Source organism: Mycobacterium barrassiae, from assembly GCF_025822765.1.
In the GTDB taxonomy this organism is placed as follows: domain Bacteria; phylum Actinomycetota; class Actinomycetes; order Mycobacteriales; family Mycobacteriaceae; genus Mycobacterium; species Mycobacterium barrassiae.
Map to the genome: position 1 here is coordinate 57070 of NZ_JACKUK010000029.1, position 56630 is coordinate 113699.

Here is a 56630-nt window from a genome sequence, read left to right on the forward strand (position 1 = left end):
TGTCAGGACGTTGTTCGTAGACCGTGACGTCATGCCCGTCGCGCAGCAATCCCCGAGCGACGGAAATGCCGCCGACGCCCGCACCGATGACCACGATCCGCAATGGGGTCATAAGCGGCCCATCCAACTGTGAAACCGATTGTCCGGGTCGTAGGACAAACGGACCTTGTCGAGCCGGGCCATGTTCGGCTCGGCGAAGAATTTCGCCGGGCGCCGACCGAGGTTTTCGTCGGCGAGCGCGGTGCCGGTCGCAAGGTGGGACATCGCCGCCATGTTGGAAGCGGCCCAGTCGCAATACCGTTCGTCGTCGGCGGGATCCTGCCAGACCGTATAGAGCGCCATGTAGATCTCGTCCTCGACGCTGAACGCCATGTCCGGCCGGTTCGGGTCCGCGTTCCAGCCCGTCATGATGAAGTGCGAAGGATGCGGCGGCATGGTCTCGATGATTCGGCGAATGCCCGGCAACAACTCCTCCGCCGACGCCGACGTCCACATGTTGTCGGCGATGTACCGGTGGCCCTTCGGGTAGTTGGTCATGACGGCCGTGTACCAGCTGGACAGGTTGGTCGGGGCGTAGGGCAGGTTGATGATCGCCTGGTCGACGACGGGGCAGGTGCCAAGTACCGCAAGGGCATTGGCCGCCTCCTCCTCTGAATCGGCGAAAGCCGGTGAGGCGATGGTGATGACGGGGCGGTCGATCCCGGCGGTCGGGAAGGCCTGTGTGGTGAGGATCTGCAGTTCGACGCGCTCGTCTATCTCGGGACTGATGGTGCGCCCCCACGTGAACACCTCGTCGGCGAGCTCGACCGGATACATGTAGAGGCAGGTGCCCAGGACTGCCGGGCGGCGGTGAATTCGCAACGTGAACGAGACGACCACACCGAAGAATCCCGGACCGCAGCCGCGCGCCGCCCAATACATGTCGGGATGATGCTCGGGGTCGCAATAGATCTGCTCGCCATCGGCCGTGACGATGTGCAGGCCGAGCACGTTCTGGCAGGCCGGTCCGAGCACCTTGCTGTTCCAGCCGTAGCCGCCCTGCAGCAGGTAGCCGCCGAGCCGGATGCCCTCACAGTGGCCCGTCGGAAAGAACAGTCCCTGCGAGCCGAGTTCGGCGGCAAAGACATTGGCGATCTTGCCCGGACCGACCTCGGCGGTCATCCGCTTCGGGTCGACGGTGCAGTGGTCGAGGCGGCTGACGTCGAGGAGCAACCCGCCGTCACGCAGGTGGTTGGCCGCCCAGCTGTGCCCACCCGACCGGACGCCGACCTTGTGGCCGTTGGCGCGCGCATACCGCAGCGCAGCCACGACATCGTCGACATCGTGGGCCTGCACGATCACATCGGGAAAGCGGTCGGGCAGTAGGCCGTTCCACACCGTGGCCCGGCGGGCATCCTCGTAGCCTTCTGCGCCACGCACGAAGTACTTCTCGACGGATAGCAGGACCATTCGCTCGCCTCGATTTCGCAGTCCGACATCCGGTTTCAAGACCGGCTGCACGGTGATACGAGGCCGAGCGGGTCCGTGTTCATCGATCGTGCTCGATGTCACAGATCGGTAAGGTGAAACCTTCTCGTGTGACGACCCAGGTACGCGGCGATCTCACCGGCGAGCGGCGTCGCGGCGCGGCGGATGGCCCGCAGGGGACCGTTGGGCGGAATGCCGTAGCCGATCGCGAACATTCCGTCCCCGAGGTGCGAGGCGAATCCACCGCGTGGTTTGCCGTCGTTGTCCAGGACATCGAGGTGGCCGACCAAACCACCGAGATCGGTGCTGAAGCCGGTGGCGGTGATGACGGCCGTCGGCGGTATGCAGGTTCCGTCGGCGAGCCTCACACGGTCCGGTTCGACGGCCACCACAGCGGCGACGACCTCCACCCGGCCTGCTTTGACTGCGCTGACGAGCTCGTCGGCCAGCGTCGGAATGCGGCCGGTCTGTTCCACCGTCGCCTTCAGCCCTAGCGGCGGCTTGGTGAATCCGTAGGCCGACAGGTCGCCCCACATCATGCGTTCGGACAGGGTCATGACTGGGTCGACGGCCCGCGCGGGCGCCCAGGCGAAGAGCTCGAGGAAGATGTCCGACGGAAACCCTGCCATGGCGCGTCGCACGAGGTGCGGGGGTGTGCGCACCGCAAGCCAGACCCGGCGCGCGCCCGCGTTCGCGAGCTGGACGGCAATGTCCGCTCCGGAATTTCCTGCGCCGACGACCAGCACATCGCGGTCACGAAAGGGCCACGCGTTCTTGAAGTCACCGGAGTGTACGAGTTGGCCAGTGAAATCCTGCAGACCAGGCCAGTCGGGGAGGCTGGGTGTGCGGTAGTTTCCAGTGGCCAGAATTATTGCGCGCGTGTCGATTTCCCCGGACCAAGTATTGATCACCCAACCGTCCGTTGCGCGGTCGATCCCCTTGACCTCGCAGCCGAGCTCCAGCGCGATGCTCTGCTGCTGCACATAACTGTCGAAGTAGCGCACCATGTCCTCACGTGTCGGCCAGCGGCCGGCACTCAGCGGAATCCGTTGGCCGGGCAGATGCGAAAGGAACCCGGTGGTGTTCAGTCGGAAGTTGTCGTAGCGGGTACGCCACGACATCGCCGGTGCAGGGGCACGGTCGATGACGAGAGTCTCGACCCCGTACCGATGTTCGAGCTCACGGGCGACAGCGAGACCTGCTGGGCCCGCGCCGATCACGACGGCGTCGCGGGTGGATGGTGCTCTTGTGAACGACACTCGCGGAATCTCTTTCCGTGATGATGGCTGAACCTGGTGGGTATGACGGCATCGTCACGGAGCCCCGTTGGTAATACGAAGCGAAACGAGCGCTGGTTCATCCATGAGGCGTCGCAACCGCGCGACGGTGTCGCTGTCGGCCACCGGAATGAAGGTCACCACTCGTAGATTTGGATCGTCGGTGGGCGCCAGAGTGTGTTGCTCCATATAGAGATCGCCGACCTCGGGGTGACGGAAATGGCGCTCACGGGAGGGCAGTCTTTCGATATCGAAACTCTCCCAGGCGGTCCGAAATCCCTCGCTGGCCATCAGCAGCCGGCTGATGAGATCAGCGAACGGCGGTTCATCCAAGCGGCTTCCGACCTCGGCGCGAAACGACGCGACGTTGTAAGCGACGGTCAGTTCCCAGTCCGGCATCGCCTCGCGCAAATAAGGATCGGTGCAAAGCAGCCACAGAAAGTTGCGGTCTGCCGCAGGCACGGCCGCCACGTTTGGGTACAGCGCCTCGTATGCCGCATTCCATCCCAACACGGTCCAGTCGGGGGCGATCGCGAGCGCCGGGTAGTCCGTTAAGCCATCCAACAGCCGTCGCATGTGAGCGGGCAGCGTGCCGGAGTTCGGATCCTCGGTAGATCGGGGTGTGCCGTAGCCGGCCAGTGCCAACAGGTACACATGTTCGTTGTGCGACAACCGAAGCGCGCCCGCGAGTGAGTCGATCACCTGGCGCGACGCGGTGACGTCGCGCCCCTGTTCGAGCCAGGTGTACCAGGTGACGCTGACCCCGGCGAGGTAGGCCACCTCTTCACGGCGCAGCCCGCATGTCGTCCGTCCCGCGGGGCAACCCGAAGTCGGCGCGCACCAGCTGACTCCGGCGCCTCCGGAGAAACTGGCCCATCACGGCAGCATTGTGCTTCACGGTTGCCTCAGCGCTTGTCGTCAGAACGGATCCCCAGGTTCAGGGTGGCTCGTTTGTCAGGACTTATCACCCCGGTTGTCGTCCATCTTCATACCCGGCTAGCCGGAATCCGACGGCGCTGACCTGCTGGGATCGAGGTGGTAGTGCCACTACTAGCGGCGCCACTACCTGCACTTTTGCCTGGGGCGATGCCATCGTCGTGTTAGTAAAGGCAATTTCTGACAGCAGATGGGCAGGACCATGACGACATCCGAAATAGCGTCTTCTGCCACGGATTTCGCTGATGACGCACCGACTGCGGGGAACGCCGGCATTCGGGAACTGTACGAAGAGCACGGAACCGCGCTGTGGCATTACGCCTGGCGGTTGACCGGTGACGCGTCCCGCGCTCAGGATGTCGTGCAGGAGACGCTACTGCGCGCATGGCTGCACCCCGAGGTGACCAACGACAGCGAGCGGTCTGCGAGATCGTGGCTGTTCACGGTCGCCCGCAACATGATCATCGACGAGAGCCGCTCGCTGCGGTACCGCCGCGAAGTGAGCGCACTGAGCGGATCCGGTGTCCCCGAACGCGCCAGCCAGGACGAGGTGAACGCGGCGCTGGACCGAATGCTGATCAACGAAGCGCTGCGGCGGCTCAGCCCCGAACACCGTGCGGTGGTTCAGCGCTCGTACGTGCAGGGCTGGACAACGGCGGAGATCGCCGCCGACCTCGGAATCGCCGAGGGCACCGTAAAGTCGAGGCTGCACTACGCACTTCGCACGCTGCGACGCATCCTGCGCGAGATGGGCATCAGGCCATAACCTCTGCGGCGGCAGAACGCACGGCGTCGCTGATGGCACCGACCAACGGACTGTCGAGCTTCCAACACTGCCAGAACAGCGGCACGTCGAGGTGCGCGTCGGCCACCCGAACGAATGAGCCGTCCGCGAGTTCCGGGGCGGCCAGGCTCTCCGGGAACATGCCCCACCCAAGTCCCGCTCGCACGGCCGAGCCGAAGCCTTCCGCCGTCGGCACGAAGTGCTGCGGGCGGGTAATATCGCGGCGGAACACCTTACGCACCAACATGTCTTGCAGCGCATCGTCACGATTCCACGCCAACGACGGTGCCGTCGCCACGGCGTGCGCGGTGAACCCGTCGGGCAGTTTCCGCGCGACGTACGACGGGGCGGCCACCGGTACATAGCGCATCACTCCGAGAGGCTGCACCCGACAACCTGATACCGGAGTGCGCTCGGTCGTCACCGCCCCCATCACCACCCCTTCGCGCAGAAGTCGAGCCGAATGGTCCTGGTCCTCGATGCGGATGTCGAGCAACACGTCGTCGAGCGCATCGAACACACCGGTGAACCACGTGGCCATCGAATCGGCGTTGACCGCCAACGCGATACGGGGTGAGGACGCGTTGCCGCCTGCCATCTCGGACAGCGCCTCGGCCTCCAGCAGTGCCGTCTGCGCCGCCAGGCGCAACAGGGGAACGCCGGCCGCCGTGGCGACGCAGGGCTTCTCGCGTATCACCAGCACCTGCCCGACCCGCTGTTCCAGCGCCTTGATGCGCTGGCTGATCGCCGACGGGGTGACATGGAGCCGGGCCGCCGCGGCATCGAACGATCCGTGTTCGATCACCGCCGCGAAGGCCGCCAACTGCTGGCCGTCGATCTGCACATTAGCGATGCTAAAGCATCTGGCACGCTGCTTAGCGTTGCTGTTGCTCGACCGGCTGGGGTTTGGCACCCAGATAAACCACGACCGCGGCGGCGGCCAGCGATAATGCTCCGACGACCCACATCGCCGACTTCGCATTGCCCGTCACCCCGGTGAGCCACCCGGTGATGTAGGGCCCGCTGAATCCGCTGAGGTTTCCGATCGAGTTGATCAGTGCGATACCGCCCGCCGCGGCGAGACCGGTGAGGAATGTCGAAGGCAGCGACCAGAATACGGGCAGGGCACACATGACCGAGCAGGTGGACAAGGTGACGGCGACCATCGCCAGGTAGGGATCGGTCATGTAGAGCGCCACAGGTATCGACACGCCCCCGACGATGGCGGGAATCGCGACATGCCACACCCGTTCGCCGGTTCGGTCGGAGTGGCGGGCCCACGGCACCATCACGATGGCCGCGACAACGTAGGGCACCGCGGTCACGAGGCCACGTTCGATGATGCTCAGGTGGGTGCCGTACTGCTCCTGGAATCCCGCGACGATGGTCGGGAGGAAGAATCCGACAGCATACAAACCGTAGGTGATTCCGAAGTAGATGAACGCCAGCGCCAGGATCCGCGGATGGCTGAGCGCCTTCTTCAACGGCCAGTGCTGGCCGGACTCGGCCATCGATCGTTCACAGTCCAGTATCGTTTCCAGCCAGCCCTTTTCGTCAGTGTCGAGCCACGAGGCCTCCGCCGGGCGATCGGTCAGATAGAACCAGCAGACGAACGCCAGAACGATGGCGGGCAACCCCTCGATCAGAAACATGACGCGCCAGCCGTCGAGCCCGAAAAGGCCGTGGCCCCAATCGATGATGAGCGACGACAGGGTGGCGCCGATCGCCGTCGACACCGGGACCGCCACCATGAACAGTGAGACCGCCCGGGAGCGTTGCTTTTCGGGAAACCAGAACGTGAGATAGAGGATGATTCCCGGGAAGAACCCTGCCTCGGCGACGCCGAGCAGGAATCGCAGCAGGATGAGGGTTTCCGCGTTCGGCACGAATGCGATTGCGGTGCTGATGATTCCCCACGACAGCATGATGCGCGCCAGCCACCGGCGGCCGCCGAACTTGTGCAGCGCAATGTTGCTCGGGACTTCCAGCAGGACGTATCCGAGGAAGAAGATGCCCGACGCGAAGCCGAACATCTTCGCGTTCATCGCGAGGTCTTCGTTCATCCCGTTCGGTCCGGCGAAGCTGACGTTCACCCGGTCGAGGTAGTTGACGAAGTAGAGGAGGATCAGAAACGGGATCAGGCGGCGGGTGACCTTCGTCATCGTCTGCTGTCCCACCGGCGAATCGGGGAGGTGCGTGGTCATGGTGTTCCTGCGGCTCGCCCTTCTACACAGCGTTGGCCCCCAAGGTGCTCATCGAAGCAGACCGACGCAATTTCGTCGGCAGAACTGGCCCGTCGTCATCCGGGTTTCATCGCTACATTAGTATTGCTAATGTGTATGAAGAATCTTTAGCTGTACTGATCCACCATAGTTCCCTAGCGTCGACCTTGTGAACTCGCCCCTGATCGTCGGCTTCCTCGCCTCGCTGACGCTGATCGTCGCGATCGGCGCCCAGAACGCGTTCGTGTTGCGCCAGGGCATCCGCGGCGAACACGTGCTGGCCGTCGTGGCGGTATGCGCCGTCTCGGACATGGTGCTCATCACCGCGGGCATCGCGGGCGTCGGCGCATTGATCGCCGCGCATCCGGTCGCGCTCGATGTTGCACGGTTCGGCGGCGCGGCCTTTCTGATCGGTTACGGGCTGCTCGCGGCGCGGCGGGCCTGGCGGCCGTCGGCGCTGACTCCGTCGGAAAAGGGTCCAGCGCGACTTCTCGAAGCGCTGGTCACCTGTCTCGCGCTGACGTGGCTCAATCCGCACGTCTATCTCGACACCGTGATCCTGCTGGGCACACTGGCCAACGAGCACAGCGACGAGCGCTGGCTGTTCGGCGTCGGGGCGGTCACTGCCAGCGTGGTCTGGTTCGCCAGCCTCGGTCTCGGGGCGCGTCGCCTCTCCGGATTGTTTGCCACCCCGCTGACCTGGCGGATCCTCGACGGACTGATTGCCATCACAATGACCGGACTGGGCGTGTCGTTGGCGTTGTCCTGAGACAATTCGCCCATGGGGGCGACCAAGTCGGCGGTGGGTTTACGCGACCGAAAGAAGATCCAGACCCGCGACGCCATTCGGCGTGAGGCGCTGCGCCTCATGCAGGCGAACGGGTATGCCAACACCACGATCGAACAGATCGCCGGGGCTGCCGAGATAGCGCCGAGCACCTTCTTCCGCTACTTCCCCACCAAAGAGTCGGTGCTGATCGCCAACGACCTGGACATGGTCACCGTCGACGCGCTCGCCGCCCAACCGGCGGATATGGCGCCGCTCAAGGCTTTTCGGCGTTCGCTGGATATCACGCTCGCGGCGCTTTCGTCCGCCGAGTGGCGCTTCGAGCGTGCCCGCCTTCGCGTCGTCCTCTCGGAGCCGGAACTCAGAGCCGCACAGATGGACGAATACCAGCGCACCGCCCGCCGGCTCGCAGAGGCGGAGGCCAGGCGCACCGGCCGCGATGCTGGCGAGCTCGAGGTGCGCGTGTTCGTGGGTGCAGTGACCGGCAGCATGCTGACCGCCCTGGACGGCAGTACGTCCGGCATCGCGGAGCGGATGTATCAGACACTGGACCTCCTCGAAGCTGGTATGCCGTTTACATGACCCACAAATCCGTTTTCATCACCGGCGCTGCGGCCGGCATCGGCAGGGCCACCGCCCTGGCCTTCGCCAAGAAGGGCTTCACCGTCGGTGGTTATGACATCGACGAAGTAGGGCTCGAGACGCTCGCCGACGAGATCGACCGGCTCGGCTCCGCGGCGATCGTCGGCCACCTCGACGTCACCGACGCCGACGAAATGGCGCAGCGGGTCGGCGAGTTCGCCAAGTCCGCCGGGGACCGGCTCGACGTGATGATCAACAACGCGGGCATCCTGCGCGCCGGCAGGTTCGAGGAGATGGACATCGCCGGCCATCACAAGGAAATCGACATCAACGCCAAGGGCGTGGTCAACGGGCTGTACGCCGCGTTCCCCTATCTGAAGGCCACGCCGAACGCCGTCGTGGTCAACCTCGCGTCGGCGTCGGCGATCTACGGCCAGGCCGAACTCGCCAACTACAGCGCGACCAAGTTCTTCGTCCGCGGCATCACCGAGGCACTGGACCTGGAGTGGGAGCGCTACGGCATCCGGGTGATTGCGATGTGGCCGCTGTTCGTGCAGACCGGGATGCTCGAGAACGTCAAGACCGGAACCACCGAGTCGCTCGGCATCCGGCTGACGGCGCAGGACATCGCCGACGCCATCGTCGCGGCTACCGAACCGTCGAAACTGCGCCGCGCCATTCACCAGGTGCATTTCCCGGTCGGAGCGCAGACCAAGGTGCTGGCGGCCGGCTCGCACTTCTCGCCCGGCTGGCTGACCCGGTTGATCAACAAGAGATTGGCGCACTCCTGATGTTCAAGATGACCGTCGTCGACGTGTTCGCCATCCGCAATCGCGGGGTGGTCGCGACCGGCCGCGTCGAAAGCGGGACGCTGCGTGTCGGCGACACCGTGCACATCAACGGCGGCCCGGGCCTCACGGTCTCCGCAATCGAGAAATTCCGCAAGAAGCAGGATGAGGCGACCGTCGGCGAGAACGTTGGCGTGCTGATCAAGGGGATCGAGCGAACCGACATGAACCGGGGCGACGTGTTGACATCATCCTCGTCATCCTCGTCATCCTCGACCGTCACTTATGGCGAGGCGCCACCGATCTAATCGCGCTGAGCACAACGGGTGACCTCACCCGGGCACCGTCGTACGGTGCCGCGCATGAACGAGGATTGGCTCGCCGTCATCGTCGGCCTGGCCCTCCTGGCTCTTGTACTCGTCGGAGCGATCCCGGGCAGCGTGATCCCGTGACGGAACAGACCACCACAGAGGACCGCGCCGAGGACCGCGACTACGGGATCGGCTACGCGATCGCCGGGGTGCTGCTCGTCGTCGCGCTCGGCGCGGCGACACGGTTCCTCGAACAGGAGGTGCCGCAGTGGGCGAAGGGCACCCCGTTCGCCAAGATCGCCAAGTCCATCGAATTCCCCATCTACGCAATCGCTTTGGGCCTGCTCGGCAACTTCATCCTGTCGAAGCTGGCGCTGCGTGACGCACTGTCACGGGGCTTCCGCACCGAGTTCTTCATCAAGACGGGCCTGGTCCTGCTGGGCGCGTCGATCAACCTGAAGGTGCTCGTCACCGCGGCGGGACCGGCGATCATCCAGGCGTTGCTGTTGATCAGCATCGTGTTCGGTTTCACCTGGTGGCTCGGCGGAGTCCTCAAACTGGAGGACAAGCTGCGGGCGCTGCTGGCGTCGGCGGTGTCGATCTGCGGTGTCAGCGCCGCCATCGCGGCCGCGGGAGCGGTGCAGGCGAAGAAGGAACAGTTGGCATATGCCGCGTCCCTGGTGATCGCCTTCGCGCTGCCGTCGATCTTCCTGCTCCCCTGGCTCGCAGACGTTCTCAACCTTTCCGAGCCCGTCGCCGGGGCGTGGATCGGCGGCAACATCGACACCACGGCCGCCGTCGCCGCCGCGGGCGCACTCGCCGGCGAGGACGCCCTTCAGATCGCCACCATCGTCAAGACCACCCAGAACGCGTTGATCGGGATCGTCGCGATCGCGTTGACCGCCTACTTCGCGCTGAAGGTGGAGCGCAAGTCCGCCGAGGAGGCGAGGCCGTCGCTGCGTCAGTTCTGGGATCGGTTCCCGAAGTTCGTGCTCGGCTTCATCGCCGCGTCGATCGTGGGCACGCTGTTTCTGCAGTGGGGCGGGGACAAGTCCTCGATCACGACGGTCAACGACCTGCGGACCTGGTTCCTGATCTTCGCGTTCGTCGCGATCGGGCTGGAGTTCTCGTTGAAGGGTCTCAAGGAAGCCGGCTGGCGGCCGATCGCGCTGTTCGCCTCGGCGACCGTGGTCAACATCGTCGTCGCTCTGGGCCTGGCGGCGGTGTTGTTCGGTGGTTTCCAGGTGAGTTAGCTACTCTCGCCGGGTGCCTGCTTCGTGGTCCCGGCGAGGTTTCCTGGCGTTGACGGCCGGGGCGGCCGTGTCGTTGGCCGCGTGCGGGTCGAAGCCGGGCGAGGTCGCCGACGACGGCTCGGTCACCGTCAAGCACGTGTTCGGCGAGACCCGCATCCCGGCGCCACCCAAGCGCGTGGTCAGCGCCGGGCTCACCGAGCAGGACAATCTGCTCGCCGTCGGTGTCGTCCCGATTGCGGTGACGGATTGGTTCGGCGGTGAGCCGTTCGGCGTATGGCCCTGGGCGCAGCCGAAACTCGGTGGTGCGCAGCCGGTGGTGCTGAACCTCGTCGACGGCATCGCGGTGGACCAGATCGCGTCGCTGCGACCTGACCTGATCGTGGCCACCAACGCGGGACTGGACCAAGACACCTACGCCAAGCTGGCCGCCATCGCCCCGACGATCGCGCAGTCCGGCCAGGACGCGTTCTTCGAGCCGTGGAAGGTCCAGGCGACGACCATCGGCCAGGCGGTGTTCAAGCACGACGAGATGCAGGCGCTCATCGCGGCCGTCGACGAGAAGTTCGCTGCGGCGGGCAAGGAGAACGCGCAGTTCGCCGGCAAGAAGGCGGTGCTGCTGGAAGGCGCGCTGGCGCCGGACGGCCCCAAGGTGATGTCGCCGGCATGGCGCAGCGAGTTCCTCAACGAGATGGGGTTCGCCGTCGCCGAGGACGTCGATTCCGCCGACGTCCTGATCTGGACCACCGAAAGTGACGAGCAACAGGCGGCGCTGCTCGCCGATCCGGAGCTCGGCCGCCGCCGAAACGTGTTCACAGGCAAGGAGCTGGCGGGCGCCATCGCATTCGGTTCGCCGCTGTCGTATCCAGTGGTGGCCGAGGCGCTGCCGGCCCTCATCGCCAAGGCGATCGCCTGACAAGATGACCTGGTGACCGCCACCAGCACCCAGTCCGAGCACCGAGGATTCGCGACCACGGGTTCGGCCTACTATCCGGCGCTGGTCGCGATCTTCACCGGATTGGTGCTGATCTCCAATGTGTCGGCCACGAAGGGCATCGCCTTCGGACCGATCATCGGCGACTGGTCGCTGATCACCGACGGCGGGTTCCTCGTGTTCCCGATGACGTACGTGATCGGCGACGTGCTCTCCGAGGTGTACGGCTTCAAAGCCACCCGGCGGGCCATCTACATCGCCTTCGTGATGGAAGCCATCGCGGCGTTCACCTTCTGGCTCACCGCCTATCTGCCGCCCGCGGACTTCTACACCAACCAGGCGGCGTTCGAGGCCGTCGTCAAACCGTTCACGCAGTTGATCATCGCCGGGCTCGCCGGCTTCCTCGTCGGCCAGACGCTCAACGCGTGGGTGGTGGTGCGGATCAAGGCCCGCACGAAGGAGAAGCACCTGTGGGCCCGGTTGATCGGCTCCACCATCGTCGGCGAGTTCGCCGACACCCTGGTGTTCTGCGCCATCGCCGCGGGCGCGATCGGCATCAGCACGTGGCGGGACTTCCTCACATACGTGGCGTTGGGCTGGGTGTACAAGACCGCGGTGGAAATCGTCGTGCTGCCGGTGACCTACCGGGTGATCGCGTTCATCAAGCGTCGCGAGCCCACCTATCAGCCCGCCGTGTGAGGCTTCGTTAAGGCTCCTCTGGCAAGGCTCATAGAGCATCGAAGAGCAGGAGTAGCTCTCCCTACTCGCGGGTAATTTGGTGCCATGAGCGTGACTGCGGATCTGATGGACGCCAATGCGAACGGCGCCGAGCGACTCGTGATCCACGACTACGGGGATCGCGCCCTGCTGTTGGAATTCGACAACACCGACGAGGTGCTGGCGTGGACGTCGGCGATCCGGGACGCCGGACTCCCCGGTGTGCTGGACATCGTTCCCGCGTCGCGCACTGTGCTGATCAAGCTCGACGGTGGCGCCTACCGGGCCCCCACCCGGCAACGGCTGCGCAAGCTGCACGTCCCGGACGCGTTGATGGATGCCTCGACGGCAGAACCGCGCGCCGACGTCTCGATCGAGGTGGTCTACGACGGTCCCGATCTCGACGAGGTCGCCCGGCTCACCGGGCTGACCGCCGAGCAGGTCGTCGCCGCACACACCGGAACCCTGTGGCGAGTCGGGTTCGGAGGCTTCGCGCCGGGGTTCGCCTATCTCGTCGGCGGCGACAGCCGGCTCGAGGTGCCGCGACGAGCCGAGCCACGGACCAAGGTCCCCGCTGGATCAGTCGGTCTCGCAGGTGAATTCAGCGGCGTGTACCCGCGCGAGTCCCCGGGCGGCTGGCAGTTGATCGGGCAGACCTCGGTGAACCAGGAGCCGCTGTGGGACGTCAACCGTGAGCAGCCGGCGTTGTTGATCCCGGGTGTGTGGGTCCAGTTCGTGGCGGTGTCACGATGAGCGCGCCGCGCGCGACGCTGGAGATTCTCCAGTCGGGACCGCTGGCACTGATCGAGGATCTCGGCAGGCCGGGGCTTGCCCACATGGGGGTGAGTCGGTCCGGTGCCGCCGACCGACGTTCGCACACCCTGGCCAATCGGCTGGTCGCCAACCCGGGTGGGTTCGCCACCATCGAGGTGACGTTCGGCGGGCTGACGGCGCGGGTACGCGGCGGCGGTAAGGAGGGGGTCGCGATCGCGGTCACCGGGGCGGACACCGATCCCGCGGTCAACGGGGTTCCGTTCGGCACGAACAGCATTCACTACGCCCGTGACGGCGAGGTCATCACGCTCGGCGCGCCCCACTCCGGGCTGCGGACCTACCTGGCGGTGCACGGCGGCATCGACGTCGAACCGGTGCTCGGGTCGCGTTCCTACGACGTCATGTCGGCGATCGGGCCGCTGCCGCTCACCCCGGGCGACGTGCTGCCGATCGGTGAGCACCGCGACGACGAGTTCCCCGAGTTGGATCAGGCGCCGGTGGCGGCGATCGAAGACGACGTGCTCGAGCTGATGGTGGTGCCGGGGCCCCGCGACGACTGGTTCGTCGACCCGGACGTGCTGATCCGCACCAACTGGCAGGCCACCAACAAGAGCGATCGCGTCGGGATGCGGCTGGTCGGTATGCCGCTGGAGTACCGGTGGCCGGACCGCCAGCTGCCGAGCGAAGGAGCGACGCGCGGCGCAATTCAGGTGCCGCCGAACGGGTTTCCGGTGATCCTCGGTCCGGATCACCCGGTCACCGGCGGGTACCCGGTGATCGGCGTGGTCGCCGACGAGGACATCGATCGGGCCGCCCAGATCCGACCAGGACAGACGGTGCGGATGCATTGGTCGCGGCCCCGTCGTCCGTTCGAAGGCACTGCATAGGTCGCCGTCTGCTGGTAGAACGGCAGTGTGCACGCGCACAGTCCGTCCCACGTGCGTGAGGAAATTCCTCGCGTTCACACCGCCCGCTTGATCCACACCTCCGATCTCGACAACGAGACTCGCGATGACGCGCGCCGGATGGTGATCGAAGCGTTCGGCGGTGAGTTCACCGACGCCGACTGGGAGCATTCCCTCGGCGGAATGCACGCGATGATCTTCGACCACGGCGCGCTGATCGCACATGCCGCGGTGGTGCAACGACGCCTGCTGTACCGGGGCATGGCGCTGCGCTGCGGCTACATCGAAGGTGTCGCCGTGCGCGAAGACAGACGTGGGCAGGGTCTCGCGACCGCGGTGATGGATGCCGCGGAGCAGGTGCTGCGCGGCGCGTATCAACTCGGCGCGCTGAGCTCGTCCGCGGCGGGTAGGCGCATCTACCTCGCCCGCGGGTGGCTGCCGTGGCAGGGGCCGACGTCGGTGCTGGCGCCCGCCGGGGTGACGCGCACCCCCGACGACGACAACTGCCTGTTCGTCCTGCCCGTCGCGCTGCCCGACAACGCGCCGCTCGACACGACCGCTGAGATCATCTGCGATTGGCGCGACGGCGACGTCTGGTAGCCGGCAGAAGCTCACATCTGCTGCGGCAACCGCGTGAGGGGAAGTTCACGGCAGGGTCACGGCAGTGCACTTCCGGGCAATAAAGTGTCCATAACCTGGCGTTATGGATTGCCGACGACCCCTGACACGTCCAGGCAATGACCAAGTAATCAGCCGGAAACACGAGCTGAATACACAGGTGTCATGAGTGAGCCTGACTGGGCACCGCTCACCGGATTTCGGGTGGCGGTGACATCCGCCCGCCGCGCCGAAGAACTGAGCGCGCTGCTGCAACGCCGCGGCGCCACCGTGACGAGCGCGGCGGCGATCGCGATGGTGCCGCTTCCGGACGACGACGCGCTGCGCACCCACACCGAAGCACTGATCGAGGTGCCGCCGGACATCGTGATCGCGACCACCGGCATCGGGTTTCGCGGATGGGTCGCTGCAGCTGACGGCTGGGGACTGGCCGGTGACCTGATCGAGGCGTTGAGCAAGGCGCGCATAGTGTCGCGCGGGCCGAAGGCGACCGGTGCGCTGCGTGCCGCGGGACTGCCCGAGGAATGGTCACCCGATTCGGAGTCGTCGCGCGAACTCCTGCACTACCTCGTCGACGGCGGTATCGCAGGGCAGCGCATCGCGGTGCAACTGCACGGTGCGACCGAGGACTGGGACCCCTACCCGGAGTTCCTCGACGAATTGCGCGCGGCCGGTGCCGAAGTGGTGCCGATCCGGGTGTACCGGTGGCGGCCCGCGCCCCGCAACGGAGACTTCGACCAACTCGTGGCAGGCATCGCGGAGGAGAAGTTCGACGCGGTGAGCTTCACCTCCGCGCCGGCAGTCGCCTCGGTGTTGATGCGGGCGATGGAGATGGGCATCGAGGACCAGGTGCTTTCGGCGCTGCGCACCAATGTGCATGCGATGTGCGTGGGTCCGGTGACGGCCCGGCCGCTGGTACGCCTCGGCGTGCCGACGTCCGCTCCGGAACGAATGAGGTTGGGCGCCTTGGCCCGACACATCACCGACGAACTCCCGCTGTTGTGCTCCCGCAAGTTGCAGGTGGCCGGCCACCTGCTGGAGATCCGCGGCACCTGCGTGATGGTGGACGGCGACGTCAAGGCGGTGTCACCGGCGGGAATGGCCACAATTCGGGCGCTCGCACATCACCCCGGGGCGGTGGTGTCGCGCAACAAATTGCTTTCCGCGCTGCCCGGCAGCGGTACCGATACCCACGCCGTCGAGACAGCGGTCCTGCGACTTCGAACTGCACTGGGGGACAAGAACATCGTGTCGACCGTCGTCAAGCGCGGCTACCGACTCGCGATCGACGAGGAACTGGCGCACGCACTATGAGTTTTCCCGCCGCACACGTACTGGTGGCGCACGGCACCCGCAAACAATCCGGAATCGCGCTCATCGGCGACCTGGCGCACAGCGTCTCGATGACGCTGGGGACAGGTGTGCACGTCGCGTTCGTCGACGTGCTCGGTCCGACGCCCAGCGAGGTGCTGCGCGAACTCGATGCGCCCGCTGTCGTGGTACCGGCGTTTTTGTCCCGCGGCTACCACGTCAACACCGATATCCCTGAGCATGTGGCGGCGAGCGGACATCCCGATGTCGTGATCGCCGATGCGCTGGGGCCCAGCCCGCAGCTCGGTCACATCCTGGCTGACCGACTCGTCGAATGTGGTTGGAGGCCAGGTGATTCAGTGGTCCTCGCGGCGGCGGGAACCTCCAATCCGCTGGCGCAATCCGATCTCAAGCGGGTCGCAGCGCTGCTGTCGGCGGTCATCGGCGATCGAGTGGAGCTCGCCTTCGCCGCGACCGGGGAACCCACCGTCGCCGACGCGGTGGCGCGCCTTCGCCGGCGCGGTGCCCGCCGGGTGGTCGTGGCGTCATACCTGCTGTCGGACGGGCTCTTTCAGGATCGCCTGCGGTGCAGCGGGGCAGATCTCGTTACCGAGCCGCTGGGGTCGCATCCGTCGATGGCACGGTTGATCGTCAGCCGGTTCCGCCGCGCGCGGTTGCCGATCGCGGTGTAGGGGTCCCCTTCCCTGCGCGAGCAGACACAAAGTGTGCCGACACGCCGACAATTTTGGTCACTTTGCGACTGCTCGCGGTAAAGCCGGCTCTTTGCTTTTGGAAGGAGCGGTCGTATTCCGGGTTTGTAGCGCCAGACCGACGGGTACGCGCGCTCTCATGATCAAGCATGTCACCGCCGCCATCGCTTTAATTGCCGCTCCCGTAACCGTTTTGAGCGGCTGCGCGAACCAGTCCGCCGACGATTCGTCGACAACGACCACATCGGGACCGGCGTCCAGCGCGCAAGCTCTGACCACCCAGCTGAAGACGGCCGACGGCGAGCCTGTCGCCGATGCGACGATCGACTTCACCAGCGGATACGCCACAGTGACCGTCGAGACCGTCGGCACCGGCATCCTCTCCCCCGGACTGCACGGTCTTCACATCCATGCCATCGGCACGTGCGAAGGCGATTTCACCTCGGCGGGCGACCACTTCCAGGCGCCCGGGCATACCGGCGAGCCCGCGAGCGGGGATCTGCCGTCGCTGCTCGTGCGCTCGGACGGGGCGGGCAAGCTCGTCGCCACCAGTGACGGCTTCACCGAGGATCAACTCAAGGGCCCGGACGGCTCGGCAATCGTGCTGCACCAGGGCACCGGCATGGGCGCCGAGGATCCCGCCGCCGAGCAGCGGCTCGCCTGCGGCGTCCTGAGCCCTGCGAGTGGCGCGACCACATCCGTGTCGACCTCGACATCGACCGTCACCACGACCGCAGCCCCGGTGGTTCCACCCGAGACCACCACAGTTCCACCCGCGACGGTCACCGAGACGACGTCACCGGCCGAGACGACGACCAGTGTCGTTCCCACCACGAGTACCAGCACCGTCACCGTGATCCAGCCCCCGGAGATCCCGGAGATCACCGTGCCGCCGCTGCCCGGCCCTGACGGCGGTTGATCCGCGGCGGGTCAGGCGCCGATCTGTACGTCCCCGTCCACGATCCGGGTGGGATACACCGGGAGCGCGACATCGGGGTCGTCGAGGCAGACCCCGTCATCGAGACCGAACGCCTGCTTCTTGATCGGTGACTGCACGGTCGGACGGCCACCGCGGTCGCCGACGATTCCGCGCGACATCACCGCCGCGCCGGAGAACGGATCGATGTTGCCCACCGCATACAGGGTGCCGTCGTCGAGCCGGAACAGCGCCGCCTGCACACCGCCGGGAAGCAGCACGCCCACACCTCGGCACGGCATCAGGTGGTCGTAGGCACACGCGGTCGTCCATACCTGAACATCGTTGACAAGAGTCATTTTTGAGGCACCTTCGGCAATCCGATGGGAACTTTGCGGCCTGACCGCTGCGTGAACTCGACGGTCGGGTCGGCGACGTCGGGAGCGTTGACGAACGACACGAACCTCGAGAGTTTCTCCGGATCCTCGAGGACGCCTTTCCACTCGCACGCATACCCCTCGATGTGGCGCGCGATGGCCGCCTCGAATTCCTCGGCGAGACCGAGGGAGTCGTTGCAGACGACGTCGCGCAGATGGTCCAACCCACCTTCGAGGCTCTCGACCCACGGCGCGGTGCGCTGCAGCCGGTCGGCGGTGCGGATGTAGAACATGAGGAACCGGTCGATGTAGCGGACCAGCGTCTCGTCGTCGAGATCGCTAGCGAGCAGCTGGGCGTGTTTGGGGGTCATGCCGCCGTTGCCGCCGACATAGAGGTTCCAGCCCGTCTCGGTCGCGATGACCCCGACGTCCTTACCCCGCGCCTCGGCGCATTCGCGCGCGCAACCCGAGACACCCATCTTGATCTTGTGCGGTGCCCGCAGGCCGCGGTACCGCAGCTCGAGGTTGATGGCCATCTGCACCGAATCCTGTTGGCCGTACCGGCACCAGTCGCTGCCCACACAGCTCTTCACTGTCCGCAGTGCCTTGCCGTAGGCGTGGCCCGACTCCATCCCGCCCTCGACCAGTCGCCGCCAGATCTCGGGCAGCTGGTCGACGCGGGCACCGAACATGTCGATGCGCTGCCCGCCGGTGATCTTGGTGTACAGGTCGAAATCCCTTGCGATCTCGCCGATGAGGATCAACTGCTCGGGAGTGATGTCGCCGCCGGGTACGCGCGGCACGATCGAGTAGCTGCCGTTCTTCTGGATGTTGGCTAGGAAGTGGTCGTTGCTGTCCTGCAGCGACGCCTGTTCACCGTCGAGAATGTGATCGGAGCTCGTCGACGCCAAAATGGACGCGACGGCGGGTTTACAGATGTCGCAACCCTTTCCGGTGCCGAACCGCTCGATCAGACCCGAGAAGGTGCGAATCGATGTCGCGGTGATGATCTCGAAAAGCTCTGCGCGCGAATGGCTGAAGTGTTCGCACAGTGCCTTGGACTGCTCGACGCCCTCGGCCTCCAGCAGCTGTTTGAGCAGCGGGACGCACGAGCCGCAGGACGTGCCCGCCAGCGTGCACTTCTTCAATTCCGGCACGTCGCAGCAGCCACCCGCGATGGCCTCGGTCAGATCGCCCTTGGTGACGTTGTTGCACGAGCAGATCTGCGCGGCGGCCGGCAGCGCACCGACGCCCAGTCCCCCGCCGCCTTCGGATCCGGCCGGCGCGATCAGCGCCAACGCGTCGCCCGGCAGCTGCTCACCGACCATCGGTCGCAGCACACCGTACGCCGACGCGTCGCCCACGAGGATGCCGCCAAGCAGCGTCTTCGCGTCGTCGGAGAGCACCAGTTTGGCGTAGGTCTGGTTGACGGCGTCGTTGATCGCCACCTCCAGGCAGTCCGGGGTGGTGCCCATCGCATCGCCGAAGCTGGCCACGTCGACCCCGAGCAGCTTGAGCTTGGTCGACATGTCGGCCTCGGGGAACTCGGCTTCACCGCCGAGCAACCGGTCGGCGACCACTTCGGCGCTGGTGTAGCCGGGACCGACGAGGCCGTAGCAGCGGCCCTCGATCGCCGCGACCTCACCGACGGCGTAGATGTTGGGATCCATTGTGGCGCAGGACAGATCGGTGAGCACGCCGCCCCGCTCCGCGAGGGCCAATCCGGCGTCACGGGCCAGTTCGTCGCGGGGCCGCACACCTGCCGCGAAGACCACCACGCCGGTGTCGATGAACGTCCCATCGCTCAGCGCCACGCGCACCGAGTCGTTGTCGGCGGACCGCCGGACCGGGCGATTCCGTTGCGACGGAGCGATACTCTCCGTTCCCACCCCGGTGTGCACCGTGATCCCCAGCTCACCGATCATCCGCCCCAGCAGTGCTCCGCCGGCCTCATCGAGCTGCTGAGCCATCAGCCGCGGCGCCATCTCGACGACGTGCGCCTGCAGCCCGAATGAGCGCAGGGCGTTGGCGGCCTCCAGGCCCAGCAGGCCGCCGCCGATGACCACGCCGACCGGGGTGCCCTGATCGACGGCGCGTCGCGCACTCGCGCGGATCGCGTCGAGGTCGTCGAGCGTGCGATACACGTGGCAGGCAGGCAGATCGCGTCCGGGCACCGGAGGGACGAACGCATAGGAACCGGTGGCCAGCACCAGCGCGTCGTAGTCGACTCGGTCGCCTGCCGCGGTCGTGACGGATTTGGCGGTCCGGTCGATGGCGGTGACGGGACTGCCCAACCGGGTCTCGACGAGGTCGTCGCCGGGATAGGCGTTGCCCGGCAGCGCCAGCAGCCCGCGGTCCCAGTGTTCGGTGTATGAGGTGAGGCCGACGCGGTCGTAGGCGGCGTCGGCCTCCTCGGCGAGCACGGTCACCCGCCATTCACCGGCGCTGTCGCGCGAACGCAACGCCTCGACGAACCGATGACCGACCATGCCGTGGCCGACGACCACGACGTTCCTTTGAGAACGCATGTCGCAGAGGCTAGGCACGCGATATTGCCGCAATGTGCCCTTGTGTGAAGCGGCCATCACGGTGTGCTCACTGTCGTCGGGCACCCGATGTGAGCGAGTTCGCTGACGGCGAACGCCCAGCTGGAACATGAGCGTGGTCGACTCAAGTTATAGCGGGTGACAGACCGGCATGGTGCCGGTCACGACAACACCCGACAGAGGAGTACAGACGATGAGCAAGGTGACACTGTGGTCGCGGCCCGCGTGGGATATCGACCGCTGGATCAAGGATGGTGTGTTCGAGGGGTTCACCCCGGCGGCCGAGATCGTGCGCGACGGTGACGACGCCGTCGTCCGTCTCGAACTGCCCGGAGTGGACGTCGACAAGGACGTCACCGTCGAGGTCGATCGCGGCCATCTGGTGATTCGTGGCGAGCGCCGCGACGAGCATGCGTCCGAGGAGAATGGCCGCACGCTGCGTGAGGTGCGTTACGGCTCGTTCCGCCGGTCGTTCAAGCTGCCCGAGAACGCCGCGACCGATGCGATCTCGGCGTCCTATGACGCAGGGGTGCTCACGGTACGCGTCGCCGGTGGTCACAGGGGCGCCGAACCGCAGCGCATCGCTATCGAGAGCAAGTAATACCTCGACACGAGAGCCGGTGGGACCCTTGGGGTTTCACCGGCTTTGCGTTGTCGGCTGGTCGGGGCGTGGGCTGGGAGGGGGAGGCGGGTTGTACTCGCTGGTCTCCACTCTCGGCACCGTGTAACTGGTGGTGGTCGTCGTCGAGGCCGTGGTGTACGTCGACGGAGTGACCGACGACGTCGGAATCGAGACCGTTGCGGGCACCTTGGCCGAATCCGAGGTGCGCATCACCGCATAGACGAGGATCGCCAGCAGGATCAGCCCCGCCACGCCGCCGGCCACGACGAGCGACCGCTCGTCGAACCAGATCGGCTCGTCATCGCCCGCCACAGGCGGAATGCTAAGCCCAGCGCTGCAAAATCTCTGCCGTTGTCGCAGATAAAGCGCGCTGCAGGAACGGGCCGAAGCTGATGCGGCCCACGCCGAGCGGCCCGAACGACGCCGGGTCGTCCTGGTCGGGCAACGCGATGGCGTTGATCGGCAGCGGAAGCTCGGAGGCCAAGCGCCGCAGCGTGTCCGGGTCGTGACGGCCGACGGGATAGAGCGAATCCGCGCCTGCTGCTGCCGCCTCTTTGAGTCGCGCGATCGCGCGGTCCACCCGGTCGGACTCGTCGCCGTCCTGGCGCAGGAAGAGATCCGTCCGTGCGTTGACGACGACGTGCACCCCGGCGTCGTCGGCGGCCTTGCGCAGCGCGCCGACGAGTTCGGCGTGCTCGCTCGACGACCGCAGCCGGCCACCCTCGCTGTGCACGGTGTCCTCGATGTTCAAGCCGACGGCACCGGCGTCGAGCAGACCCTCGATCAGCCGTGCCGGCGCCTGGCCGTAGCCGGACTCGATGTCCACCGAGACCGGTACGTCCACCGCGGCGGTGATCTGGGAGATTCTGGCCAGGACGTCGTCGAACGTCATGCCCTCCTGATCGCTCTTGCCGACGGAATCGGCAAGCGGGTGACTGCCGACCGTGAGTGCGGCAAACCCGGCGTCGACGGCCAGCCGGGCCGACCAGGCATCCCAGACCGTCGGTAGCACCACTGGGTTGCCGGGCTGGTGAAGGGCGAGCAGGGCGTCGGCGCGCTCCTTGAGAACCGGGTCGGGCATTGGTCAAACCTCCGCTTCAGACGTGATCTGTCTCACTACCCAGTGCATGATGTGACTAGCGCCGGGTGTCGTAACGTGATGCCTGACACCCTTCAGCCCAAGGAGGTCACTTGTCCAGCACAACCGAACTCGCCGAGCTTCACGAGCTAATAGGAAACCTGCGGCGGTGCGTCACCACGTTGGCGTCCAGGTACGGCGACAGCCCGGCCACGCGCCGGATCGTGAACGATGCTGAGCGGATCCTCAACGACATCGACCGTCTGGACATCGACGCCGAGGAGCTGGAGCTCGCCCGTGGTGTGGTCCACCACCAGGGCGGCGAGAGGATCCCGATTCCGGACACGCAGTACGACACCGACTTCTGGCGCGGTGTCGACGACGAGGGTCTGGGTGGCACGCGCTAGGCGAGCCACCCCCTGACCTGGGATACGACAACTCCGAGAGGTAATAGTGAGCGCACCCACCGCCGACCGCAAGGCGACCGGCGTCTTTTCGCCGAGCCGTGCCCAGATTCCACAGCGCACCCTGCGCACCGACCGGTGGTGGCAGTCGCCGCTGATCGTCGATCTGGGTTTCGCGGCGTTCGTCATCTACGCGACGGTGCGGGCATTCCTGCAGAACAACTACTACGTCGCCGACTACCACTACCTGACACCGTTCTACTCACCCTGTGTCGTCAAGTGGAACGAGGCAACACAGTCGGGCTGCATCCCGGAGGCCAGTCACTTCGGCCAGTACCTGCCCGACGTCTGGTGGCTGCCCTACGCCGCGTTCTCCCTGCCGTTTCTGCTGCTGTTCCGCCTCACCTGCTACTACTACCGCGGCGCCTATTACCGCTCGGTGTGGCAGGCGCCGACCGCATGCGCGGTGGCCGAACCGCATGCGAAATACACCGGCGAGACGCGCTTCCCGCTGATCATCCAGAACACCCACCGGTACTTCTTCTACATCGCGGCGATCATCTCGGTGATCAACACCTACGACGCGATCATCGCGTTCCAGTCTCCGAGCGGTTTCGGATTCGGTTTGGGCAACATCATTCTCGTCGGCAACGTGGTGATGCTGTGGATCTACACGCTGTCCTGCCACTCCTGCCGCCATGTCGTCGGCGGCCGCCTCAAGCACTTCTCGAAACACCCGATCCGGTACTGGTTCTGGACGCAGGTGAGTGCTCTCAACACGCGACACAAGTTGTACGCGTGGGTCACGTTGGGAACGCTGATGCTGACCGACTTCTACATCATGCTGGTCGCGAGCGGCACCATCTCTGACCTGAGATTTATTGGCTGACAAGCATATTCGCAATTTAGTGAGGATTATCAATGGTTGATGTCGAGCGGCACGAGTACGACGTGGTCGTGATCGGGGCCGGCGGCGCGGGTTTGCGTGCGGTCATCGAGGCCAGGGAGCGTGGCCTGCGGGTTGCAGTGGTCACGAAGTCGTTGTTCGGCAAGGCACACACCGTCATGGCCGAGGGTGGCTGCGCCGCTGCGATGGGCAACGCCAACCCAAAGGACAACTGGCAGGTCCACTTTCGCGACACCATGCGCGGCGGGAAGTTCCTGAACAACTGGCGCATGGCCGAGTTGCACGCCAAGGAGGCGCCGGACCGCGTCTGGGAGCTGGAGACCTACGGGGCGCTCTTCGACCGCACCAAGGACGGGCGGATCAGCCAGCGCAACTTCGGCGGTCACACCTATCCGCGGCTCGCCCACGTCGGCGACCGCACCGGTCTGGAGATCATCCGCACGCTGCAGCAGAAGATCGTCTCGCTGCAGCAGGAGGACAAAGCCGAGTTCGGTGACTACGAAGCGCGCATCAAGGTGTTCCACGAATGCACCATCACCGATCTCGTCAAGGACGGCGACCGCATCGCGGGTGCGTTCGGCTACTGGCGCGAGAGCGGGAACTTCATCCTCTTCCAGACGCCGGCGGTGGTGCTGGCGACCGGCGGCATCGGCAAGTCCTACAAGGTGACGTCGAACTCGTGGGAGTACACCGGTGACGGGCATGCCCTGGCACTGCGGGCGGGCGCGACGCTGATCAACATGGAGTTCGTCCAGTTCCACCCCACCGGGATGGTGTGGCCGCCCAGCGTCAAGGGCATCCTCGTGACCGAGGGTGTGCGCGGCGACGGCGGAGTGCTGAAGAACTCCGACGGCAAGCGGTTCATGTTCGACTACATCCCGCCGGTCTTCAAGGGTCAGTACGCCGAGACCATCGAGGAAGCCGACCAGTGGCTCAAGGACAACGACTCCGCGCGCCGCACTCCCGACCTGCTGCCCCGTGATGAGGTGGCCCGGGCCATCAACTCCGAAGTCAAGGCCGGGCGAAACTCACCGCACGGCGGCGTCTTCCTCGACATCGCGTCGCGGCTGCCCGCCGAGGAGATCAAGCGGCGGCTGCCGTCGATGTACCACCAGTTCATGGAGCTCGCCGAGGTGGACATCACCAAGGAGCCCATGGAGGTCGGGCCCACGTGTCACTACGTGATGGGCGGGGTCGAGGTCGATCCCGACACCGGAGCCGCCAAGACCCCGGGGCTGTTCGCCGCGGGTGAGTGCTCAGGTGGCATGCACGGATCGAACCGCCTCGGCGGCAACTCCCTCTCGGATCTGCTGGTGTTCGGCAGGCGGGCCGGCATGGGGGCTGCCGACTACGTGCGTTCGCTGTCCGACCGGCCGACGGTGTCCGAGGCGGCGGTCGAGGACGCGGCCAAGTTGGCGCTCAAGCCGTTCGAGGGTCCGACCAACGGGGATGCGACGGAGAATCCGTACACCCTGCAGCTGGACCTGCAGGACACGATGAACAGCCTGGTCGGCATCATCCGCAAGGCCGACGAAGTGTCCGAGGCGATCGAGAAGCTCAAGGAGCTGCGCGAGCGGTACAAGCGCGTGCGGGTGGAGGGCGACCGGCACTTCAACCCCGGTTGGCACCTGGCGGTCGACCTGCGCAACATGCTCATCGTCAGCGAATGCATTGCCAGGGCCGCACTCGAGCGCACGGAGAGCCGCGGCGGGCATACCCGCGACGACCATCCGTCCATGGATGCCACTTGGCGTAAGACGCTGCTGGTGTGTCGCGCTCAGGGCGATGCGGTCGTCCCCGAGATCACCATCACCCGTGAGGACCAGGTACCGATGCGCGAAGACCTGCTCGAGCTCATCGAGCTCGAAGAGCTGGAGAAGTACTTCACGCCCGAGGAACTCGAGCACCACTCGGCTCGGAAAGGTTAGGAGAGCCTGATGAGCTACCAAGCGAACATGCGGGTCTGGCGCGGCGACCAGAGCGGCGGCGACCTGCAGGACTACTCGGTCGAGGTCAACGAGGGCGAGGTGGTGCTCGACATCATCCATCGCCTGCAGCAGACCCAGACCGGCGATCTTGCCGTGCGGTGGAACTGCAAGGCCGGCAAGTGCGGATCCTGCTCGGCAGAGATCAACGGGCGGCCGCGGCTGATGTGCATGACGCGCATGTCGACGTTCGACCCGACGGAGACCATCACCGTCACGCCGCTGCGCACGTTCCCGGTGATCCGCGACCTCGTCACCGATGTCTCCTTCAATTACGAGAAGGCCAGGGAGATCCCGTCGTTCACCCCGCCGAAGGATCTGCAGCCCGGCGAGTACCGGATGATGCAGGAGGACGTGAATCGGTCGCAGGAGTTCCGCAAGTGCATCGAGTGCTTCCTGTGTCAGAACACCTGCCACGTGGTGCGTGACCACGAGGAGAACAAGAAGGCCTTCGCGGGTCCGCGGTATCTGATGCGCCAGACCGAACTCGACATGCATCCCCTCGACACCCGGGGTGACCGGTCGGTGCAGGCGCAGGACGAGCACGGCCTGGGCTTCTGCAACATCACCAAGTGCTGCACCGAGGTGTGCCCCGAGCACATCAAGATCACCGACAATGCGCTGATCCCGCTGAAGGAACGTGCCGCCGACCGCAAGTACGACCCGGTGGTGTGGCTGGGCAACAAGCTGTTTCGGCGGTGATGAGCGGGCGGCCCTGAATCAGGGTTGAGGTCGGCGGTGCCGCGGGTAGCCTCTATATAAAGCAGCCGATTATCGAAGAAAGGCGACGATATGAGTCTGCGGGAGCCGCACAGCATCAACGACATCCGCACTGCGATTCGTGAACTCAGCAGCCGCGCGGAGCTGGCTCGCAAGGAGGGCCGCACCGCCGACGCGGAGGAACTCGAACAGCGCATCAACGGTTATCGCGAGGAGCTGGCCGCTCGCCCGTGACCGGCTCGGGCTATGCGCCCAAGCGGCGAAATGTACTGCGGTGGAACACGATCGGCGGTACATCGTCGTGCACGGTGATCTCGTTGACCCGCAGGATGACGATGGTGTGATCCCCGGCGGGAACCAACTGCTCGATTGAGCTTTCCAACCACACGCTGGTACCGCCGACGAACACCGCACCGGATTCGCGCGAGTGAGTGTCAAGGCCGGCGAACCTGTCGCCGGTCTTGGCCGCCAGCGTGCGCGCGGCCGCATCGTGCGATTCGCCGAGCAGGCTGATGCCCAGCTGGGGAAGGTCCCGCAGCTTCGGCCACGTCTCCGAGCTGTTCTGCACGCAGAAGGACACCAGCGGCGGATCGAGCGACACCGGCACGAAGGTGCTCGCGGCCAGACCGACCCGAACGCCGTCGACCTCGGCCGCTATCGCGATGACACCGGACGGAAAATGGCCGAACGCCTCACGCAGCGACGTCGGGCTCAGATCGCTTTTACTCATCTGTTTCATTTTCACACGCGCCGGGTGGCGCGACGGAGTCAGTCTGCCCAGCGCTGGGCTTCCACCTCGGGGGGACGGCAGGTCTGCAGCGGCACGTCGAGGCCGTCGTAGATCCCGGGCTTCTGTGTCGACAACCAGTCGAGCGCGCCAAGCAGGCGGTTGGCGGCCGTGGTGTTGCCGCCGTCGGCGCGCGTCCCTCCGGGCAGGTCGGCGCGGCTGGTGATGGTCAGCTCGGGGTCGCCGTGCACGATCACCCGGTGGTCACCCACGCCCTGGTCCGGATACGGCCAGTCAGGTGCGCATGACTCGTGAATGCGGGTGATGTGGTCGACGACGACGCGTTCCCGCCCGTTGACCTTTCCGATCACCTTGAGCCAGAAGGCGCCCTGGGTGCCCTTTTCGAACCGACCCATCACGGTGTCGACGGACTCCTCCAGCGGTCGACGCTCGACTTGCTCGGCGATCTCGTCGATCTCCAAGCCCAGCCCGCGTCCGATGAGCCGGACGTTGCCGCCCCACACCATCGTCGGCACCGACGGCAGGAGCATCATCGGCACCTCGTCCATCGACCCGCCGAAGCCGCACGAGACCTTGACCGCGTAGGGCTGGTTGTACGTCGAGTAATCGAAGATCTCCTGGCAGTGGATCGACTGGATCCGCGTGCACAGTCCGGCGGCGATGACGGCGAGCGCATCGTTGCCCCATCCCGGATCCACGCCGCTGACCAACAGCGTGGAGCCGCCCTCCTCGGCCGCCCGGGTCAACCGGTCGACCCATTCCTGCGGAGCCGAGCGGGGGTCGTACAGCGAGTACAGCGACGGCGTGACGACGTGGGCCCCAGCTCGAAGACAGCGCTCGATGTCGTTGACCGCGTCGTCCGGGCGGATGTCGCCGGAGGCCATGTAGGCCACCGCGTCGCAGTCGGCCAATGCCGCATCGACGTCGGTGGTGGCGGCGACTCCGGTGGGCTGATCCATCCCGGCGAACGTGGCCGCGTCCCTACCCGACTTGTCCGGCGAGGACGTGATGACGCCCGCCAGCTGCAACCCGGGAAACGCTGCTGCGCTCCGGATCGCCGTGGCCCCCATATTCCCTGTTCCCCACACTGCGACTCGAAGCACGCGACCACCCTAGCCGGACCGCCCGTGATGAGATTCACATTGCCGCGAAGTGGGTACAAAAGCACTTGTCAACTGCGTATTTTCGGTCCCGACCAACCACCGGGTTGCTTAGCCATTTGAAATTCTTCGTGACCGCTTTGTGTTCAAGTTACTGAGCGGTATAGTTTCGGCCAGTTACTGGTGGGTAACTTAGCCAAAAGTACCCAACCGCAAGTGGCACTCTCAACGAGGAGGAACCGTGAGCCACTACAAGAGCAACGTTCGTGACCAGGAGTTCAACCTGTTCGAGGTCTTCGGACTCGACAAGGTTCTGGGTACCGGCGACTACGCCGATCTCGACGCGGACACCGCGCGCGAGATGCTCGGCGAGATGGCGCGGCTCGCTGCCGGCCCCGTCGCCGAATCATTCGCCGACGCCGACCGCAATCCCCCGGTGTTCGACCCCAAGACCCACACCGTGACTCTGCCCGAGTCCTTCAAGAAGTCGATGCGCACTCTGCTCGAGGGCGGTTGGGACAAGGTAGGCGTGCTCGAGGAGCTCGGCGGCATGCCGATGCCCCGCTCGCTGCAGTGGGCCCTGATCGAGCACATCCTCGGCGCCAACCCCGCGGCCTACATGTACGCAATGGGCGCGGGCATGGCCGAGATCTTCTACAAGAACGGCACCGACGAGCAGAAGAAGTGGGCAGCCATCGCCGCCGAGCGCGGCTGGGGCGCCACCATGGTGCTGACCGAGCCCGATGCGGGCTCCGACGTCGGCGCCGGCCGCACCAAGGCTGTGCAGCAGCCCGACGGCACCTGGCACATCGACGGCGTCAAGCGCTTCATCACGTCGGGTGACTCCGACGACCTGTTCGAGAACATCATGCACCTGGTGCTGGCCCGCCCCGAGGGCGCTGGCCCGGGCACCAAGGGTCTGTCGCTGTTCTTCGTGCCGAAGTACCACTTCGACCACGAGACCGGTGAGATCGGCGAGCGCAACGGCGTGTTCGTGACCAACGTCGAGCACAAGATGGGCCTCAAGGTTTCGGCCACCTGCGAGCTGTCGCTGGGCCAGCACGGCGTTCCCGCCGTCGGTTGGCTCGTCGGCGAGGTGCATGACGGCATCGCGCAGATGTTCGACGTCATCGAGCAGGCCCGAATGATGGTGGGCACCAAGGCCATCGCGACCCTGTCGACCGGCTACCTCAACGCTCTCGAGTACGCCAAGGAGCGCGTGCAGGGCGCCGACATGACGCAGATGACCGACAAGACGGCCCCGCGCGTCACCATCACGCACCACCCCGACGTGCGTCGTTCGCTGATGACCCAGAAGGCATACGCCGAGGGTCTGCGCGCGCTGTACCTCTACACGGCGACCTACCAGGACGCCGCGGTGGCCAAGGCCGTGCACGACGTCGACGCCGAGCTGGCGGTGCGGGTCAACGACCTGATGCTGCCGATCGTCAAGGGTGTCGGCTCCGAGCAGGCCTACGCCAAGCTGACGGAGAGCCTGCAGACCTTCGGTGGTTCCGGCTTCCTGCAGGACTACCCGATCGAGCAGTACATCCGCGACGCGAAGATCGACTCGCTCTACGAGGGCACCACCGCCATCCAGGCGCAGGACTTCTTCTTCCGCAAGATCGTCCGCGACAAGGGTGTGGCGCTGGCGCACGTGGCCGGGCAGATCGAGCAGTTCGTCAAGAACGAGTCCGGCAACGGCCGGCTGAAGGCCGAGCGCGCACTTCTGGCGACCGCGCTGGAGGACGTGCAGGCCATGGCGGCCTCGCTGACCGGCTACCTGATGGCCGCGCAGGAGAACCCGACCGAGCTGTACAAGGTCGGCCTCGGTTCCGTGCGCTTCCTGATGAGCGTCGGCGACCTGGTGATCGGCTGGCTGCTCGCCAAGCAGGCCGCGGTGGCCGTCGAGGCGCTCGATGCGGGCGCCAGCGGTGCCGACCGCGCGTTCTACGAGGGCAAGATCGGCGTTGCTTCGTTCTTCGCGAAGAACTTCCTGCCGATGCTGACCAGCACTCGCGCGATCATCGAGAATCTCGACAACGATGTGATGGAACTGGACGAGGCGGCCTTCTAAGCCTTCTGCCGCTTCGCACCAAAACGCCCCCGGTCTCTTCCCGGGGGCGTTTTGCGTTGCGATTCAGAGCGTCGAAACTGTTCACAGATCGCGATTTTCGTTGATTTCGCGATCTGCGCGCAGTCTCGCGAAGGGCTCAGAGCGGAGCGATACTCTGGCGTCCGCCGTCGCTCACCTGCTCGGTCCACCGGCTGCCGTCCCACCAACGGAGTTCGTGGCGCCCTGACGGGTCCGGGTGCCAGGCGCCCATCGGGGCGGCCAGGAAGCTGCCGATCCGAAAGAACAGGTTGTTGATGTTCTCGCCGTTGCGACCCCAGTCGACCAAGCCGAACTTCAGCGACGAGCTGACGGTCGCCTCCACCCCAGCCGCGGTGGGCCGGAGGGTGACGTCGAGGTTCTCGCCCCAGGACATGAGCGACATGCTCGTGGACAGATGGATCTGACCCGTCCCGGGATCGGCCGAAGCGACCGTCATTCCCTCGGCCACAGCGGCGTCGCACACGGCGCGGAAGACACGGTCATACGGCCCGGGGAAGTGGCGTGTTTCGGATTTCGACGTCGGCACGCCGACATTATCGACGACGCGCTGACCGAACCCTGAACAAAATAGGGCGGGTTCGGGAGGACATCTAGGTGCGTCTCATTGGTCTCGCGCGTCCGGCTTTCAACCCTTATGCCGGCTCTTCGGAATCGTCTCTCCCGAACCCGTCGTGGCATCGATCGTACGCTTGTGACTGCTATCACACCAGGGGAAATTTTTGTCTGTCAGGACTGCTTTGACAGCAGAAAAGCCCTGGTCCGGGCCCTACCTTCAGAATCGGCATCGAAGACCGAACCGGTGAACTCGTCGACCCCGGCGGCGCTGAGTTCGTCGAGGCGCTCGGCAACCGTCTGCTCGTCGCCGATGATCGCGGCGTCCTCGGGCCCTGCGTAGCCTTCGCGGTCCAGCATCGCGCGGTATGACGGCAAGCTGCCGTACACCTCGAACTCCCTGGCGGCCTGCTTACGGAGACCGTCGACATCGTCGGTCACTGCAATCGGCAGCGCGGCCGCCACGCGCACCGCTGACTCGGAACGCCCGGCCTCCTCCGCCGCGCCGCGCAACGTGGGCACCACGTGTTCGGCCAGGGTCTTGGGCCCGGTCATCCACGTCAGCGTCCCGGCCGTGCGCCTGCCCGTCAGTCGCAGCATCTGCGGACCCAGCGCCGCGACGTACACCTCCGGCTCCGGCGCGGGCACCTGAAGCGCGCCGCGGGCGGTCCAGATCTCACCTGTGGCGTCGGCCGGTTGGCCGGCCAGCAGCGGTTGCAGGCCGTCGAGGTATTCACGCAGCTGGCGCACCGCCCTGTCCCACGAGATACCCCACATTCCCTCCGTCACCAGCCGGTGGCTCATGCCGATGCCGAGCTTGAACCGGCCGCCGCTGATCAGGCTCAGCGTCAGGGCGCGCTGCGCCAGCTGCATGGGGTGCTGGGGCTGGATCGGGATGACGGCGGAACCGATCTCGATGCCCTCGACTTCGCGGAAGGCGATGCCGAGCAGCGTCGGGAGATCCGCGTCGTACGGAAGCTGCGCCATCCAGACCCTGCGGAAACCCTCGTCGCGCAGCTTGGCGAGGTTGCGGACCAGGGAGTCGACGGGTGCGGGCGCGTCCGGCGACAGGCCGACGATGCTGAGGCTGATATCCATGCCCCCATTTAAGTCCCCGCTCCAGCGGCGAGCCTGCGCTTGCAGCGATGCGGTGGCCACAGATACTGCGCGCATGACGACCGAACTCGCCCGGCTGCAACACTTCGGCCCGAACTGGTTCGCGTCGGTCATGGGCACCGGGATCGTCGCCACGGCGGGTGTCACGCTGCCCGTGCAGGTCCGGGGTCTTCATGCGTTCTCGCAAGTGGTCTGGGTGATCGCCGCGGTGCTGCTGGTGCTGCTGATCGTCGCGGTGTCGATTCAGTGGTTCCGCCACCCGACCGTGGCGCGCGGGCATGTGCGCAACCCGCAGATGACGCACTTCTACGGTGCCGCGCCGATGGCCCTGTTGACGGTCGGCTCGGGAGCCCTGCTCACCGGCAAGGATCTGATCGGCGAGCGGATCGCCGTGGACCTGGCGTGGGTGCTGTGGACGACGGGCACGATCGGCGGGTTGTTCACCGCGGTGACCATCCCGTTCGTGATGTTCACCCAGCTCGAGGTCGAACCGGACGCGGCGTTCGGCGGCTGGTTGATGCCGGTGGTGCCGCCGATGGTCTCCGCGGCGTCGGGTGCGCTGCTGATCCCGCACATGGCTCCGGGCAGCGGTCGGACGACGATGCTCTACGGCTGTTATGCGATGTTCGGCCTGTCGCTCGTCGCGGCGTTGATCATCATCTCGATGATCTGGAGCAGGCTCGCCCTGTACGGGACGTCGGGCACCACCCGCGTGCCCACGCTGTGGATCGTGCTCGGCCCACTCGGTCAGGGCATCACCGCCGCGGGTCTGCTCGGCGCCAATGCGGCGTTGGCCGTGCCACCGGATCTCGCGAGCGGCATGAATGTGTTCGCGGTGCTGTTCGGGGTGCCGATGTGGGGGTTCGCGCTGCTGTGGATCGTGCTGGCGACCGAGCTCACCGTCCGGACGCTGCGCCGCGGCATGCCGTTCGCGCTGACGTGGTGGAGCCTGACCTTTCCCGTCGGCACCTTCGTCACCGGCACCACGCAGTTGGCGAATCACACCGGGCTGCCCGCATTCCGCGTGGCCGCCGCGGTCGCTTACGTCGGGCTGCTGGGAACGTGGGGGCTGGTCGCCGTCCAAACCGCACGGGGCAGTCTCGGCGGAGGCCTGTTCGTTCCGCCGGCCACCGCCGGGCCGATCAAGGCCAAAAAGGATCCGCCGCCCAGCTCCTAGGCGATTCATCTCATCGCTACCGACGAAATGCAGCGAGAGTGCGAGTAAACCTCAGCATTTCGTTGAAAGCGATCCGCCGCCCAGCTCCTAGGCGGGCGAGACAGAGTTAAGAGCCCCGTGCTGACGTCGGGTCGGGGGGTCAGACGTCAACACGGAGCTATCCGGTGTATCGACGGTGCCCTCGGCGCCGTTACACGCAATTCGGAATTGGTGTCAGGCCTCGAGAATGGCCGTGACGCCCTGTCCACCGGCCGCACAGATCGAGATCAGACCGCGCACGGGAGCGCCGGTTTCCTTCTTCTTCTCGGCCAGTTGCTTGGCCAGCTGCGCGACGATCCGCCCGCCGGTGGCGGCGAACGGGTGACCCGCTGCCAGCGAGGAGCCGTTGACGTTGAGCTTGCTCCTGTCGATGCTGCCCAGCGCCTGGTCCAGGCCGAGCCGCTCCTTGCAGTACTCCTCGGACTCCCACGCCGCCAGCGTGGCGAGGACGACCGATGCGAACGCTTCGTGAATCTCGTAGAAGTCGAAGTCTCCGAGGCCCAGACCGTTTCGTGCCAGCAGGCGCGGAACCGCATAGGTGGGCGCCATCAGCAGCCCGTCGTCACCGTTGACGTAATCCACGGCGGCGGTCTCCGCGTCGACGAAGTACGCCAGCGGCTCGATCCCGTGGGCGGCCGCCCACTCGTCGGATGCCAGCAGCGCCACCGACGCGCCGTCGGTCAGCGGTGTCGAGTTGCCCGCGGTCATCGTCGCGTCGCCGGCCTTCACCCCGAACACCGGCTTGAGCTTGGCCAGCTTCTCCGGCGACGAGTCGGCCCGCAGGTTGTTGTCGCGGTAGACACCGAGGAACCCGGTGACGAGGTCGTCGAAGAATCCGCGATCGTAGGCGGCGGCCATGTTGCGGTGGCTGGCGGCGGCCAGCTCGTCCTGGTCGACGCGCTTGATCCCCATCTTCTTCGCGGTGACAGCGGCGTGCTCACCCATCGACATCCCGGTGCGCGGTTCGCTGTTCACCGGGATCTCCACGCCGAGCGACGCGGGCAGCTTGCCGACCAGCTTGAGACGGTCCACGTTGGATTTCGAGCGCCGCAGTCCGAGCAGGACGCGCCGCAGATCGTCGCCGAAGGCGATAGGGGCATCCGACGCGGTATCAACACCTCCTGCCGCCGCAACGTCGTAGCGGCCGGACGCGATGCCGTCGGCCGCGGCGATGGTGGCCTGCAGTCCGGTGCCGCAGGCCTGCTGGATGTCGAACGCGGGCGTGTAGGGCGACAGTGAGCTGCCGAGCACGCATTCGCGCATCAGGTTGAAGTCACGACTGTGTTTGAGCACCGCACCGCCGATGACCGCGCCCAGAGTCTCGCCTGCCAGGTTGTAGCGATCGATCAGACCGTCCAGCGCCGCGATGAACATGTCCTGGTTAGAGGCGTTCGCGTATGCGCCGTCGGAGCGTGCGAAGGGAATTCGGTTGCCGCCGAGAATGGCGACCCGTCGGCGGGTATTGCTAGCCATGAGACCCATAGTACCCACCCTTCTTACTCAGGAGTAAGTTCGTTCCCATGGCTACCGATCTGTATTCGCAAATCGTCCATTCGACGCCCGGATCGTTCCTCGCCAAGCAGCTCGGCATCCCGCAACCCGAGACGCTACGCCGCTACCGTCCCGGTGAACCGCCGTTGGCGGGCACGCTGCTGATCGGCGGCGAAGGGCGCATCGTGGAACCCGTTCGGACGGCGCTGGCCGAGGACTACGACGTGGTTTCCAACAACCTCGGCGGCCGCTGGGCCGACTCCTTCGGCGGGCTGGTGTACGACGCCACCGGCGTCACCGAGCCCGCGGCACTCAAGGGGCTGTACAAGTTCTTTACCCCGCTGCTGCGCAACCTGGGACCGTCGGCGCGCATCGTGGTCGTCGGTACCACGCCCGAGGACACCGGCAGCGTCTCCGAACGGATAGCGCAGCGCGCGCTCGAGGGGTTCACGCGCTCGCTTGCCAAGGAGATGCGGCGGGGCGCCACCGTCAACCTGGTGTATCTGGCGGCTGACGCAAAGCCGGCGGCGACGGGACTCGAGTCGACACTGCGGTTCCTGCTGTCGGGCAAGTCGGCCTATGTCGACGGGCAGGTGTTCCGGGTCGGGGCGGCCGACTCGGCGCCACCGGCGGACTGGGACCGCCCGCTCGACGGCAAGATCGCGTTGGTCACCGGGGCCGCGCGCGGTATCGGTGCCACCATCGCCGAGGTGTTCGCCCGCGACGGCGCCAGCCTCGTCCTCGTCGATGTCGAGGGATCCAACGACGACCTCGGAAACGTCGCCGCGAAGGTCGGCGCGACGGCGCTCACGCTCGACGTCACGGCCGACGATGCGGTGGACCGGATCACCGAGCACCTACATGAGCACTACCACGGGTCGAAGCTCGACATCCTGGTCAACAATGCCGGCATCACTCGCGACAAACTGCTCGCCAACATGGATGAGGCCCGCTGGGATTCAGTGATCGCCGTGAATCTCCTTGCCCCGCTCAGGCTTACCGAGGGGCTGGTGGGCAACGGCACCATCGGGGAGGGCGGTCGAGTGGTCGGGCTGTCCTCGATGGCTGGTATCGCGGGCAACCGCGGGCAGACGAACTATGCGGCCACCAAGGCAGGCATGATCGGGCTGACCGATGCGCTGTCCGAGGCGTACGCCGATGCGGGTATCACCGTCAACGCGGTCGCGCCGGGATTCATCGAAACGAAGATGACCGAGGCCATCCCGGTGGCGACGCGTGAAATCGGCCGCCGGCTCAACTCGTTGTACCAGGGCGGTCAGCCGGTCGACGTCGCCGAAACCATCGCGTATTTCGCCAGCCCGGCGTCGAATGCCGTCACCGGCAACACCATTCGGGTGTGCGGCCAGGCGATGTTGGGAGCCTAGCGTGACGCAACCGTCGGGCCTGAAGAACCTGCTGCGCGCGGCGGCGGGTGCGCTGCCGTTCGTACCTCGCGGTGACTCGCTGCCGGATCGCACGCTGACCGTCGACGATCTGCCGATCGACAGCGCCAACGTCGCGGCGTACGCGGCCGTGACCGGGCTGCGATTCGGCGACGCCGTGCCGCTCACGTACCCGTTCGCGCTGACGTTCCCGACCGTGATGGCGTTGGTCACCGCGTTCGATTTCCCTTTCGCTGCAATGGGTTCGGTGCACATCGAGAACCACATCACGCAGTACCGACCGATTCTGACGACGGACACGGTTGGTGTTCGGGTGCACGCGGAAAACCTGCGTGAGCACCGGCGCGGCCTGCTCGTCGACATCGTCACCGATGTGAACGTCGGCAACGAGAAGGCCTGGCACCAGGTGACGACGTTCCTGCACCAGCAGAAGACCAGCCTGTCCGACGAGCCGAAGCCGCCACCGAAGAAGCAGCCCAAGCTCGGGCCGCCGAACGCGGTGCTGCGGATCACGCCGGGGCAGATCCGGCACTACGCGTCGGTCGGCGGAGACCACAATCCGATTCACACCAACCCGATCGCGGCCAAGCTGTTCGGTTTCCCGACGGTGATCGCGCACGGAATGTTCACCGCGGCAGCGGTATTGGCGAACATCGAGGGGCAGCTGCCCGACGCGGTGAAGTACTCGGTGCGGTTCGCCAAGCCGGTGGTGCTGCCGGCGCGCGCGGCGCTCTACGTCGATCGCGTCACCGACGGGTGGGAGCTCACGCTGCGCCATGCGACGAAGGGCGACCCGCACCTGACAGGTTCGGTGACCGCGCTCTAACTGGCGGTGACGGCGGCGTCCTTTTCGGATTGCTTGCCCTTCAGACCCCGCCAGAACAGGTTGATCAGCAATTCGGCGGCCTCATCGACCCCGGCGTCGCCGGTGCTCACCCGCGCGGCGATGGCCTCACCGGCACCCACAAGGGCGACGGCCATCATGTCGAAATCGGTGTCGGGCTCCGGATTACGGGTGCCCGCCCGCAGCAGCCGGCTGACCAGATCGATGATCCGCTCCCGGCCCTCGCGCACGGTATGCGCGAACGCCTGCGAGCTGGTGGCCTGGTTGTAGAGAACCATCCACGACGCCCGGTTGGCGTCGATGTAGGTGAGGAACGCCAGGACTGCGTTCCGTAGCAGGTCTTTGGGGCTCTGCGTGAAGTCGATCTTGCCGCGCACGTCTTCGACGAACCTCGACAGCTCACGGTCCAGGCACGCACCGAACAGCTCCTCCTTGGAGCCGTAGTAGAGATACAGCATCGGCTTGGAGATCTTGGCCTCGGCGGCGATGGCATCCATCGAGGTCTCGTGATAGCCGTTCACTGAGAAAATCTGCACGGCGGCGTCCAGCATTTGCTGCTCACGAACCGCGCGGGGCAGCCGCTTCGTTCCACCTGCCATTACTCAAGAGTAAGCAATGGGCGAACGCCGGGCGTCAACAGCGTGTCTTCCGCTAACCCCCGCAGCGCGGATGCGGCCCCTTGACCGCGGCCATCCGCAGCACCGAGGCGTCCACCTGCGGCATCGACAGTTCGCCCGCGGCGACCGCTGCTTCCAACCGGTCCAGCACCGCGGGCACTTCAGCGGTGGTGACCCACAGCGCCGTGTCCGCGCCGGCCTGCAGCCCGCGCAACGCCGCGTCGGGGACGCCCAGGCGATCGGAGATCGCCTGCATCGACGACAGGTCATCGGTGAAGACGGGGCCGTTGAAGGGCGGACCGCCGTAGCCGCCGGAGCGCAGCAGCCCGTAGGCGCTCGGGCTGAGACTGGCCGGTTCGTTGCCGGTGAGACCGGGCACCTGCATGTGGCCGAGCATCACCCCGACGGGCGGTTGCGTGGTCAGCGTCCGGTACGGAATCAGGTCGGTGTTCTGCAGGTCCGCGATCGGCGGGGCGGTGACGCTGCCGGTGTGCGAGTCACCCGAGCCGTTGCCGTGTCCGGGGAAGTGCTTGAGCACCGGCAACAGCCCGGCGTCGCGAAGCCCGCGCGCATAGGCGCCGGCAAAGTCGGTGACCACGGCGGGGTCGGAGCCGAAGGACCGGTCCCCGATCACCGTGTCGTCGGGGGCGTCGGAGACGTCGACCACCGGTGCGAAGTCGATCGTGATGCCCTTGCTGCGCATCGCCTGGCCGCGTTGCAGCGCGATCGCGTACACCTGCTCGGGCGTCTGCGTCTGCGCCAGTACCCGCGCCGGAGGCTGGGTGCCGATGATCGAGGACAGCCGCGAGACCCGACCGCCCTCCTCGTCGACGCTGACCGCCAGGGGCAGCGGGGCCGCGGCGTTCGCGATGTCGATCAGCGAGCCGTCCGACAGCATCGACAGGTCGGTCCAGCTGCCGATCATGATTCCGCCGACGTGCTGCGCCTCGACGACAGCGCGGGCATCGGCCGCATTGTGCACCCCGACCATCAGCAGCTGCGCCAGTTTGTCGCGGGTCGACAGCTGCGACAGCAGGGCCGGGCCGTCGCCGCACGCGGGCGGCGGGATGATCACGGGAGCCTGCCGCGCGGTGGTTGCCGCCATCGTGGGGGTCAAGGGCTCCGGTTCGGCCATCGAGCAGGCAGACACCAGGGCGGACAGTGCTGCGGCAGCGCATACCGCGCGCAGCCCCGAGCCTTTGGAAGCCATGGGCCTCGACACTAGTAGGAAACGAAGTCGTATTCGATCCCACGGTCGGCAAGCCAGCTCCGCTCCCCCGGCGCCATGATCACCTCGACGTGGGCGCAGACCAGGTCAAGCACGTCAGCGGTCGGTTCGGCGGACAGCGCCGCACGGATCTTGTCGAACTGATCGGCCGCGACGGTGATCTGATACTCGTACCCGTCGAGGTGCACCCGGTCCCAACCTGCGAACACCAGCTCACCGCGCTCGGCGTAGCCCACCCACACGGTGGCGGTGTCGGAGCGCCAGAAGACGCGCTCGGCGGCGGGCACGAGCAATATTGTCTGCTACTTTGGCCGAATGGATCGGTTTCTCGTGCCCGCTGCGGCCAGCATCGTTGTGGGCCTGCTGCTGGGCGCGGCGGCCGTATTCGGAGTGACGCTGATGGTGCAGCAGGACAACAAGCCTCCGCTGCAGGCGGGCGATCCGGCGTCATCGGTGCTCAATCGGGTTGAGTACGGCGACAGAAGTTAAATCCCGGGCCTACCCGCTCCTGCCCGCCGCCGTCAACGACACCCCGCCGCTCGCACGGCGCTGGCTGTGGGTGGTCGCTGTGGCGGCGCTGGTCCTGACGTTCGCCCAGTCACCCGGACAGATCTCCCCCGATACCAAGCTCGACCTGACCGCCAACCCGCTGCGGTTTCTCGCTCGCGCCTTCAACCTGTGGAACAGCGAGTTGCCGTTCGGGCAGGCGCAGAACCAGGCCTACGGCTATCTGTTTCCGCACGGCACCTTCTTCCTCGCCGGCGACGTGCTGGGACTACCCGGCTGGGTGACGCAACGGCTGTGGTGGGCGCTGCTGCTGGTGGTCGGCTTCTGGGGCGTCCTGCGCGTTGCGGAGGCGCTGGGGATCGGCAGCACCACCTCCCGGGTGATCGGCGCGGTGGCGTTCGCGTTGTCGCCGCGGGTGCTGACCACCATCGGGGCGATCTCGTCGGAGACGCTGCCGATGATGCTTGCGCCGTGGGTGCTGCTGCCGATGATCATCGCCCTGCGGGGTACGGGCAGTGTGCGGGTGCTCGCCGCGCGGTCGGCGGTGGCCGTCGCGCTGATGGGGGCGGTCAACGCCGTCGCGACGCTGACCGCGTGTCTGGTGGCGGCCATCTGGCTGGTGTGCCACCGACCCAACAGGTTGTGGTGGCGCTTCACCGCGTGGTGGGCGCTGTGCATCGTGCTGGCGGTGTCGTGGTGGGTGGTCGCCCTCGTGCTGCTGGGCCGGATCAGCCCGCCGTTCCTGGACTTCATCGAATCGTCGGGCGTGACCACGCGGTGGATGTCGCTGACCGAGATGCTGCGCGGCACCGACGCCTGGACACCGTTCGTCGCGCCGAACGCCACGGCGGGCGCCTCATTGGTGACCGGATCGGTCGCGGTGCTTGCGACGACACTGGTGGCCGCGGCGGGTCTGGCGGGTCTGGCCTTGCGGTCGATGCCCGCGCGCGGACGGCTCATCACGATCCTGCTCGTCGGTGTCACAGTGCTGGCCCTCGGCTATTCGGGTGGCCTGGGATCGCCTGTGGCCCTTCATGTTCAAGCGTTCCTCGACGCAGACGGCACGCCGCTGCGCAACATTCACAAACTCGAACCGCTGCTGCGGCTGCCGATCGTCCTGGGGCTGGCGCACCTGCTGGGCCGCATCCCGCTACCGGGCAGCGCCCCGCGCGCGGTGTGGCGGGACGCATTCGCTCACCCCGAACGCGATAAGCGGGTGGCCGTCGGCGTCGTCGCCCTCGTCGCACTGACGGCGGCCACCTCACTGGCCTGGACCGGCCGACTCACCCCGCCCGGAACATTCGATGCGATCCCGCAGTACTGGCACGACACCGCCGCCTGGCTCGACGAACACAACGACTCCGGGCGCGTGCTGGTGGCGCCGGGCGCCCCGTTCGCCACCCAGGTGTGGGGCAACAGCCACGACGAGCCCCTGCAAGTGCTGGGCGAGAGCGCGTGGGGGGTGCGGGACTCGATTCCCCTGAACCCGCCGGAAACCATCCGGGCCCTCGACTCGGTCCAGCGCCTCTTCGCGGCGGGCCGCCCCTCTGCTGGGTTGGCCGATACCCTGGCCCGGCAAGGGATCTCGTACGTGGTGGTGCGCAACGACCTGGATCCCGAGACCTCGAGGTCGGCTAGGCCGCTGCTGGTGCACCGCGCCATCGACAACTCACCCGGCCTGGAGCGGGTCGCCGAGTTCGGCGATCCGGTCGGTCCCGGCACGCTGGCCGGATTCATCACCGACAGTGGTCTGCGACCGCGCTATCCCGCCGTGGAGATCTACCGGGTCAGCCCCACCGCGCCCGGGATTCCGGTGACGCCCTACCTCGTCGACGCCGACGCGATGGCCCGCGTCGACGGCGCACCAGAGGTCCTGCTGCGCCTCGACGAACGGCGCCGCCTGCTCGGCCAGCCGCCGCTGGGGCCGATGATGCTGACGGCCGACGCACAGCGCGCCGGTCTGGCCATGCCGCCAGGAACGGGTGTCGTCGTGACCGACACGCCCTTGGCACGGGAGACCGACTACGGCCGCGTCGACGACCACTCGTCGGCGATCCGGGCACCCGACGATCCGCGGCACACGTTCAACCGCGTCATGGACTATCCGAGTCCGGGCGCCGAAACCGTCTACGGCCAGTGGTCCGGCGGGCGCATTTCGGTGTCGAGTTCGGCGGCGGACTCGACCGCGCTCCCCAATGTGGCGCCCGCGACCGGACCGGCCGCCGCCATCGACGCCGACTCGTCGACGAGTTGGGTGTCCAACGCGTTGCAGGCCGCCGTCGGCCAGTGGCTGCAGGTCGACTTCGACCATCCCGTCACCAACGCCACGATCACGATCACCCCGAGCGCGACGGCGGTCGGCGCACAGGTCCGTCGCATCGAGGTGTCGACTGTCAACGGCACCAGCACAATGCGCGTCGAAGAGCCGGGTGAGCCACTGACCATCGCGCTGCCGTACGGGGAATCGCCGTGGGTGCGGATCACCGCGGCGGCCACCGAGGATGGATCCCCCGGTGTTCAGTTCGGCATCACCGATTTCGCCGTCACCCAGTACGACGCCAACGGCTTCGCGCACCCCGTCAACCTGCGCCATACCGTGGACGTACCGGGACCACCTCCGAATACTGCTGTGGCGCAATGGGATCTGGGATCTGACCTGTTGGGCAGGTCCGGCTGTGCGCAGAGCCCGAACGGCATACGTTGCGCCGCGACCATGGCCTTGTCGGCCGAAGAGCCGGTGAACCTGAGCCGGACGCTGACCGTGCCCGCAGCCATGGAGGTGACGCCGACGGTCTGGGTGCGTCCTCGCCAGGGCCCCAATCTGGCCGACCTCATCCGCGAGCCCGGCACTGTGATCGCCACCGGAGACGCGGACCCGATCGACGTTCTCGGCTCGGCCTACGCCGGCGCCGACGGCGACCCGAACACGGCGTGGACCGCGCGGCAGGGCGTCGTCCAACACAAGACGCCACCCACCCTGACCCTGACGCTGCCGACCCGCCGCGAGGTGGCCGCCGTACAGCTAACACCCAGTTCGTCTGAACTGCCCGCACATCCGACGTTGGTGGCCATCGACCTCGGCGACGGACCTCAGGTACGTCGACTGGCCGCCGACGCCGGACCGCAGACATTCGACGTCAAACCCCGCGTCACCGACACGGTGAAGGTCTCGATCCTGGACTGGGACGACATCATCGACCGCACCGCGCTCGGGTTCGACCAGCTGAAGCCACCCGGCCTCGCCGAGGTGACAGCCCTCGACCCCCGTGGCACCCCGATCGGCGCGGCCGACGCAGCGCGCAACCGTGACCGGTCGATCGAATTGCCCTGTGGGCGTGGCCCGATCATCGGTGTCGCCGGCCAGTTCGTCCAGACATCGCTGACCACGACGGTCGGGGCCCTGCTCGACGGCGAGCCCGTCGCCGCGCAGCCGTGCCAAACGGGACCGATCCGGCTGCCCGCCGGCCAGCAGGAGTTGCTGATCAGCCCCGGTGCGGCGTTCATCACCGACGGGGTTCAACTCGACGGCCCGCTGGCCAACCGGATACGTTCGGCGGCAACGGTTCCCGCGCAGATCGACACGTGGAGTGCCGACCACCGAGAGGTGACGGTCGCACCGTCGGAGACGTCGCGGGTGCTGGTGGTTCCCGAGAGCATCAACCCCGGCTGGATTGCGCACCGGGCCGACGGCTCCCGGCTGGCACCGGTCACCGTCAACGGCTGGCAGCAGGGTTGGGTGCTGCCGCCGGGCACCGGAGGGCCCGTCACGCTCACCTTCGAATCCAACGCGCTCTATCGCGCCGGGTTGATCGGCGGCCTCGCTCTGCTGCCGCTGCTCGCACTGCTGGCCTTCTGGCCTACGCGCCGCCGTGACCAGCCGGACGAGCCCGCACGTGTCTGGCGGCCCGGCCGGTGGACGGTGGGCGCGGCGGTCCTCGTGGTCGGCGGGGCGATCTCGGGGGTGGCGGGCGTCATCGTCGTCGGCATCGCCCTCGGTGTGCGGCATCTGTTGCGCAACCGTGAAAGACTTTGCGACGCCGTCACGGTCACGACAACTGCCGGGGGGCTGATCCTGGCGGGAGCCGTGCTCAGCCAGAACCCATGGCGATCGGTCGACGGCTACGTCGGTCACTCCGTGGGGGTGCAGTTGCTTGCTCTGATTTCGGTGGCGATGCTGGCCGCCTCCGTCGTGCCTGCCGATCGTCGTCGTTTCACACCCCCGGGCTCCGCCGACCTCTAGCATCGGCTCTGTGCCGCAGCTGAATACCGCCCGAGGACAGATCGCCACGACCGACCTTGGGGTCACGTTGATGCACGAGCACGTGTTCGTGCTGTCCCCCGAAATCCATGCCAACTACCCCGAGGTCTGGGGCGACGAAGCCCAGCGCCAGGCCGATGCGGTCACGCGGCTCAACGAACTCAAATCGCGCGGCGTCGACACCATCGTGGACCTCACCGTCATCGGGCTCGGTCGCTATATTCCGCGCATCGCGAAGATCGCGGCGCAGACCGACATCAACATCGTGGTGGCCACGGGCGTCTACACCTACAACGACGTGCCGATGTACTTCCACTTCAGCGGGCCCGAGACGCCGCTCGGCGAGCCGATGGTCGACATGTTCGTCAACGACATCGAAAAAGGCATCGCGGGTACCGACATCAAGGCGGCGATCCTCAAATGCGCCACCGACGAACCCGGGGTGACGCCGGGCGTCGAGCGGGTGTTGCGGGCGGTCGCACAGGCACACCGGCGCACTGGCGTGCCGATCTCGACACACACCCACGCAGCGACGCGCCGCGGTCTGGAGCAGCAGGCGATCTTCGCCGAGGAGGGCGTGGATCTGAGCAGGGTGGTCATCGGGCACTCCGGTGACACCACCGACCTCGGCTATCTGGAGGAGCTCATCAGCGCGGGGTCGTTCATCGGCATGGACCGGTTCGGCGTCGATGTCTTCCTCGGCTTCGAAGATCGGGTCAACACCGTCGCGCAGATGTGCGAGCGCGGCCACGCCGACAAGATGGTGCTCTCCCACGACGCGTCGTGTCTGATGGACTGGCTGCCCGAGGACATCGTGTCGGTGATGATGCCGAACTGGAACTACCTGCACATCCACAACGACGTCATCCCGGCCCTGAAGGCGCGCGGGGTCACCGACGAGCAGCTCACCACGATGCTCGTCGACAACCCCCGCAAGATCTTCGAGGCTCAGGGCGCCTACTGAGATGACCGACCCGGCACAGGTCCCACCCATCCCCACCCAGCTCTCCCGCCTCGCCGAAGCGGACCCCGACGCGCCGGCCGTCACATGCGAAGGCCGCACGCTCACGCGCAGCGAGCTCGACAAGTCGACCAACCGGCTCGCGCGGGCGTATGCCGAACTGGGGGTCGGGCAGGGCGATTACGTCGTCACGGTGCTGCCCAACTCCATTGAGTTCATCCAGGCCGTGTTGGCCATCTGGAAGGTGGGCGGGATTCCCCAGCCGCTCTCGGCGCGGATGCCCGATGCGGAGTTGACCGCGCTACTGGAGCTGCGGCCACCGAAGCTCATCGTCGGACGCGACGACCCCACCGGGGTATCGCCCAGCGTGGCAGCCGATTTCACGCCGGACACGGAATTGTCCGACGAGGCGCTTCCAGAGGTCGTGTCGCCCGTGTTCAAGGCAATGGCCTCCGGTGGCAGCACCGGGCGACCCAAACTCATCGAGGCCGGTATCGACAGCCGCTTCTCACCGTTGGCCGGCTACGCGATGGGTTCGATGGACGGTGACGTCAACCTGCTGTCGGTACCGCTCACCCACAACACGGGTTTCACCACGATGGCGATCGGGCTCGTGCAGGGTCATCACCTCGTGGTGATGCCGCGGTTCGACCCGCACGAGTTCCTGCGCCTGGTCACCGAATACCGGGTCACGTTCCTGACGACGGTTCCGACGGTGATGCAACGCCTGCTGCCGGCGTACCGGGCGGCGCCGGAGAACTACGACCTGTCCTCGATCCGGCGGTTGTGGCATGTGGCGGCGCACTGTCCGCCCGCGGTCAAGCGGGCGTGGATCGACATCCTCGGACCCGACGCGGTCTGGGAACTGTACGGCGGCACCGAATTACAGGCACTGACGTTCATCTCCGGCGAACAGTGGCTGACGCATCCGGGTTCGGTCGGCGTGGTGGTCGCAGGCGAGATGAAGGTGCTCGACGACGACGGCAACGAATGCCCGCCGGGCGTGAGCGGAGAGATCTACATGCGTCCACCACCGGGCAGCGGTCCAACGTACCGGTACGTCGGCGCTACCGCGAAACAGCGCGACGGCTGGGACTCGCTGGGCGATCTGGGGTACTTCGACGAGGACGGCTTCCTGTACCTCAACGATCGCCGCGTGGACATGTTCACCGTCGGCGGCCGCAACGTCTACCCCGCCGAGATCGAGTCGGCGCTGTCGGCGCACCCGAATGTGCTGTCCTGCTTGGTGGTTGGCGTGCCACACGAGGATCTCGGTCAGGTCCCGCACGCCATCGTGCAGGCAGACGGGCTCGACGAGGCCGCGGTGATCGAGTTTCTGACCGACCGTCTCGCCTCCTACAAGATCCCGCGCAGCGTGGAGTTCAGCGATACGCCGCTGCGCGACGATGCGGGGAAGGCGCGGAGGAGCGCGGTTCGCGACGAGGTCATCAAGCGGCGAGCGGCGCAGTCGGGCTAACGCGCGACCGCGGGTTCGGGCTCGTCGGTGACCGAGCTGTCCAACGGCTCAGGGTCGTGGCGCCTCTCCCAGCGTCGCAGGGCGTTTCGACAGGGTGACTCGATCAACGCGTAGCTGACCGCCGCTATCGCGAACCCGAACACCACGGTCAGCACCAGAACGACGGGCATGTGCCCGTTGAACGCGAACTCGCCGATCACCGGGAACACCATGGCCAGCGCCGCGAGGTGCCAGACGAACAATCCGTAGGACCATCGACCCAGCGTCACCATCGTCGCGCTGCCCAACAGGCGGTGCGGGGTGTCGGGCCGGTCCAGCACCAGCGGGGCGAGCAGCGCCCCGGCGACCACGGCCCCCATCGCGATCTTCACCGTGAACTGGCTGACCGTCCCCGGCGTCAGTCCCTCCGGTCCGGCCAACGGTGAGGCCGCGATCGCGAACGCCACGACCGCGATCCCCGCCATCAGCACCCGCCGCCGTGCCAACCGGTGCGGCCACCTCACCGGCATGACCGTCAACTCGGCGAGCAGCATCCCGGCGGCGAACCAGGAGAAGAACGCAGGCGGCCAGTTCAGGGGATTGACGCCGAAGGGGGCATCGAACGGAATGAGCGCCCACGCGAAGCTGACCAGCCCCACCGCCGCGATCACCGGTATCCGCGCGCGCACCGGCACCCGCCGCACCAGCAGCGCAAGAAACGGCAGCGCGAGATAGAACGCGACCTCGACCGACAGGCTCCACATCTGGGTGAGGCCGGCCGTCAGCGTCAGCGGCACATAGATCTGGGTCAGCGTCAGGTTGGCCAGCCACACGGTGAGGTCGGCTTTGGCCTCCGGCAGCAGCGACAGAATGACGATGACCGCGACCAGATAGCCGGGCATGATGCGCACGATCCGGGACCGCAGGTAGTGACCCGTCGGCGGGATGGGCCGCATACCGCGGGCCGCAGCGGCGTGACCGCGCCACAGCAGGAAGCCCGACAGCGCGAAGAACACGGCGACCGCGAGATCGAACCTGCCGAAGAAACGACCCGTGATCCCGCCGGTATGGCCGGTCTGAAAAGCCACGTGGGTGACGACGACGCCGACCGCCGCGCAGGCGCGCATTCCCTCGACGGCGGGCAGGAAGCCACGCGTTCCGCCGACGGCGCTTTCGGCGCTGTCCGTCGCGGCGCTGGATTCCGTCACGACATCAGTGTGCCGGGCGGAGCGAAAGGTGCTGAATACGGGTACTCGGGCGGCCATGGCCAGATGGGCTCGGAGTAAGCATCGACCCTTAACTTGTGCTGTTAGGGTCGAACGGGTTTGCGGGACCACCGCAGGTGAAGGAGGCACGGTTTGAACCGCGCAGTGGCGCTCCGCATTGCGGCTTGCGGAATCATGGGGCTGGGTGCTGGTTTGTTGATCGCGGCCCTGTTGCTGTCCACCTACACCCATTCCAAGATCGCGAAGATCCCGCTGAACCTTGATATGACGCTGGTCAGCGACGGCACCGGCACAGCGTTCGACCCCGGATCGCTCAACCGTGAGAAGTTCGTCGTCGACCGCGACGTGCCGCTGGTGCAGCAGGAGCAGATCTCGGTGGAGGCGCCGTCGAACGCCGATGTGGTGACCCTTCAGGTCGGCAGCACGCTGCGCCGCACCGACAAGCAGAAGGACGAGGGGCTGTTGCTCGCCTTGGTCGACACCGTCACGGTCAACCGCCAGACGGCCGAGGCGGTGTCCAGTGAGAGCAATCCCGGTGGTGCGGTCCAGAAGCCGCGCGCAATCGAGGACGACCAGCCGCCCACCAACATTGCGCTGCCGCACGACGGCCTGACCTACCGCTTCCCGTTCGACACCGAGAAGCGGACCTATCCCGTCTTCGATCCGATCGCGCAGAAGGCGTTCGACGCCAACTACGACGGCGAGGACGACGTCAACGGCCTGACCACCTACCGATTCAGCCAGAACGTCGGCTATGACTCCGACGGCAAGCTGGTCGAGCCGGTGAAGTACTCGTCACTGTTCGACGACGACGCCGACAGCGAGGTCAGTGCGACCGCGGCGATGTGGGGTGTTCCCGGCGAGCCCGAAGAGCGCATCACGATGGCGCGCTACTACGCCGCGCAGCGCACGTTCTGGGTGGATCCGGTCTCCGGCACCATCGTCAAGCGGGAAGAACACGGCTATCACTACTACGCGCGGGAGCCGCTGAAGCCCGAGGTGACCTTCGTCGACTTCAAGGTCGCCTTCAACGAGGAGACGGTCGAAACCCAGGTCGCCAGCGCCAGAGATGAACGCGATCGCGTGGGTCTGTGGGGCCGCATCCTGCCGATCTCCTTCACCGCCCTCGGTCTGGTGTCCCTTGTCGGCGGCGCGCTGCTGGGGTCGTTCGCCCTACGCGCGGAGTCCGCGCTCATCGATCCGGGACTCGACGAGGCCGACCACAGCTTCTTCGACACCCAGGGGATGAAGGTGCCGGGAGCCGAAGCCAAGACCGAGAAGCTGCCCGCGCAGAAACCGACCGATCTGCCCCCGGACAGACCGGTCTGATCGCGCGGTTCACAGCGCCCGCCTATGCGCTGGTGCTGTCCCTGGTCGTGACGGCGCCGCTGTTCGCGCCGGGCTATCTGCTGCTGCGCGACGCGGTGTCCACGCCGCGCTCCTATCTCTCGGATGCGGCGTTGGGCCTTTCGGAGGCGGCACCGCGCGCACTGCCTCAGGACTTCGCGGTGGCGGTCGCGTCGACGGTGCTCGACGGCGGCGTGGTGGTCAAACTGCTGTTGGCCCTGGGGTTGTGGCTCGCCGGCTGGGGTGCGGCACGTCTGGTCGCTGCGGTGCTGCCGGACTCAGGTGTGGCCGGACAGTGTGTGGCCGTGACGCTCGCCATCTGGAATCCCTATGTCGCAGAGCGTCTTCTGCAGGGGCATTGGAGTCTGCTGGTCGGCTACGGATGCCTGCCGTGGGTCGCCGCCGCAATGCTGCGGCTGCGCGAGTCGCGACCAGGCTGGGCTGAGGTGGGCGCGCTGGTGTTCTGGATCGCCCTTGCGGGGCTGACGCCGACAGGGCTGATGCTGGCGGCCACCGTCGCGGCGGCCGCGGTGTTCGCGCCGGGTGCGGGATGGCAGCGGTGGCGGTGCGCGGCCGTGGCGCTCGGCGCTGCACTGACCGCGGCGCTGCCGTGGCTGACGGCTGCGGCTGTCGCGCAATCGTTGGCCCCGTCGCAGGCCGACGGCGTCGCGGCGTTCGCGGCGCGGGCCGAGCCGGGTCTCGGCACCCTCGGGACCCTTGCCAGCCTCGGCGGAATATGGAACGGCGACGCTGTACCTGCTTCTCGCACCACGCTTTTCGCCGTCATATCGGCGCTCGTCTTGCTCACGATTGTGGTGGTGGGTCTGCCCGTGGCAATCCGCCGTCCCGGGGCCGTGCCGCTGTTGTGCCTGGCCGCCCTCGCGGTCGTTGTTCCCGCGGCGATGGCGACCGGCCCGGGCTTGGCTGCCGTGGAGGCGACGGTTCGGGCGCTGCCGGGACTCGGCGTGTTACGCGATGCGCAGAAGTGGGTGGCGCTGGCGGTGCCCGGTTATGCGCTGGCGGGTGCGGCCGCGGTTGTCGTTCTGCGGCAGAAACTTCCGGCGGCCGCCACAGCCTTGATCTGCTGCGCGGCGCTTATCGCCACGTTGCCCGATCTCGCTTGGGGTGTGGGCGGCAGAGTGACCGCAGTGACCTACCCGCAGGGGTGGGCGGCGGTGGCGGCGATGATCAACGCCGATCCACGACCGGTCGCTGTGCTTCCCGTCGACAGCATGCGGCGCTTCGAATGGGCGGGTGATGCGCCGGCGCTCGACCCGTTGCCGCGCTGGGTGCGGGCCGACGTGCTGTCCACGGGTGATCTGACGGTCGGCGGCCGAACGGTGCCCGGTGAGGGTGAACGCGCGCGCGAGGTTCAGCAGATGTTGTTGAGCGGCGCCGATCGCCAACTGTTGGCCGACGCGGGGGTGGGCTGGGTCGTCGTCGAATCCGGCGCTGCCGCTGACACTTTGGCGTTGCCCGTCGCTTATCACGACGATGATCTGACGCTCTACACGGTGGGCGGCGATCTTCCACCCGCACCCGGTCGCGGCATCGTGCTGGCCGCTCACTTCGCGTGGCTGGCGCTGCTCGCGGCGGGGTTGGTCGCGCTTATCTCTCGCCCGAGGTGGGCTAGACGACGCCGCTGACCGGCGTGCCCTGGTGCACGGCCTCCAGCACGGTGCGCATCGCGTCGGTGCTTTGCCGCCACGAGAATTCGCCGCTGCGAACTGCGGCCTTGGCGCCGAGTTGGTCGCGCAACACGGGATCGGTGAGCAGGCTCGCGAGCCCGTCGACCAGGCCGTCGTGATCGTCGACCAGGAGGCCGGTCACCCCGTCGACGATCGAATCGGTCAACCCACCCGACGACCGGTAGCCGATGGTGGGCACGCCGTGCTGGCCGGCCTCGATCACGGCCAACGCCCAACCTTCTTTGCGCGACGGCAGTACGTGGACCCAGGACCGCTGCAGGACATTGTGTTTGGTGTCGTCGTCGACGTGTCCGTGGAAGGTCACCGCGTCGGTGATGCCGAGCAGCTCGGCGTGCTCGACCAGGCGTTGCTTCCACCAACCACCGCCGAGGATATCGAGGTGCAGGTCCGGAATTCGCGTGCGGAGTCGGGCGACCGCCTCCAGTGCATCCTCGATCTGCTTGTGCGGCACCAGACGGGACAGCACCACGACTGTTGGAGTCGCCGACCGCGGTGTGCTCAGGGTGGCAGCGGGCGCTTCGTCAAGGCCGTTGCGCACCACGGCGATTCGTCCAGGATTCACTCCGAGGGTGGCGAGATCCCGCGCCGATGGCAGCGACACCGTGACGTACTGATTGCGACGGTGCAGCCACGGCGACAGCCGCGACTCGACGAACCATCCGAATCGGCCCATCAGCGGACCGGCCACGGGCCACTGCTCACGGTGGCAGTGGTGGACGAGCACGGCGACGCGGCGACCGTAGGCCAGCCGCGCCAGGAACGGGATGCCGTTCTGCGAGTCGATCACCACGTCGGGGCGGACCTTGCGCAGCGGGCCGAGTCCGATGCGGGCGAGCACCATCGCCAGCCCCGCCCAGATGTAGATCGAGTAGTGGCCGCCGCCGCGGCTCACCTTCACCCCGTCGACGATCTCGCGCCGCGGTGCGTCCGGATAGCGCGCGGTGCGCAGGGTGACCTCGACGCCCGATGCGGCCAGCTGCGCGCCGATGCGCTGCAGATAGGTTTCGCTGCCGCCGCCCTGAGGGTGGCCGGTGTCGCGCCAGCACAACAGCAGCACTGAGCGAACACCTTGGTCGGACATCCCGTTCACCCTAGCCGCTGGCTAATGTTCCGCTGTGCCCGATGCACTTCGCGCGAGCGGCTCATCGCTGCCCGCCACCGACCTCTTCGCCCGCCGGGCGACGCTGTCGCGGTCACTGCGGCTGCTCGGGGAGTTCCGCTTCGAGCAGCCCGATCCGGCCCGGTTCTACGGTGCGCTCGCCGACGACACCGCGGCGTTGGTCACCGACCTGTGGCGCGCGGAGCATCGGGGCACGCCGGCCGGGCGCACTCTGCTCGACGTCGGCGGCGGACCGGGTTACTTCGCCGCGGCGTTCACCCGCGCCGGATTCACCTACATCGGGGTCGAACCGGATCCCGCCGAGATGCACGCCGGACCTGCGGTGAACGACGGCACCGCCACCTACGTGCGAGCATCGGGCACCGCGTTGCCCTTCGCCGACGACAGCGTCGACGTCTGCCTGTCCTCCAACGTCGCTGAGCATGTGGCAGAGCCGTGGCGGCTGGGCAACGAGATGCTGCGGGTCACCAAACCCGGCGGCCTGGTGATCCTGTCGTACACGGTGTGGCTGGGTCCGTTCGGTGGGCATGAGACAGGGCTGTGGCACTACCTCGGCGGGCAACGGGCCGCCAGGCGATACACCCGGAAGCACGGCCATCCGCCGAAGAACAACTACGGATCGTCACTGTTCGCGCGCTCGGCTGCCGACGGGTTGCAATGGGCCGCCGCCACCGGCGCGCTGGTCGCCGCTTTCCCTCGCTACCACCCACGATGGGCCTGGTGGATGATCCGGGTGCCGGTGCTCCGTGAGTTCGCCGTCAGCAACGTGGTGCTGGTGCTGAGGCCGGAGACTGCAACAGGTTCTACTTTCGCAGGTTCGTAGGTAGTGTGACGGTCATGACGCAGACCGTGGCTTTCAAGACCGAATGGGACAAGCTGTTCATCGGCGGCAAGTGGGTTGAGCCCGCCTCGTCGGAGGTCATCGAGGTGCACTCCCCCGCCACCGGCGAGCTGGTGGGCAAGGTGCCGCTGGCCGTGGAGGCCGACGTCAACGCCGCATGCGCCGCCGCGCGCAAGGCCTTCGACGAGGGCCCGTGGCCACATATGAAGCCGCAGGAGCGCGCGGCGATCCTCGCCGCCGCCATCAAGGGCATGGAGGACCGCGCGGACGAGCTGAAGTATCTGCTCGCCGCCGAGACCGGCCAGCCGCAGACGATCGTCGACATGATGCAATACGGCGCCGCGATCTCGGCGTTCCAGTTCTACGCCGGGGCCGCCGACAAGTTCCACTGGCGCGAGATCCGCGACGGCGTCTACGGCCAGACCCTCGTGGTGCGTGAGCCCATCGGCGTCGTCGGCGCCGTCACCGCCTGGAACGTCCCGTTCTTCCTGGCGGCCAACAAGCTGGGCCCGGCCTTCCTCGCCGGTTGCACCGTGGTCCTCAAACCCGCTGCGGAGACTCCCCTTTCGGTGTTCGCGATGGCGGAGATCTTCGCCGAGGCGGGCCTTCCCGAGGGCGTGCTGTCGATCGTGCCGGGTGGCCCCGACACCGGCCGCGCGTTGACCGCCAACCCCGAGTTGGACAAGTTCACCTTCACCGGCAGCTCCGCGGTCGGTAAGGAGATCGCCAAGATCGCCGCAGAGAAGCTGAAGCCGTGCACCCTCGAATTGGGCGGCAAATCCGCGGCGATCATCCTCGAGGATGCCGACCTGGATTCCACCCTTCCGATGCTCGGGTTCTCGGGCGTGATGAACAGTGGTCAGGCGTGCGTCGCGCAGACCCGCATCCTGGCGCCGCGCTCGCGCTACGACGAGGTCGTCGAGAAGGTCGCCAACTTCATCTCCGCCATGCCGGTCGGCCTGCCCGATGACCCCAATGCCGCGATCGGCCCGCTGATCTCCGAGAAGCAGCGCGAGCGCGTCGAGGGTTACATCAAGAAGGGCGTCGAGGAAGGCGCGCGGATCGTCACCGGCGGCGGACGCCCCGAGGGTCTGGACAGCGGCTGGTTCGTCGAGCCGACGGTGTTCGCCGACGTGGACAACTCGATGACCATCGCGCAGGAGGAGATCTTCGGGCCGGTGCTCGCGGTGATCCCCTACGACACCGAAGAGGACGCCATCCGCATCGCCAACGACTCCGTCTACGGTCTGGCGGGCAGCGTGTGGACGACCGACAACAAGAAGGCGGTCGAGATCGCGGGCAAGATCCGCACCGGCACCTACGCGGTCAACATGTACGCGTTCGATCCCTGCGCGCCGTTCGGCGGCTACAAGAACTCGGGCATCGGCCGCGAGAACGGCACCGAGGGCATCGAGGCGTACGTCGAGCCCAAGAGCGTCCTCCTGCCGTTCGGCTACACACCCGAGGACTGACCACCGAAACTATGCACTAGACCATAATTTCTCGTGCGGGTGGTGACCGCTCAGTGGGACGTCCTAAGCGGTGCCGCGCAGATTCACCTGCGGTTTTGCGAGTATCTGCTGTGATGCGGAATACACTTGTCGTTTCCGAGTGTTATCTCTTCTATGATTCCCGTCATAGCCAGAGGGGTGCGACATGTGGGTCGTTGAGGTCAACTTCGCTGGCCGTCGATTCGTCCACGAAGTGCACGCCCGGCGGCCGTTCTTCCGCTTGAGTCCGCGCGTCTTCGGCTGGCGACACTCGCAGCTCCAGCAGACCCGCGCCGCCTGATCCGCACCGTTGGAGGTTGTTCTGTCCACCGCCACGACCAAACCCACGAAGCGCGGATCGACCCGCACTGCCATGTTGGTCAGCGCTGCCGAGGTCTTGCGCGAGCGCGGCGCAGCTGGCGTCACGATCGACGAAGTGCTGGCGCGCAGTGGTGCGCCCCGGGGTTCGGTGTACCACCACTTCCCCGAGGGCAGGAACCAGATTCTCGCCGAGGCACTGGAATACGCCGGTGAGGAAATCACCGATGTCATCGACGACGCCGCCCTCAACGGCGGGATGTATCTGGTCAGGAAGTTCGTCGTCTACTGGGAAGAACAGCTTGTCGAGAGCAATTTCGCCGCAGGCTGCCCGGTCGTGTCCGCCGCCATCGGGTCCGCAGACGACGAACCGCAGCTGACCTCGGTCGCGGGCAACATCTTCAGCCACTGGCGCGACGCGCTCACCCGGGCATTCGTCTCCGATGGCTTCGCCGACGCCGACGCTGCATCGTTGGCCGTCATGTGCATCGCCTCGCTGGAAGGGGCAGTCGTGCTGTGCCGCTCGACACGTAGCGTCGATCCGCTGCGCGATGTCGCCGCGCAGCTCGAATTCCTCATCAAGTCAAGGGAATTCGTGCAGCGCTACGGTATGCCGACCACTGGTGGGGCCGGCTGAGCCTTGCGCCAACGCGAGCACACGAAGTCGCCGTTAACTCCGGCGTCCGCCAACACCCATTCCGAGCGGATCGGCAGCACTCTCGATCCGCCGCCCAATGAGCACGGCGTATAGCTGACGATCATCTCGTCGATGAGGCCCGCCTCGACGAATTGCGCAGCGACGTCGCCGCCGCCGACCACCCACACATCCCGGCCTGCCGCGTCGGTCGTCAGCCTGGGATGCAACTCGCGGACGTCACCGTCGAAGGTCTGCACGGGGTGTCCTTCGACGATGATGTGGGGACGGCGGGTCATCACCCACGACGGCTGCTCATAGGGCCACGCACCGGGCTGGTTGCGCACGATCCACTCGTAGGTCGCCGATCCCATCACCAGTGCCCCAACGGATTTGATGAATTCGTCGTAGCCGAACGGGCCGTCCGGGTCGATCGCGCGCGAGATCAGCCAGTCCAGGCTGCCGGCCTCGTCGACGATGTAGCCGTCCAGGCTGGACGCGGTGTAGTAGACGGTCGTCATGCCTTACCTTTCGCGGGCTTTCGTCATCCATTCGAGCGGATCGCCATGGCGGGTGGTCCCGGCGTGATCCCTGGCTCACGCTGTCCGAGTATGGTCGGCGACCTCTGGGAGGGACAAGACAATTCCTGCTGCGGTGGGGGTCACTAGTGTCATGGCCAGTGACTGACTTCGATGCGCTGTGTGCCAATGACCCGGAGCTGGCCGAGATTCGGTCGGCAATCCGGGAGTTTCTCGCCGCCGATCGCGCGGAGTTCGGCTGGGAGCCCGCCGTCGACTCGTGGCTGGCCAGGTGGGACGCCGAATTCTCCGCCCGGCTGGGCGATGCAGGCTTTGTCGGCCTGACGATTCCCACCGAATACGGCGGACGCGGGTTGAGCCATCTGCACCGCTACGTGGTGACCGAGGAGCTGCTGGCGCACGGTGCGCCGGTCGCCGCGCACTGGTTCTCCGACCGCCAGTTCGCTCCGTCGTTGTTGTCGTACGGGAGCGAGGAGCAGCGCCGGGAATTCCTGCCGGTCATCGCCGCGGGCCGGCTGCACGCCGCGATCGGGATGAGCGAGCACGGCGCGGGATCCGACCTGGCCGCGGTCAAGACGCGCGCCACGCGGGCCGACGGCGGCTGGACGCTCAGCGGCACCAAGGTGTGGACCAGCGGTGCACACCTCGCGCAGCGGATCGTCGTCCTGGCCCGCACCAGCCCGCTCGACCCTGAACACCGCCATGCCGGGTTCAGCCAGTTCTTCATTCCACTGGACTCCCCCGGTATCACCATCGACCCCATCGTGCAGATGGGCGGCGAGCATCACTTCAACGAGGTGACGTTCGACGAGGTCTTCGTCTCCGATTCCGACGTGCTCGGCAACGTCGGGGACGGCTGGCGGCAGGTCACTTCCGAGCTCGGCTTCGAGCGCAGCGGGCCCGAACGCATCCTGTCGACGGTCACCTTGATCCTCGACGCGATCCGCGCCCTTCCGGCCGATGTCGACGACGGCACCGCCGCCGCGGTCGGTGAGCTCGTCGCCAGGATGATCTCGCTGCGACAGCTGTCGATCTCGGTGGCCCGCGCGCTCGCGGCCGGCGAGGACGCGGCAACGCGGGCCGCGCTGGTGAAGGATCTCGGGACGCGGTTCGAGCAGGACTCCGTCGAGTTGGTCGCCGATCTGCTGGACCGCCTTGACCGTCGCACGCCTGAAGCCCGGCGGCTGGCCGAGCTGTTGGCCACCGCCCGACTGCACTCGCCGCTGTTCACCCTGCGGGGCGGGACCAACGAGGTGTTGCGCGGCGTCGTGGCGCGGGGGATGGGGGTTCGGTGAACGAACTGGAGGAACTCGTCGCCGATCTGGGTCAGCGCTCATTCGAGGCCAGACTCGGGCGGCCGCCGTTTCCCGACGCGTTCGACGAGCAGCTGTGGGGCAATCTCGAGGAGACCGGGCTGAGCCGGTTGATCTCCACCCAGGACGCCGGAGTTGCCGAGGCGGCCGTCGTGTTGCGCGGGTTGGCCCGGCATGCCGCGGCGGTGCCCATCGCCGAAACCGACCTGCTGGCAGCATGGCTCGCGGAAAAGGCAGGGGTGCCGGTGCCCGACAGCGGCCCACTGACCGTGGCGCTCGCCGACGCCGAATTGCGCGACGGCACCCTCAGCGGAACCGCATACGATGTGCCGTGGCCAGCCTCGGCGGCCATCGTGCTGGCCGCGAAAACCGCTGAGGCCCTTCATGTCGGGTTGCTGACCGGCGAGCCGACCGCGCTCTCGCAGAACCTCGCGGGCGAGCCTCGCGGCACATTCGAGTTCCAGCTCACGGACACCGCTGTGCTGGACCTGCAGGTGGCTGAAGAACTGACCCGGCGCGGCGCGTGGGCGCGGTGCGTTCAGGTCATCGGCG

General features: G+C 66.8%; 57 protein-coding genes (2 of these 57 only partly in view). 36 read left to right on the forward strand and 21 right to left on the reverse strand.

Annotated features, from left to right (window positions below; translation table 11 throughout):
* From H7J93_RS19920 to H7J93_RS19935, 4 genes are all read right to left on the reverse strand, one after another.
* Positions 1–112 carry the start of an FAD-dependent oxidoreductase gene (locus tag H7J93_RS19920; protein ID WP_267308039.1) on the reverse strand. It extends 1055 nt beyond the left edge of the window, so only the first 112 of its 1167 coding nucleotides appear in the window; its start codon is at positions 110–112; the stop codon falls past the left edge of the window.
* Entirely contained in the window at positions 109–1449 is a 1341-nt protein-coding gene (locus H7J93_RS19925; protein WP_267308040.1) for an FAD-binding oxidoreductase, read from the reverse strand. The genes H7J93_RS19920 and H7J93_RS19925 overlap by 4 nt, the downstream gene beginning before the upstream one ends.
* Positions 1450–1547: 98 nt before the next feature.
* Positions 1548–2726: a flavin-containing monooxygenase gene (locus H7J93_RS19930; RefSeq protein ID WP_267308041.1), complete on the reverse strand. Its 1179-nt coding sequence runs from the start codon at positions 2724–2726 to the stop codon at positions 1548–1550.
* 54 nt (positions 2727–2780) lie between these two features.
* Entirely contained in the window at positions 2781–3524 is a 744-nt protein-coding gene (locus H7J93_RS19935; protein ID WP_308204935.1) for a helix-turn-helix transcriptional regulator, read from the reverse strand.
* A 358-nt stretch (positions 3525–3882) separates the two neighbouring features.
* Between H7J93_RS19935 and H7J93_RS19940 the strand changes: the two genes are divergently transcribed.
* Positions 3883–4446: a sigma-70 family RNA polymerase sigma factor gene (locus H7J93_RS19940; RefSeq protein ID WP_267308042.1), complete on the forward strand. Its 564-nt coding sequence runs from the start codon at positions 3883–3885 to the stop codon at positions 4444–4446.
* On the opposite strand, the gene H7J93_RS19945 is transcribed toward H7J93_RS19940, so the two are convergent.
* Positions 4436–5308: a LysR family transcriptional regulator ArgP gene (locus H7J93_RS19945; protein WP_372507966.1), complete on the reverse strand. Its 873-nt coding sequence runs from the start codon at positions 5306–5308 to the stop codon at positions 4436–4438. The genes H7J93_RS19940 and H7J93_RS19945 overlap by 11 nt on opposite strands.
* A gap of 31 nt (positions 5309–5339) precedes the next feature.
* Positions 5340–6668, reverse strand: a complete 1329-nt coding sequence (locus H7J93_RS19950; protein WP_267308043.1) for an MFS transporter — start codon at positions 6666–6668, stop codon at positions 5340–5342.
* Positions 6669–6855: 187 nt separating this feature from the next.
* Here H7J93_RS19950 and lysE point away from each other — a divergent pair, with 187 nt between their 5' ends.
* The 13 genes from lysE to H7J93_RS20015 all read left to right on the forward strand — a co-directional run bounded on the left by lysE (position 6856) and on the right by H7J93_RS20015 (position 17292).
* On the forward strand, positions 6856–7455 hold the full coding sequence (gene lysE / locus H7J93_RS19955) for an L-lysine exporter (RefSeq protein ID WP_267308044.1): 600 nt from the start codon (positions 6856–6858) through the stop codon (positions 7453–7455).
* 12 nt (positions 7456–7467) lie between these two features.
* The gene (locus H7J93_RS19960; protein WP_267308045.1) at positions 7468–8055 is read left to right on the forward strand and encodes an acyl-CoA-like ligand-binding transcription factor; all 588 of its coding nucleotides are present in this window, start codon (positions 7468–7470) and stop codon (positions 8053–8055) included.
* Complete coding sequence (locus H7J93_RS19965; protein ID WP_267308046.1) at positions 8052–8846, forward strand: SDR family oxidoreductase; 795 nt, start codon at positions 8052–8054, stop codon at positions 8844–8846. Before H7J93_RS19960 ends, H7J93_RS19965 begins: the two co-directional genes overlap by 4 nt.
* The gene (locus H7J93_RS19970) at positions 8846–9151 is read left to right on the forward strand and encodes an EF-Tu/IF-2/RF-3 family GTPase (protein WP_267308047.1); all 306 of its coding nucleotides are present in this window, start codon (positions 8846–8848) and stop codon (positions 9149–9151) included. Before H7J93_RS19965 ends, H7J93_RS19970 begins: the two co-directional genes overlap by 1 nt.
* Before the next feature lie 140 nt (positions 9152–9291).
* Positions 9292–10407: a YeiH family protein gene (locus tag H7J93_RS19975; RefSeq protein ID WP_267308048.1), complete on the forward strand. Its 1116-nt coding sequence runs from the start codon at positions 9292–9294 to the stop codon at positions 10405–10407.
* A gap of 13 nt (positions 10408–10420) precedes the next feature.
* Complete coding sequence (locus H7J93_RS19980; protein ID WP_267308049.1) at positions 10421–11320, forward strand: ABC transporter substrate-binding protein; 900 nt, start codon at positions 10421–10423, stop codon at positions 11318–11320.
* A gap of 12 nt (positions 11321–11332) precedes the next feature.
* Complete coding sequence (locus tag H7J93_RS19985; RefSeq protein WP_267308050.1) at positions 11333–12037, forward strand: queuosine precursor transporter; 705 nt, start codon at positions 11333–11335, stop codon at positions 12035–12037.
* A gap of 84 nt (positions 12038–12121) precedes the next feature.
* The gene (locus H7J93_RS19990) at positions 12122–12808 is read left to right on the forward strand and encodes a 5-oxoprolinase subunit B family protein (RefSeq protein WP_267308051.1); all 687 of its coding nucleotides are present in this window, start codon (positions 12122–12124) and stop codon (positions 12806–12808) included.
* Positions 12805–13716: a 5-oxoprolinase/urea amidolyase family protein gene (locus tag H7J93_RS19995; RefSeq protein WP_267308052.1), complete on the forward strand. Its 912-nt coding sequence runs from the start codon at positions 12805–12807 to the stop codon at positions 13714–13716. The genes H7J93_RS19990 and H7J93_RS19995 overlap by 4 nt, the downstream gene beginning before the upstream one ends.
* A gap of 51 nt (positions 13717–13767) precedes the next feature.
* The gene (locus H7J93_RS20000) at positions 13768–14334 is read left to right on the forward strand and encodes a GNAT family N-acetyltransferase (protein WP_267308053.1); all 567 of its coding nucleotides are present in this window, start codon (positions 13768–13770) and stop codon (positions 14332–14334) included.
* A 183-nt stretch (positions 14335–14517) separates the two neighbouring features.
* Positions 14518–15666 carry a uroporphyrinogen-III synthase gene (locus H7J93_RS20005; protein ID WP_267308054.1) on the forward strand — a complete coding sequence of 383 codons (1149 nt, stop codon included), beginning with the start codon at positions 14518–14520 and terminating at the stop codon, positions 15664–15666.
* Positions 15663–16355, forward strand: a complete 693-nt coding sequence (locus tag H7J93_RS20010) for a sirohydrochlorin chelatase (protein ID WP_267308055.1) — start codon at positions 15663–15665, stop codon at positions 16353–16355. Before H7J93_RS20005 ends, H7J93_RS20010 begins: the two co-directional genes overlap by 4 nt.
* Before the next feature lie 157 nt (positions 16356–16512).
* On the forward strand, positions 16513–17292 hold the full coding sequence (locus tag H7J93_RS20015) for a superoxide dismutase family protein (protein ID WP_267308056.1): 780 nt from the start codon (positions 16513–16515) through the stop codon (positions 17290–17292).
* Positions 17293–17303: 11 nt separating this feature from the next.
* Here the strand turns inward: H7J93_RS20015 and nirD are convergent, their stop codons facing one another.
* The gene (gene nirD / locus H7J93_RS20020; protein ID WP_267308057.1) at positions 17304–17648 is read right to left on the reverse strand and encodes a nitrite reductase small subunit NirD; all 345 of its coding nucleotides are present in this window, start codon (positions 17646–17648) and stop codon (positions 17304–17306) included.
* Complete coding sequence (gene nirB / locus H7J93_RS20025) at positions 17645–20194, reverse strand: nitrite reductase large subunit NirB (protein WP_267308058.1); 2550 nt, start codon at positions 20192–20194, stop codon at positions 17645–17647. The genes nirD and nirB overlap by 4 nt, the downstream gene beginning before the upstream one ends.
* Positions 20195–20405: 211 nt before the next feature.
* Here nirB and H7J93_RS20030 point away from each other — a divergent pair, with 211 nt between their 5' ends.
* Entirely contained in the window at positions 20406–20813 is a 408-nt protein-coding gene (locus H7J93_RS20030) for an Hsp20/alpha crystallin family protein (protein ID WP_267308059.1), read from the forward strand.
* 36 nt (positions 20814–20849) lie between these two features.
* Here the strand turns inward: H7J93_RS20030 and H7J93_RS20035 are convergent, their stop codons facing one another.
* Positions 20850–21146, reverse strand: a complete 297-nt coding sequence (locus H7J93_RS20035; protein ID WP_267308060.1) for a hypothetical protein — start codon at positions 21144–21146, stop codon at positions 20850–20852.
* 10 nt (positions 21147–21156) lie between these two features.
* Entirely contained in the window at positions 21157–21915 is a 759-nt protein-coding gene (locus tag H7J93_RS20040) for an isocitrate lyase/PEP mutase family protein (protein ID WP_267308061.1), read from the reverse strand.
* 110 nt (positions 21916–22025) lie between these two features.
* Here H7J93_RS20040 and H7J93_RS20045 point away from each other — a divergent pair, with 110 nt between their 5' ends.
* The 5 genes from H7J93_RS20045 (at position 22026) to H7J93_RS20065 (ending at position 26162) form a co-directional block, all read left to right on the forward strand.
* Entirely contained in the window at positions 22026–22319 is a 294-nt protein-coding gene (locus H7J93_RS20045) for an Rv0250c family protein (RefSeq protein WP_267308062.1), read from the forward strand.
* A gap of 46 nt (positions 22320–22365) precedes the next feature.
* On the forward strand, positions 22366–23205 hold the full coding sequence (sdhC, locus tag H7J93_RS20050) for a succinate dehydrogenase subunit SdhC (RefSeq protein ID WP_267308063.1): 840 nt from the start codon (positions 22366–22368) through the stop codon (positions 23203–23205).
* 32 nt (positions 23206–23237) lie between these two features.
* Positions 23238–25151, forward strand: a complete 1914-nt coding sequence (locus H7J93_RS20055; protein WP_267308064.1) for a fumarate reductase/succinate dehydrogenase flavoprotein subunit — start codon at positions 23238–23240, stop codon at positions 25149–25151.
* Between the two features lie 9 nt (positions 25152–25160).
* Positions 25161–25910 carry a succinate dehydrogenase/fumarate reductase iron-sulfur subunit gene (locus tag H7J93_RS20060; RefSeq protein ID WP_267308065.1) on the forward strand — a complete coding sequence of 250 codons (750 nt, stop codon included), beginning with the start codon at positions 25161–25163 and terminating at the stop codon, positions 25908–25910.
* 90 nt (positions 25911–26000) lie between these two features.
* Positions 26001–26162, forward strand: coding sequence for a hypothetical protein (locus tag H7J93_RS20065; protein WP_110810432.1), 162 nt, complete (start codon positions 26001–26003; stop codon positions 26160–26162).
* 10 nt (positions 26163–26172) lie between these two features.
* On the opposite strand, the gene H7J93_RS20070 is transcribed toward H7J93_RS20065, so the two are convergent.
* Together H7J93_RS20070 and H7J93_RS20075 are read right to left on the reverse strand one after the other, a co-directional pair.
* Positions 26173–26658 (reverse strand): flavin reductase family protein, encoded by a 486-nt coding sequence (locus H7J93_RS20070; protein ID WP_267308066.1) that lies wholly within the window; start codon positions 26656–26658, stop codon positions 26173–26175.
* A gap of 38 nt (positions 26659–26696) precedes the next feature.
* Positions 26697–27779: an NAD(P)H-dependent amine dehydrogenase family protein gene (locus H7J93_RS20075; protein WP_267308067.1), complete on the reverse strand. Its 1083-nt coding sequence runs from the start codon at positions 27777–27779 to the stop codon at positions 26697–26699.
* A gap of 238 nt (positions 27780–28017) precedes the next feature.
* Here H7J93_RS20075 and H7J93_RS20080 point away from each other — a divergent pair, with 238 nt between their 5' ends.
* The gene (locus tag H7J93_RS20080; RefSeq protein ID WP_267308068.1) at positions 28018–29853 is read left to right on the forward strand and encodes an acyl-CoA dehydrogenase; all 1836 of its coding nucleotides are present in this window, start codon (positions 28018–28020) and stop codon (positions 29851–29853) included.
* A gap of 136 nt (positions 29854–29989) precedes the next feature.
* On the opposite strand, the gene H7J93_RS29470 is transcribed toward H7J93_RS20080, so the two are convergent.
* Positions 29990–30418 carry a DUF2510 domain-containing protein gene (locus H7J93_RS29470; protein ID WP_267308069.1) on the reverse strand — a complete coding sequence of 143 codons (429 nt, stop codon included), beginning with the start codon at positions 30416–30418 and terminating at the stop codon, positions 29990–29992.
* 200 nt (positions 30419–30618) lie between these two features.
* Positions 30619–31542 (reverse strand): TIGR03564 family F420-dependent LLM class oxidoreductase, encoded by a 924-nt coding sequence (locus tag H7J93_RS20090; protein ID WP_267308070.1) that lies wholly within the window; start codon positions 31540–31542, stop codon positions 30619–30621.
* A 73-nt stretch (positions 31543–31615) separates the two neighbouring features.
* Between H7J93_RS20090 and H7J93_RS20095 the strand changes: the two genes are divergently transcribed.
* A complete protein-coding gene (locus H7J93_RS20095; protein WP_267308071.1) occupies positions 31616–32737 on the forward strand; it encodes a TDT family transporter in 1122 nt (373 codons plus the stop codon).
* A 213-nt stretch (positions 32738–32950) separates the two neighbouring features.
* Here H7J93_RS20095 and H7J93_RS20100 read toward each other — a convergent pair whose 3' ends face one another.
* Positions 32951–34258, reverse strand: coding sequence for an acetyl-CoA C-acetyltransferase (locus tag H7J93_RS20100; RefSeq protein ID WP_267308072.1), 1308 nt, complete (start codon positions 34256–34258; stop codon positions 32951–32953).
* Positions 34259–34296: 38 nt separating this feature from the next.
* Here H7J93_RS20100 and H7J93_RS20105 point away from each other — a divergent pair, with 38 nt between their 5' ends.
* Together H7J93_RS20105 and H7J93_RS20110 are read left to right on the forward strand one after the other, a co-directional pair.
* The gene (locus H7J93_RS20105) at positions 34297–35652 is read left to right on the forward strand and encodes a 3-oxoacyl-ACP reductase (protein ID WP_267308073.1); all 1356 of its coding nucleotides are present in this window, start codon (positions 34297–34299) and stop codon (positions 35650–35652) included.
* A gap of 1 nt (position 35653) precedes the next feature.
* Positions 35654–36496: a MaoC/PaaZ C-terminal domain-containing protein gene (locus tag H7J93_RS20110; protein WP_267308074.1), complete on the forward strand. Its 843-nt coding sequence runs from the start codon at positions 35654–35656 to the stop codon at positions 36494–36496.
* On the opposite strand, the gene H7J93_RS20115 is transcribed toward H7J93_RS20110, so the two are convergent.
* The 3 genes from H7J93_RS20115 to H7J93_RS20125 are packed head-to-tail and all read right to left on the reverse strand — an operon-like array spanning position 36493 to position 38646.
* The gene (locus H7J93_RS20115; RefSeq protein ID WP_267308075.1) at positions 36493–37113 is read right to left on the reverse strand and encodes a TetR/AcrR family transcriptional regulator; all 621 of its coding nucleotides are present in this window, start codon (positions 37111–37113) and stop codon (positions 36493–36495) included. The genes H7J93_RS20110 and H7J93_RS20115 overlap by 4 nt on opposite strands.
* 52 nt (positions 37114–37165) lie before the next feature.
* Complete coding sequence (locus H7J93_RS20120; protein ID WP_267308076.1) at positions 37166–38341, reverse strand: glycoside hydrolase family 3 N-terminal domain-containing protein; 1176 nt, start codon at positions 38339–38341, stop codon at positions 37166–37168.
* A gap of 11 nt (positions 38342–38352) precedes the next feature.
* Positions 38353–38646, reverse strand: a complete 294-nt coding sequence (locus H7J93_RS20125; protein WP_267308077.1) for a hypothetical protein — start codon at positions 38644–38646, stop codon at positions 38353–38355.
* Between the two features lie 28 nt (positions 38647–38674).
* Here H7J93_RS20125 and H7J93_RS20130 point away from each other — a divergent pair, with 28 nt between their 5' ends.
* From H7J93_RS20130 to H7J93_RS20145, 4 genes are read left to right on the forward strand one after another with little or no spacing between them, the layout of a single operon-like run.
* Entirely contained in the window at positions 38675–38848 is a 174-nt protein-coding gene (locus H7J93_RS20130) for a DUF2613 domain-containing protein (RefSeq protein ID WP_066810839.1), read from the forward strand.
* A gap of 19 nt (positions 38849–38867) precedes the next feature.
* A complete protein-coding gene (locus H7J93_RS20135; RefSeq protein ID WP_267308335.1) occupies positions 38868–43106 on the forward strand; it encodes an alpha-(1->3)-arabinofuranosyltransferase in 4239 nt (1412 codons plus the stop codon).
* Between the two features lie 10 nt (positions 43107–43116).
* On the forward strand, positions 43117–44088 hold the full coding sequence (locus H7J93_RS20140) for a phosphotriesterase family protein (protein ID WP_267308078.1): 972 nt from the start codon (positions 43117–43119) through the stop codon (positions 44086–44088).
* Position 44089: 1 nt separating this feature from the next.
* Positions 44090–45562, forward strand: coding sequence for an AMP-binding protein (locus H7J93_RS20145; protein ID WP_267308079.1), 1473 nt, complete (start codon positions 44090–44092; stop codon positions 45560–45562).
* On the opposite strand, the gene H7J93_RS20150 is transcribed toward H7J93_RS20145, so the two are convergent.
* A complete protein-coding gene (locus H7J93_RS20150) occupies positions 45559–46806 on the reverse strand; it encodes an acyltransferase family protein (protein ID WP_372507967.1) in 1248 nt (415 codons plus the stop codon). The two genes, H7J93_RS20145 and H7J93_RS20150, sit on opposite strands and share 4 nt — an antisense overlap.
* A 93-nt stretch (positions 46807–46899) precedes the next feature.
* On the opposite strand from H7J93_RS20150, the gene pgfA reads away from it, so the two are divergent.
* On the forward strand, positions 46900–48096 hold the full coding sequence (gene pgfA / locus H7J93_RS20155; RefSeq protein WP_267308080.1) for a cell envelope lipid trafficking protein PgfA: 1197 nt from the start codon (positions 46900–46902) through the stop codon (positions 48094–48096).
* Positions 48097–48128: 32 nt separating this feature from the next.
* Positions 48129–49760, forward strand: a complete 1632-nt coding sequence (locus H7J93_RS20160) for an MmpA family trehalose lipid delivery protein (protein ID WP_267308081.1) — start codon at positions 48129–48131, stop codon at positions 49758–49760.
* Here the strand turns inward: H7J93_RS20160 and H7J93_RS20165 are convergent.
* Positions 49744–50904 (reverse strand): glycosyltransferase family 4 protein, encoded by a 1161-nt coding sequence (locus H7J93_RS20165; protein ID WP_267308082.1) that lies wholly within the window; start codon positions 50902–50904, stop codon positions 49744–49746. The genes H7J93_RS20160 and H7J93_RS20165 overlap by 17 nt on opposite strands.
* A gap of 67 nt (positions 50905–50971) precedes the next feature.
* Here H7J93_RS20165 and H7J93_RS20170 point away from each other — a divergent pair, with 67 nt between their 5' ends.
* From H7J93_RS20170 to H7J93_RS20185, 4 genes are all read left to right on the forward strand, one after another.
* On the forward strand, positions 50972–51766 hold the full coding sequence (locus H7J93_RS20170) for a class I SAM-dependent methyltransferase (protein WP_267308337.1): 795 nt from the start codon (positions 50972–50974) through the stop codon (positions 51764–51766).
* 14 nt (positions 51767–51780) lie between these two features.
* Positions 51781–53256 carry an aldehyde dehydrogenase gene (locus tag H7J93_RS20175; protein WP_267308083.1) on the forward strand — a complete coding sequence of 492 codons (1476 nt, stop codon included), beginning with the start codon at positions 51781–51783 and terminating at the stop codon, positions 53254–53256.
* 184 nt (positions 53257–53440) lie between these two features.
* A complete protein-coding gene (locus tag H7J93_RS20180; protein WP_267308084.1) occupies positions 53441–53575 on the forward strand; it encodes a hypothetical protein in 135 nt (44 codons plus the stop codon).
* Between the two features lie 72 nt (positions 53576–53647).
* Complete coding sequence (locus H7J93_RS20185) at positions 53648–54229, forward strand: TetR/AcrR family transcriptional regulator (protein WP_267308085.1); 582 nt, start codon at positions 53648–53650, stop codon at positions 54227–54229.
* Here the strand turns inward: H7J93_RS20185 and H7J93_RS20190 are convergent.
* Positions 54196–54747: a dihydrofolate reductase family protein gene (locus H7J93_RS20190; RefSeq protein WP_267308086.1), complete on the reverse strand. Its 552-nt coding sequence runs from the start codon at positions 54745–54747 to the stop codon at positions 54196–54198. The two genes, H7J93_RS20185 and H7J93_RS20190, sit on opposite strands and share 34 nt — an antisense overlap.
* A gap of 158 nt (positions 54748–54905) precedes the next feature.
* Between H7J93_RS20190 and H7J93_RS20195 the strand changes: the two genes are divergently transcribed.
* Positions 54906–56060, forward strand: coding sequence for an acyl-CoA dehydrogenase family protein (locus tag H7J93_RS20195; RefSeq protein ID WP_267308087.1), 1155 nt, complete (start codon positions 54906–54908; stop codon positions 56058–56060).
* A protein-coding gene (locus H7J93_RS20200) for an acyl-CoA dehydrogenase family protein (RefSeq protein ID WP_267308088.1) crosses the window boundary here: on the forward strand, positions 56057–56630 show its 5' portion. Its footprint extends 440 nt past the window's final position; the window shows 574 of its 1014 coding nt (coding positions 1–574); the start codon lies at positions 56057–56059; its stop codon lies beyond the right edge, outside the window. Before H7J93_RS20195 ends, H7J93_RS20200 begins: the two co-directional genes overlap by 4 nt.

Coding starts and splice junctions, on each gene's coding strand:
- H7J93_RS19925 (WP_267308040.1), bottom strand. CDS start 1,449: ATGGTCCTGCTATCCGTCGAGAAGTACTTCGTGCGTGGCGCAGAAGGC.
- H7J93_RS19940 (WP_267308042.1), top strand. CDS start 3,883: ATGACGACATCCGAAATAGCGTCTTCTGCCACGGATTTCGCTGATGAC.
- H7J93_RS19950 (WP_267308043.1), bottom strand. CDS start 6,668: ATGACCACGCACCTCCCCGATTCGCCGGTGGGACAGCAGACGATGACG.
- H7J93_RS19960 (WP_267308045.1), top strand. CDS start 7,468: ATGGGGGCGACCAAGTCGGCGGTGGGTTTACGCGACCGAAAGAAGATC.
- H7J93_RS19965 (WP_267308046.1), top strand. CDS start 8,052: ATGACCCACAAATCCGTTTTCATCACCGGCGCTGCGGCCGGCATCGGC.
- H7J93_RS19970 (WP_267308047.1), top strand. CDS start 8,846: ATGTTCAAGATGACCGTCGTCGACGTGTTCGCCATCCGCAATCGCGGG.
- H7J93_RS19990 (WP_267308051.1), top strand. CDS start 12,122: ATGAGCGTGACTGCGGATCTGATGGACGCCAATGCGAACGGCGCCGAG.
- H7J93_RS19995 (WP_267308052.1), top strand. CDS start 12,805: ATGAGCGCGCCGCGCGCGACGCTGGAGATTCTCCAGTCGGGACCGCTG.
- H7J93_RS20005 (WP_267308054.1), top strand. CDS start 14,518: ATGAGTGAGCCTGACTGGGCACCGCTCACCGGATTTCGGGTGGCGGTG.
- H7J93_RS20010 (WP_267308055.1), top strand. CDS start 15,663: ATGAGTTTTCCCGCCGCACACGTACTGGTGGCGCACGGCACCCGCAAA.
- H7J93_RS20015 (WP_267308056.1), top strand. CDS start 16,513: ATGATCAAGCATGTCACCGCCGCCATCGCTTTAATTGCCGCTCCCGTA.
- nirD (WP_267308057.1), bottom strand. CDS start 17,648: ATGACTCTTGTCAACGATGTTCAGGTATGGACGACCGCGTGTGCCTAC.
- nirB (WP_267308058.1), bottom strand. CDS start 20,194: ATGCGTTCTCAAAGGAACGTCGTGGTCGTCGGCCACGGCATGGTCGGT.
- H7J93_RS20030 (WP_267308059.1), top strand. CDS start 20,406: ATGAGCAAGGTGACACTGTGGTCGCGGCCCGCGTGGGATATCGACCGC.
- H7J93_RS20040 (WP_267308061.1), bottom strand. CDS start 21,915: ATGCCCGACCCGGTTCTCAAGGAGCGCGCCGACGCCCTGCTCGCCCTT.
- H7J93_RS20055 (WP_267308064.1), top strand. CDS start 23,238: ATGGTTGATGTCGAGCGGCACGAGTACGACGTGGTCGTGATCGGGGCC.
- H7J93_RS20060 (WP_267308065.1), top strand. CDS start 25,161: ATGAGCTACCAAGCGAACATGCGGGTCTGGCGCGGCGACCAGAGCGGC.
- H7J93_RS20065 (WP_110810432.1), top strand. CDS start 26,001: ATGAGTCTGCGGGAGCCGCACAGCATCAACGACATCCGCACTGCGATT.
- H7J93_RS20070 (WP_267308066.1), bottom strand. CDS start 26,658: ATGAGTAAAAGCGATCTGAGCCCGACGTCGCTGCGTGAGGCGTTCGGC.
- H7J93_RS20090 (WP_267308070.1), bottom strand. CDS start 31,542: ATGGATATCAGCCTCAGCATCGTCGGCCTGTCGCCGGACGCGCCCGCA.
- H7J93_RS20095 (WP_267308071.1), top strand. CDS start 31,616: ATGACGACCGAACTCGCCCGGCTGCAACACTTCGGCCCGAACTGGTTC.
- H7J93_RS20100 (WP_267308072.1), bottom strand. CDS start 34,258: ATGGGTCTCATGGCTAGCAATACCCGCCGACGGGTCGCCATTCTCGGC.
- H7J93_RS20105 (WP_267308073.1), top strand. CDS start 34,297: ATGGCTACCGATCTGTATTCGCAAATCGTCCATTCGACGCCCGGATCG.
- H7J93_RS20115 (WP_267308075.1), bottom strand. CDS start 37,113: ATGGCAGGTGGAACGAAGCGGCTGCCCCGCGCGGTTCGTGAGCAGCAA.
- H7J93_RS20120 (WP_267308076.1), bottom strand. CDS start 38,341: ATGGCTTCCAAAGGCTCGGGGCTGCGCGCGGTATGCGCTGCCGCAGCA.
- H7J93_RS20130 (WP_066810839.1), top strand. CDS start 38,675: ATGGATCGGTTTCTCGTGCCCGCTGCGGCCAGCATCGTTGTGGGCCTG.
- H7J93_RS20145 (WP_267308079.1), top strand. CDS start 44,090: ATGACCGACCCGGCACAGGTCCCACCCATCCCCACCCAGCTCTCCCGC.
- H7J93_RS20150 (WP_372507967.1), bottom strand. CDS start 46,806: ATGGCCGCCCGAGTACCCGTATTCAGCACCTTTCGCTCCGCCCGGCAC.
- H7J93_RS20165 (WP_267308082.1), bottom strand. CDS start 50,904: ATGTCCGACCAAGGTGTTCGCTCAGTGCTGCTGTTGTGCTGGCGCGAC.
- H7J93_RS20175 (WP_267308083.1), top strand. CDS start 51,781: ATGACGCAGACCGTGGCTTTCAAGACCGAATGGGACAAGCTGTTCATC.
- H7J93_RS20180 (WP_267308084.1), top strand. CDS start 53,441: ATGTGGGTCGTTGAGGTCAACTTCGCTGGCCGTCGATTCGTCCACGAA.
- H7J93_RS20185 (WP_267308085.1), top strand. CDS start 53,648: ATGTTGGTCAGCGCTGCCGAGGTCTTGCGCGAGCGCGGCGCAGCTGGC.
- H7J93_RS20190 (WP_267308086.1), bottom strand. CDS start 54,747: ATGACGACCGTCTACTACACCGCGTCCAGCCTGGACGGCTACATCGTC.